This is a genomic window from Cellulosimicrobium cellulans (assembly GCF_016921195.1).
Classification (GTDB): domain Bacteria; phylum Actinomycetota; class Actinomycetes; order Actinomycetales; family Cellulomonadaceae; genus Cellulosimicrobium; species Cellulosimicrobium cellulans_F.
Map to the genome: position 1 here is coordinate 56,784 of NZ_JAFGYF010000005.1, position 57,671 is coordinate 114,454.

The window sequence follows — 57,671 nt, forward strand, 5'->3', positions numbered from 1 at the left end:
GGCCCGGTCGTGGCCGCGCCCGACGGGCCACCGTCACGTGGGGTGAACGTCCCCGACCAGGTCCCGAAGCACTGGTCGGTCGACGACGACACGATCCCGAGGTTCGTCCGCGTGACCTTCGTGTGGAAGGGCTCGAACGTCGCGTCGAGCCCACCACCGGTGACCCGCCACGGCCTCTGCGGGTCGGCGAGGTCGTAGTCCCACGCGAGCTCGTCGGGGAGGTGGTGGATCCGCCCGTCGAGGAGGACGGCGTTCTCGGTCGAGCCCGTGCCGACCGTCCACCGCCCCCCGACCTGGATCCCGACGACCCGCCCGTGGCTCTCGCCCGAGCCGGCGCCCCAGTTCCACCGGACGTCGTACGGCCAGCGTCCGCGGCCGTGGTCGAGGACCGCCCACGACGACCCGGCGGGCACGTCGACCGCCCGGCCGTCGACCCACAGCGTGCCGCGCGCGGGACGCGCGACGTCCTTGACCGTGTACTGGAAGCGCGTGTCGCTCCACGGCACGACGACGGCGAGCCGCTCGTGCCCGGGCGGCAGGACGGCGACGACATCGAACGAGACCTCGCGGGTCCGAGCACGCAGGCGCGTCCCGCCGTCGACCTCGTCGAGGTCGATCGCGAGGTTCTTCGCACGGGCGCGCGCCGGGCCGTCGCCGAGCGACCCGGGGAGCTCGACGCCGCGCGCGGGCACGACGGTCGCGTCCGCACCCCATGTGCGGCCCGACTCCCGGTCCAGGACCCAGACCTCGTGCACCGCGGCGTAGTCGAGCGAGGACACGGTCAGCGCGAGGACGTGCGTCGGCGTGACGACGCCCCAGTACTCCCAGCGCTTGTTCCGGCCGGTGTGCCGGGTCCAGGGGCGCTGCCCGCCCCGCGCGACGCCGGAGGTGTCGACGAGCGGCTGCCGCGCCCAGCCGACCGACCGGCGGTCGAGGCTCCCGTCGGGCAGGGTGAGCGCCACGCGCTCGGTGATCTCCGGGAGCGGCACTGCTCCACCTCCACGTGGTCCGGCCCGGGCGGCTCTGCGCGACGGGCGACGCCGCCCGGCGCCCGGCCCGAGGAACGAGCGAGCCCGAGTCTACGGTCCGCGGGAAGCCGCCCGGACGAGGTGACACTCTGTCCCGTCAATGTCACGTCCCCGCGGTCCGCTTCCGGGCGGGCGGGGCCTGGAGCAGGTGCCATGATCAAGAGCATGCCCCCGTTCTCCCCCCAGGACGTCGCTGCCGGCACGGGCCGCGCCGCTGAACCCGTCGAGCCCGCCGCCACCCCTGCGAGCGCCGTCGACCCCGGTCCCACGCCTGACCTGCGCCCCTACGACGCGCTCCTGCTGTACTCGTTCGGCGGGCCCAACAAGCCCGAGGACGTCGTGCCGTTCCTGCGCAACGTCACCGCGGGCAAGGGCATCCCCGACTCGCGCCTCGAGGAGGTCGGCGAGCACTACTACGGCTTCGGCGGCAAGAGCCCCATCAACGAGCAGAACCTCGCGCTCAAGGTGGCGCTCGAGGCCGAGCTCGCGCGCCGCGGCGTCGAGCTGCCCGTCGTGTGGGGCAACCGCAACTGGGAGCCGTACACGACCGACGCGATCGACGAGCTCGAGGCGCTGGGCGCGAAGAACGCCGTCGCGCTCGTGACGTCGGCGTACTCCTCCTACTCGGGCTGCCGCCAGTACCGCGAGGACCTGGCCGTCGTGCTCGACCGCCGGGGCCAGCTCGGGCCCGACGGCTCGACGGGCGTGCAGTTCGACAAGGTGCGCTCCTACTTCAACCACCCCGGCTTCGCGCAGGCGAACGTCGACGCCGTCCTGGACGGCTACGCCGCGCTCGCGGAGAAGGGCGGCGACGGCGCGGCCGCGCGACTCGTGTTCGTCACGCACTCCATCCCGGACACCATGGAGGCGGCGTCGCGCGTCTCGCACGCGACGTACTCCGAGCAGCACCTCGACCTCGCGCGCGTGATCGTCGCCGAGGTGTCGGCGCGACTCGGCCACGAGATCGCGTGGGACCTCGCGTACTGCTCGCGCTCGGGCCCGCCGAGCCAGCCGTGGCTCGAGCCCGACGTGAACGACCACCTCGAGGCGCTCGCGCAGGAGGGCGTGCGCGACGTCGTGCTGTCGCCCATCGGCTTCGTCTCCGACCACATGGAGGTCGCGTACGACCTCGACACCGAGGCGATGGAGACCGCGACGGGTCTCGGGATGACCGCGGTCCGCGCGGGCACCGTGGGCACGCGCGAGCCGTTCGTGCGCGGTCTCGTGGACCTGCTCGTCGAGCGCGCGGCCCTCGCGCGGGGCGAGGACGTCGAGGAGGCCACGGTCGGCGACCTCCCGGCGTTCCGGTCGGTGTGCGCGCCGGGCTGCTGCCTGCGCCGCGACGGCGAGCCGAGCGGCGTCCCCGCGCTGTGCAGCACGGACATCCACAGCTGAGCCCCCGTACCGACCAGGGAGGAACCCGATGAACGACGCCGCGCGCGTCCCCGCGGACCACGAGCAGATCAACACCACCATCCGCTACGCGATGTGGTCCGTCTTCGCGACGGCGGCACCCCTGCCCGCCGACGCCGACGAGCGGGCAGGCCTCGTGACCGACGCGCTGAGCGCCGTCGGTGGGGGCGACGACCCGGCCGCGACCGACGGCGAGCTCGTCGTGCGCGGCTGGTACGACGTCGCGGGCCTGCGCTCGGACGCCGACCTCATGGTGTGGTGGCACGGCCCGACGATCGAGTCGGTGCAGGGTGCCTACCAGCGCCTGCGCGCGAGCGGCCTCGGGGCGCACCTCGAGCCCGTGTGGTCCAACGCCGCGCTGCACCGTCCCGCCGAGTTCAACCGCGGCCACGTGCCGGCGTTCCTCGCGGGCGAGGCGCCGCGCGACTACCTGAGCGTCTACCCGTTCGTGCGCTCGTACGACTGGTACCTGCTGCCCGACGCCGAGCGCCGCACCATGCTGCGCGACCACGGCCTCGCGGCGAAGGACTACCCGGACGTGCGCGCCAACACGGTCGCGTCGTTCGCGCTCGGCGACTACGAGTGGATCCTCGCGTTCGAGGCCGACGAGCTGCACCGCATCGTCGACCTCATGCGCGAGCTGCGCGCGACCGAGGCGCGCCGCCACGTGCGCGAGGAGGTCCCGTTCTTCACGGGCCCGCGCACGACGCTCACCGCCTGGGCAGACCGCCAGCCCCTGGCCTGAGCGGCGCCGCCTACCTTTCTCTTCGTTCGACGCTGCTCGGCGAGCAGCGTCGGTCTCGGCAGCGCGGTGGCCGAGGGCTCCCCAGATGCTCAGCATGCTGAGTGATGTCACGCTGGAGGCATGAGCACAGCAGCCGTCCCGGCGGGCGTCGTCCCGGCGCCCGCGCCCTCCGACCGCGTCCGCCAGGTCGTCGTCCTCGTCGGCTCGCTCGTCGCGGCCGGGGCGGCCGCGTACGGCGCGGGAGCGTTCGGCGGCACCGCCGTCGAGCAGACCGCCGGGGGCGCGCTGTCCTCGACCGCGACTCCCGTGGCGCCCGACGGCCCGGCGTTCCGCATCTGGTCCGTGATCTACCTCGGGCTCTTCGCGTTCGCGGTCTACCAGGTCCTACCGCGGCACGGAGCGAGCCCGCGCCTGCGCGCGACGTCGTGGTGGGTCCTCGCCTCCATGGTGCTCAACGCCGCGTGGATCGGGGTCGTGCAGGCCGGGTGGGTCCCGCTGAGCGTCGTCGTCATCGCGGCGCTGCTCGCCGTCGACGCGGTGGTCGTCGTGCGGCTGGTACGCCGGCGGCCGGAGTCGACCGCGCAGGCCGTCGTGCTCGACGGGACCATGGGCCTGTACACCGGCTGGGTCAGCGTCGCGACGCTCGCGAACGTCGCCGCGGCGCTCGCGGACGCGGGCGTCGGCGACCTCGGCCTGGGCGCGACGGGCTGGTCGGTCGTGCTCGTCGCGCTCGCCGCGGGGCTGTCCGTCGCGTGGGCGGCGTTCGCCGCCGGACGCCGTGCGGTCGCGCTCGGCATCGGTCTCGCCATGGCGTGGGGTCTCGCGTGGATCGCCGTCGCGCGGTTCGGGGGCGGGCTCGTGGACACCACCGTGGCCTGGGCCGCCGTCGGCGCCTCTGCGGTCGCGCTCGTCGCGGCGGTCGTCGCCGCGACACGCCCGGCGCGCGCCTGACCCTCGCGCCGGGCGGTCGGCCGCGCGTCAGGGGTAGAGGCCGCGGATCTGGTGCGCCTCGGCGACGCGCTGCACGCCGATCACGAGCGCGGCGTCGCGCAGGCTCAGCTCCTCGCGGCGCGCGAGGCCCGCCACCTCCTCGTACGCGTGCAGCATGCGGTGCTCGAGCTTGTCGCCGATCTCCTCGGCGGTCCACCAGTACGCCTGGTTCGCCTGGACCCACTCGAAGTAGGAGACGACGACGCCGCCCGCGTTCGCGAGCACGTCCGGCACGACCGTCACGCCGTTCTTGGCGAGCACGCGGTCGCCCTCGGCCGTCGTCGGGCCGTTCGCGCCCTCGACGACCCAGCGGGCACGCACGGTGCGGGCGGTGTCGCCGTCGAGCACGCCCTCGACCGCGGCGGGGACCAGGACGTCGACGTCGAGTGCGAGCAGCGCGTCGTTGTCGACCGGGTCGGCGCGGTCGAAGCCCACCACGCTGCCGGTCGCGGCGACGTGCTCGACCAGCGCGCGCACGTCGAGCCCGTCCGGGTCGTGCACGCCCCCGTACTGGTCGGAGACCGCGACGACGCGCGCCCCGCGCGCCGCGAACAGCGCCGCGGCGTGCGACCCGACCTTGCCGAAGCCCTGGATCGCGACGCGCACGTCGGACAGCGGCACGCCCGCCTCGTCGAGCGCCGCGGCGGTGACGTGCACGACGCCTGCGCTGGTCGCCGTCGTGCGCCCGAGCGACCCGCCCACGGTGATCGGCTTGCCGGTCACGACGGCAGGGATCGTGTATCCCTGGTTGACCGAGTAGGTGTCCATGACCCACGCCATGGTCCGCTCGTTGGTGCCCATGTCGGGCGCCATGATGTCCCGCTCCGGGCCGATCACCGGCATGATCTCCGACGTGTAGCGGCGCGTGACGCGCTCGAGCTCGGCCTCGGAGTAGCAGCGCGGGTCGATCGCGACCCCGCCCTTCGCCCCGCCGTACGGCAGGTCGACGATCGCGCACTTCCAGGTCATCCACATCGCGAGCGCGCGGACCTCGTCGATGTCAACGCTCGGGGAGTACCGCAGGCCGCCCTTGCCGGGTCCGCGCGAGACGTTGTGCTGCACGCGGTAGCCGCAGAAGAGGACGGTACGGCCGTCGTCGCGCCGCAGCGGCACGGCGACGTTCACCTCGCGCCGGGGCGTCGCCAGCATCTCGTGCAGGCCGTCGTCGTAGCCGAGGAAGGCGACCGCGCCCGCGAGCTGCGCGTGCGCGGTGTCGAGGGCGGACGCCGGTGCGGTCGCCGCGTCGGGTCGAGGGGTCGTGCGGGGAGCGGGGTCGTTCGGGCTGGGGTCGCCGCCGGTGAAGGTGGGCGGCACGGACGTCGTCGTCACGGTTCCTCCGGTTCGAGGTTCTCCTCGGTGCCGCGGGGGTGTGCGGCACCGAGGGTCACGCTACCCCCGGAGCGGGCGCTCGCCCCTCACGCGCCGCGGCGGTGCCCCAGGGCGTCGATCGCCGCGAGCTCGTCCGCGGTGAGGGAGAACCCGGTCACCCGGAAGTTCGCCTCGATCCGCTCCGGCGTCACCGACTTCGGGATGACGACGAACCCGTGGTCGAGGTGCCAGCGCAGCACGACCTGCGTGGGCGTGACGCCGTGCGCGGCCGCGACCTCGGCGAGCACGGGCGCGTCGAGGTCGGTGCGCTTGAACGGGCTGTAGCCCTCGAGCACGACGCCGCGCTGCGTGAGCTCGTGCGCGAGGCGGTGGTCGTAGTCGGCCGGGCTCCACGGGATCTGGTCGACGGCGGGCGTCTCGCCGACCTGCTCGGACAGGACGTCGACCTGCTCGACCGAGTAGTTGCTCACCCCGATCGAGCGCACCTTGCCCTCGTTCCGCAGCTCGACGAACCGCTCCCACACCCAGGGCGACGCCTCGCCGGACGGCGGCCAGTGGATGAGCCACAGGTCCACGTGGTCCGTGCCGAGGTCGCGCAGCGACGCCTCGAGCGTCTCGCGCTCGCGGCCCGCGGCGTCCGGCGGGAGCTTGGTCGTGACGAACACGTCGGCACGGTCCACGGTCGAGTCGGCGAGCGCGCGCCCGACCTGCGCCTCGTTGCCGTAGCCCGTCGCGGTGTCGACGTGCCGGTAGCCCACGTCGAGCGCGTGGCGCACGGCGCGGTACGCGTCGTCGCCCTCGGACTGCCAGGTGCCGAGGCCGAGCAGCGGCATCGCGCCGCCGGGCAGGTCGACGGAAGGGACGGCGCCAGGGGAGGAGTCTGTGGTGGTCATGCCGCCAGTGTCCGTGCCGGACGCGGACGCTCGCCACCGCGCGCGTCTCGCCCCGCCTGTGCCGAACCCGGCGACATCCCCGGGTTCGGCGCGTGGCGCGACCACAACCCCGGGTTCGGCAGCGGGAGGGGTGGTCAGCGGCGCGTGCGACGGCGGTACTGGGCCGGGGTCTCGCCGGTGAGGCGCGCGAACGTGCGCGTGAACGACGGCTGGTCGTAGAACCCGCTCTCCGCCGCGACCTCGCCGATCGACGCCGTGCTCCCGGCGAGCAGGCGCGTCGCGTGGTCGACCCGGGTGCGCAGCACGAGCTGGCGCGGTGTCACGCCGTACACGCGCCGCACGCGCCGGTCGAGCACCGCCGACGTGGAGCCGGCTGCCTCGGCGAGCCGCGCCGTCGTCCAGCGGGCCCCGAGGTCCGCCTCGACCGCCGCGACGAGCGCCGCCATCGAGGCCATGGTCGCGTCGTCCGCCGCGCCCGCCCGCAGGTCGTGGGAGACGGACACGATCCCGACGAGGCGGCCCGCGTCGTCGTGCACGGGGAGCTTGGACGTGAGGAACCAGCCCGACGTGCCGCCCAGCCGCCGGATGCGCTCGAGCTCGCCCCGCAGCGCGCGCCCGCGCAGCACCTCGGCGTCCTGCTGCTCGTAGCGCTCGGCGAGCTGCGCGACGAACAGGTCGCGCGCCCGCCGGCCCAGCACCGCGCGGCGCGAGCGCTCGTGGGTCCGCGCGACGAACACCGGGTTGACCGCGACGTACCGGCCCGTGACGTCCTTGGCGCAGAACATCGTGTCCGGCAGCTCGTCCATGAGCGCGACCATGGCGGGGCTGAGGGCGGCGAGGAGCGCCTCGCCCTCGGGCCACAGGTTGTCGCGGACGGGTGCCATGTCGCCCCGGATCGTACAAGACGAGTCACCACGACCCGAGGCACCCTGGAGGGATGAGCAACGACGCGCCCGCCCGGCCGCTCCCCACCCCCGGAGCCGTCGGCGACACGACCTTCACTTCCCCGGACGACCTCGTCGAGGAGGCCGTGACCCTGGCCCGGCGTTGGCTCGCCGCCAGCGAAGGGGCGGGAGACGCCCGCGCGCGCAGGACCGCCGAGCGGCTCGGCGCGCTCGTCTCGGATCCCACGGGCCTCGAGCTCGCGGTCCGGTTCGTCGACGACGTCGCGCGGCCCCAGGACGTACAGGTCGCCGCGCGGGCGCTCGGCCGGCTCGGTGAGCTCGCGGGGAGTGCGGGCTCGTTCCTCGGCCCGGTCGACCGGACCCTGCTGCGCGTCGGGGCGGGGGTCGCCCCGGTGCTGCCGCGCGTCGTCGTGCCCGCCGCGCGCGTGCGGCTGCGCCAGCTCGTGGGCCACCTCGTCGCCGACGCCGGGAGCGGCCTCGGCCCGCACCTCGCCCGGACGCGGGCGGAGGGCTACACGCTCAACGTCAACCTCCTCGGCGAGGCCGTGCTCGGCGAGGCCGAGGCGGACGCGCGGCTCGAGCGCACGCTCGCGCTGGTGCGTCGCCCCGACGTGGACTACGTGTCGGTCAAGGTGTCGTCCGTCGCGTCGCAGCTCGTCACCTGGGACCTCGACGGGTCGTGCGCGCGCGTCGTCGCGCGGCTCCTGCCGCTCTACCGGGCCGCGCGCGAGCACGGCGTCTTCCTCAACCTCGACATGGAGGAGTACAAGGACCTCGCGCTCACGACCGCCGTCTTCCGCGAGATCCTCGCGCACGACGACCTGCACGACCTCGAGGCCGGGATCGTGCTCCAGGCGTACCTGCCCGACGCGCTCGGCGCGCTCGACGGGCTCACCCGGTTCGCGACCGAGCGCGTCGCCGCCGGGGGAGCGCCGATCAAGGTCCGCCTCGTCAAGGGCGCGAACCTCGCGATGGAGGCCGTCGAGGCCGAGCTGCACGGGTGGCCGCAGGCGCCCTACCCGACCAAGCCCGACGTCGACGCGAACTACGTCCGCCTGCTCGACCACGCGCTGCGTGAGCCACGCACCGACGCCGTGCGCATCGGCGTCGCGAGCCACAACCTGTTCCACGTCGCGCTCGCCGTGCTCCTCGGCCGGGCCCGTGGCGTGAGCCACGCGCTCGACGTCGAGATGCTCCAGGGCATGGCCCCCGGCGAGGCGCGCGCCGTGCGCGACGAGGTCGCGGCCGACCGCGTCGAGAGCGGCCCGCACGCGGGGCGCGGCGGTCGCGTCGTGCTGTACACGCCCGTCGTGCGCGACGAGGACTTCGACGTCGCGATCTCCTACCTCGTGCGCCGCCTCGAGGAGAACGCCGCCGAGCAGAACTTCCTGCACGCCATGTTCGCGCCCGACGCGTCGCCGGGGGGCAGCCCGATGGACCGCCAGGAGGCCGCGTTCCGCGCGTCCGTGCGCCACGGGGTGCACTACGCGGACGCCGACGTGTCGCCGCGCCGCCGCCCCCGCGCGGGGGCCCCGACCGCCGTCGGGCCGCACCAGCCCGCCGAGCCCGGGGTTATGGGCCAGGATGGCGCCGAACCCGGCCGTAAGCCCGGGTTCGGCGGGTTCGCGAACGCGGCCGACACCGACCCCGCCGTCGCCGCCTCGCGCGACTGGGCGCGGCACGTGACCGGGCCCGAGTCCGGGTACGTGCCCGTCCGCACGTCCCCGCTCACCTCCGTCGCGCAGGTGGACGACGCCGTCGCGACCGCCGTGCGCGCGACCGCGGCGTGGTCGCGGGTCGCGCCGACCGCCCGCGCCGCGGCGCTGCGCGCCGTCGCCCGGCGGCTCGAGGAGGCGCGCACCGACCTCGTCGCCGCGATGGTGCACGAGCCGGGCAAGACCGTCGCCGAGGCCGACCCCGAGGTGAGCGAGGCCGTCGACTTCGCGCGCTACTACGCCCGGTCCGCCGAGGACCTGGACCGCGTCCCGGGCGCCCGGTTCACGCCCGACGGCGTCACGCTCGTCACGCCGCCGTGGAACTTCCCCGTCGCGATCCCCGTGGGCGGGGTCCTCGCGGCGCTCGCGGCCGGGTCCGCCGTGCTCGCCAAGCCCGCGCCGCCGACGCCGCGCTGCCTCGAGGTCGCCGTCGAGGCGATCCACGCGGGCCTGCGCGACGCGGTGGCTGCGGCGCCCGGGGACTTCGCGGGGCTGGACGCGGGTTCGGTCGCCGAGGTCGTGCAGTACGTGCGCGTGCCCGACGACGAGCTCGGCACGCGCCTCGTCACGCACGACGACGTCGCGCGCGTCGTGCTCACGGGCTCGATCGAGACCGCGCAGCTCTTCGCGCGGTGGAAGCCGACGCGCCCGGTGCTCGCCGAGACGTCGGGCAAGAACGCGCTCGTCATCACGCCGTCGGCGGACCTCGACCTCGCGGTCGCCGACCTCGTGCGCTCGGCGTTCGGGCACGCCGGGCAGAAGTGCTCGGCCGCGTCGCTCGCGATCCTCGTCGGCTCGGCCGGCGACCCGCGGGCGGAGACGGGGCGGCGCGTGCGGCGCCAGCTCGTCGACGCGGTGCGCTCGCTCGCCGTCGGGCCGGCTACCGACGTCTCGACGACCATGGGCCCGCTCACCGAGCCCGCGTCGGGCAAGCTCCTGCACGCCCTGACGACCCTGGAGCCGGGGGAGTCGTGGCTCGTGCGGCCCCGGCAGCGGGACGGCGGGCCGGACCTCGAGGGCCGTCTCTGGACGCCGGGTCTCAAGGAGGGTGTCGCTCCCGGGTCGCCGTTCCACCTCACCGAGTACTTCGGTCCCGTGCTCGGGATCATGACCGCCGCGACGCTCGACGAGGCGGTCGCGCTCCAGAACGCCGTCCCGTTCGGCCTGACCGGCGGCATCCACAGCCTCGACGACGCCGAGGTCGAGCGCTGGCTCGACGCCGTCCAGGTGGGCAACGCCTACGTCAACCGGCACATCACCGGCGCGATCGTGCAGCGGCAGTCGTTCGGCGGCTGGAAGCAGTCGGCCGTCGGGCCGGGCGCCAAGGCCGGCGGGCCGAACTACGTCGCGCAGCTCGGCCGCTGGAGCGACGCGACGGGCGAGGACACCGACGAGGGTGCGGGGACGTCGTCGGGCAGCACGGCGCCGGGGCGAGCCGCGCCCAGCGACGCCGCGCCGCCCGCGCGCGACGCCGCTCCCGAGGCATGGCTCGCCTGGGCGAAGGCCGACGACGCGCGGTGGTGGGAGCGCGAGTTCTCGGTCGGCCACGACCCCTCGGGGCTGCACGTCGAGTCGAACGTGTTCCGCTACCGCCCGGTCGACGTGCTCACCGTGCGCGTCGGCGCGGACGCGCTGCCGATCGAGGTCGAGCGCGTGCTGCACGCTGCGCGCACGGCGGGCGTGCCGGTCGTCATCGTGCCGTCGTCCGGCGAGCCCGCGGTGAGCGACGACGACTTCGCGCGCCGCGTCGCGTCCGGCGCGGTCCGGGGACGGGTCCGTGTCGTCGGCTCCGCGCCCGGGCTGCACGAGGCCGTGGCCGAGCGCGTCGGCGACGTCACGGTCCTGGACCACCCCGTCGTCGCGAGCGGGCGTCGCGAGCTGCTCACGGTCCTGCACGAGCAGGCGGTCAGCCGCACGACGCACCGGTACGGGCACGTGAAGCGCTGAGCCCGCTACCTCGTGGGTGCGGCCCGCGCAGACGAGACGGTCACCGACGCCGCGTCGCGGAACGCGCGCAGGCGGTCGGCCTGCTCGGCGACCGCCTCGACGAGCCCGGCGTCCCACGGGACCCACGGGTCGGTGAGGATCGTGAGCCGCCGGCCGGCCGTGCGGGGGCGCCACGTCCCCACGACCTCGCCGTCGGCGAGCACGGCCCCGGGCCGGCCGAGGACGCGCCACAGGTCCTTGGCGCGCGCCTCGTCCGCCACGAGCGTGGAGCGGTCGCGCAGCTGGAGGTACAGGTCGTAGGGGCCCACGAGCCGGACGACGGGCGCACCTGCGCCCGGGCGTGCGTCGCGGCGACGCGCCGCGGCGCCCGGGAGCCGATCGACGTCGCCGGCCAGGGCCCAGCGATCGGCAGGGCGCGCGCCGGGCTCGGCGTCGGCGATCTCGACGCGCACCGCGTCGTCGGGCCAGTGGGCCCGCACGTCCTTGACCGGCGCGTCGAGGAACCCCGCGACGTCCTGGACGCTCGAGGCGGGGAAGAAGCGCAGGTAGCCCCGCACGACGTCGAGGCGCGGCGGGGCGTCGCCCCCGAGGCGGCCGTAGAGCGACGGCTCGAGACCGGGGACCCGCCGCAGCACGGGCGGCGACGTGCCGGGCTCGAGCTCGAGCCCGGCCTGGAGCGCGGCGAGACGGAACGTCTGCTCGTAGCTGTGCGTCGCGCCGCAGGGGCGGCACCAGCGCAGGTGCGGCTCGGGAAGGCGCGGCGTGAGTCGCGTCGAGAGGTCTCCCTTGACGGTCGGTCCGACGACGAGCTCGCGCTCGAGCCGTGCCTCGGTGCGCAGGGCGTCCAGGACGGCGATCCCCGCCGCGCGCAGCGGCCGGCTCGCGTCGTAGACGCGCTTGGCCGCGTCGGGCTCGGAGAGCGGGGCGGTCGCGACGGCGACGTCGCCCAGGTCCGCGCGCCGGTAGACGTGCGGCGCGCCGCGCAGCGTCCAGGCGAGGGCGAGGTCCGGCGGGAGGCTGCCCGGCGCCACGGCCGGGGCGCCGCGCACGGCGAGGGCCCAGGCGGCGCCGTCGGGTCCCGTGTCCTGCACGCCCAGGTCGAGCACGGCGACGTCGGTGGGCGAGGCGGCCGCGCCCGGCGCGCGGTCGAGCTGCTGGGCGTGCCAGCGTGCCGCCAGCACGTCGGCGCGCGAGAGCGGGGTCGGGGGTGCCGAGGACGAGGTCACGACCTCAGGCTACGAGTGTCCGCCCACGTCGCCGCGGCGCCCGCAGCAGGACGCCACGGCAGGGGAGGTCAGACCGAGTCGCGCTCGACGAGCTCCGGGGAGAGCACCTGCGATGAGATCTCGTCCCCGCGCCCGCCGACGAGGTCGAGCAGGAGGTCGGTCGCGCCCCGGACCATCTCGACCATCGGGTTCTGGACCGTGGTGAGCGGGGGCGACGTCGTGGCCGCGTTCGCGAGGTTGTCGAAACCGACGACCGACACGTCGCGCGGCACGTCGCGACCGTGAGCCGCGAGCACGCGCAGCGCACCCTCCGCCATGAGGTCGGACGCGACGAACAGGCCGTCGACGTCGGGGTGCGCCGCAAGGATGCGCTCCATCGCGGCAGCGCCGCCCGCGACGGCGAAGTCGCCGATCTCGACCGCGTCGTCGGGCAGGCCCGCACCCTGCAGCACCTCGCGCCAGCCCGTGAGCCGGTCGACTCCGGCCGTCATGTCCTGCGGGCCGGCGATCGTCGCGATGCGACGGCGGCCCGCCTCGACGAGCCGGCGCGCCGCGAGGCGGCCGCCCTCGACGTTGTCGACGTCGACGTAGAGGAGGTCGGGCGTCGGGCGGAACGGCCGCCCGACGAACACCGCGGGCAGCCGGGCCGCGAGCAAGGCCTCCTCGAGCTCGTCGTCGCGGTGGTGCGACGCGACGATCGCGCCGTCCACGTGCCCGCTGCTCAGGTAGCGCACGATGCGGCCGGGCTGCTCGTCGGGCCGCGCGAACAGCAGGACGAGCTGGAGGTCCGTGCCGCCGAGGGCCGCACTGACGCCGCGCATCGTGCCCGCGAGGAACGGGTCGGTCAGGATGCGCTCGTCCGGCTCGGGGACCACGAGGGCGATCGAGTCGGTGCGGCGCGTCACGAGCGAGCGGGCGGCGCGGTTGGGCGTGTAGCCGAGCTGCGCGACGGCGGCGTCGACCGCCGCCTGGGCCTCGGGGGACACCCGCAGGCCGCCGTTGATGGCGCGCGACGCCGTCGAACGTGAGACACCCGCCGTCTGGGCCACCTCGTCCAGGGTCGGCGCGGAGCGCAGGCTGTTCATCACGACAGTATCCCGCGCGCGGCCGCTCGACCGCACCGCCCCGCTCACCGTGTCGTCACTCCCCGGCGGCGGCGTCCACGGCGGACGTCTCGCGTGCCGGGACCGCGTTGTCACGCGCGACCTGCGCGTACCACGCGCCGCTCGCCTTGACCGTGCGCTCCTGCGTCTCGTAGTCGACGCGGACGATGCCGAACCGCTTGGTGTAGCCGAGCGCCCACTCGAAGTTGTCGAGGAGCGACCACGCGAAGTACCCGCGGACGTCCGCGCCCGCGTCGATCGCGTCGCGCGTCGCACGCAGGTGCGCGTCGATGAACTCGAGCCGGTCCTGGTCGTCCACGGAGCCGTCCTCCCCCACCGTGTCGGGGTAGGCCGCGCCGTTCTCCGTGATGTACATCGCCACGCCGCGCGGCCCGGTGAAGTCGCGCTGCAGACGCGTGAGCAGGCGCGTCAGCCCCTCAGGCTGCACCTCCCACCCCATGTCCGTGCGAGGCAGCCCGCGCGAGCGGTCGTGCACGCCGTCGGCGGCGGGGTACGGGGACGACGTCGTACGGACCGGCGCCTCGTCCGCGGGCTCGTCACGCACGCCCTCGGGGCGCGTCCCGCCCCCGGCCGCGGCCGCGGGCAAGGGGTGGCCGGAGACGGCGCCGCCGTTGTAGTAGTTGACCCCGAGCGTGTCGATCGGCGTCGAGATGATCTCGAGGTCGCCGTCCTTCACGTGGTCGAGCAGACCGTAGGGCGCGACGTCCTCGAGGACGTCCTCGGGGTACTCGCCGTGGAAGACCGGGTCGAGGAAGATCCGGTTGAACTGCCCGTCGATACGGCGGGCGGCGTCGACGTCGGCCGGGTCCTGCGGGTCGACCGGGTCGGAGACGGTGAAGTTCAGCGTGAGGCCGAGGTTCGCGTCCGGCGCACGCTCGCGCAGCGCCTGGACGGCGAGGCCGTGGCCGAGCAGGAGGTGGTGCGCCGCGGCGAGGCCGTCCTCGCGCGACTGGCGGCCGGGCGCGTGCACGCCCGCGGTGTAGCCGAGGAAGGCCGAGCACCACGGCTCGTTGAGCGTCGTCCACACGCCCACGCGGTCGCCGAGCGCCTCGTGCATCGTCACCGCGTACTCGGCGAAGAGGTAGGCGGTGTCGCGCGACGTCCAGCCGCCCTTCTCCTCGAGCGCCTGCGGGAGGTCCCAGTGGTACAGCGTCAGCCAGGGCAGGATGTCCGCGCCGAGCAGCTCGTCGACGAGACGGTCGTAGAAGGCGATGCCCGCCGGGTTGGGCGCGCCGCCGTCGGGCCGGACGCGCGCCCACGACGTCGAGAACCGGTACGTGCCGAGGTTGAGCTCGCGCATGAGCGCGACGTCCTCCCGGTACCGGTGGTAGTGGTCGCACGCGACCATGCCGTCGTCGCCGTTCACGACGGCGCCCGGCACACGGGCGAACGCGTCCCACACCGAGTCCGTGCGGCCGTCGGTGTGCCCTGCGCCCTCGATCTGGAACGCCGCGGTCGCGGCGCCCCAGAGGAAGCCCGGGGGCATCTCGACGCGTCCGGTCGCGGTCGCCGGGTTCGGGAGGAGGGGCGCGGACGGGACGAAGCTGGTCATGGGTCGATTGTCCTTCGAGAGGTCGAGGAGTGGCGCGCGGGCGGGCGGTGGGCCCGCCCGCGCGACGGTCGGCCGCGCGGCGGCGCGCACCGGGCGGTGCGCGACGGGGCCGCGCGGTGGCGCCGGGCGTCAGCCCTTGACGGCGCCCTGCATGATGCCCGCCACGAGCTGGCGGCCGGTGAACATGAAGATGACGATGAGGGGGAGGGTCACGAGGAAGATCCCCGCCATGACGAGCGAGTAGTCGACGAAGTAGTTCGCCTGGAGGGATCGCACGACCAGCGGCAGCGTCGGGTTGTTCTGGTTGAGCACGATCGACGGCCAGAAGAAGTTCGTCCACTGCTGCACGAACGTGAAGAGGCCGAGCATCGCGGCGGCGGGGCGCGCGGCGGGGAGCGCGATCGACCAGAACGTGCGGAACATCGACGCACCGTCGACGCGGGCCGCCTCGATGAGCTCGTACGGCAGCGCCTCGCCCAGGTACTGCGTCATCCAGAAGACGCCGAACGTGGTGACGAGCGCCGGCACGATGACCGCCTGGAGCTTGCCGATCCAGCCCAGGTCCGACATGAGGATGTACATGGGGATGACGCCGAGCTGCGTGGGGACCGCCATCGTCGCGATGACGAAGACGAGCAGCGGGCCACGGCCGCGGAACCGCAGCTTCGCGAACGAGAAGCCGGCCAGGGTCGAGAACAGCACGACCGAGAGCGACGTGAGCACCGCGACGACCACCGAGTTCCACGCGGCCTTCCAGAAGTTGATCGCGTCCGAGCTCATGACGTCGGCGAACCGGTCGAACAGGCTCGCGTCCGGCAGGAGCTGCGGCAGTGCGCTGCGCGAGATCTCCTCGGGCGTCGACGAGCCCAGGATCAGGGTGAAGTACAGCGGGAACACCGAGATGAGCAGGACGATCCCGAGGATCGTGTACGTGACCCAGCGGGGCCGGCGCTGGGCGCCACCGACGTACTTGCCGGCGCGGCGGCGTCGGGCGGCGGCGCGGGCCGCGCCGGGTCCGGCGGTCTGGGCGATGACGGGGACGGAGCTCATCGCTTCCTCCGGTCGGTCGTGCTGGCGGCGGTCGGGACGGACGCCTCGGTCCCCGCGGCGGAGCGCTGGGCGGAGAGGGCGTCCTCGGCGCGGCGGCGATTGCGCGCCTCGCTCTGGCGGCGCACCGACCGCGGCGGCCGTGGCCGCGCGTTCGACGTGGCGATGCGGCGGGTCACGAGGAAGTTGATCATCCCGATGACGATGATGAGGAGGAACAGCAGCCAGGCGACCGCGGCCGCGCGGCCGAAGTTCTTCTGGTTGCCCCACGCGACGTCGTAGAGGTAGAGCACGGTGGTCATCCACTGCCGGTCGGCGCCGCCGAGGCCCTGCGCGTCGTACATGCGGGGCTCGTCGAAGATCTGCAGGCCGCCGATGGTCGACGTGATGACGACGAAGATGATCGTGGCGCGGATCTGCGGGACGGTCACCGAGAAGAACTGGCGCACGCGCCCGGCGCCGTCGATGATCGCCGCCTCGTAGAGCTCGCGCGGCACGGCCTGCATCGCGGCGAGGAAGATCAGCGCGTTGTAGCCCGTCCAGCGGAAGTTCACCATCGAGGCGATGGCCACGTGGCTCGCGAGCGCGTCCGCGTGCCACCGGATCGGCTCGATGCCGACGAGGCCCAGGAGCTCGTTGATGAGGCCGTACTGGTCCGCGAAGAGGCGGCCGAAGATCATCGACACCGCGACGGGAGCGACGACGTAGGGGAGCAGGACTCCCATGCGCCAGAACGTGGCGGCGCGCAGGTTCTGGTCGAGGAGCGCGGCGATCGCGATGGCGGCGATCACCTGGGGCACCGACGACAGCAGGAAGATCGAGACGGTGTTGCGCAACGACTTCCAGAACGTCGGCTGCGCGAGCACGTCCGTGTAGTTCTGCAGGCCGACGAAGTCGCCCTGGCCGCCGAGCAGGTTCCAGTCGTAGACCGAGACCACGGCGGTGTACACGAGCGGGAAGAGCCCCGTGATCGCGAACAGGATGAAGAAGGGCGAGATGTACAGGTAGGGCGAGACCTTGACGTCCCAGCGGCTCAGGCGCTGGGAGAAGCCGACGCGGCGCGGCGCGCGCGGCGTCGGCCCGCTGAGCCCGGGCGTGGGCTGGGTGGGCGAGATGACGGCCATGTGGGTTCCTGGGCTGCTGGTGGCTGCTGGGTCGCTGCCGGGGCGGCGGCGGGCGGGAGCGCCCGCGGACGGACATGGACGGGGCCGGTGCGGCAGGTCGTGCCGCCCCGGCCCCGTCAGGTCACAGACCCAGGTCCTGGAAGGACTGGAGCGTCTTCTGCCACGAGGACGCGGCGTCGTCGGTCTTCTCGACGTCCACGCGCTTGATGCCGTCCTGGACGGTCGTGTGGATCGAGAAGTAGTGCGCGCCCTTGAACGGAGCGCTGTCGATCGCGAGCGCCCGGTTCACGAAGATCGTGCCGACAGGGGCGTCGTTGAAGAAGTCGTTCGTGAACGACTGCACGGCGTCGGACTCCTGCGCCTCGAGCTGCGACGGGAACGTGCCGGCGTTCTCGAACGCGGTCGTCTGCTGCGCCGGGTCCGTGAGCCACGCCGCGAGCTCCTTGGCCGCCTCGGCGTGCGGGCCGGAGGCCGGGACGGTGAGGAACGAGCCACCCCAGTTGAGACCGCCGCCGGGGAAGACGTCGGCGACGTTCCAGCCGGTGACGCCGCCGGAGCGCTCCTCGATCGGGCCGGTCATCCAGGCCGGGCAGATCATCGTCGCGAAGCCGTTGTTCTGGAACGCGGCGTCCCAGTCACCGGACCACTGCTCGAGGCCCGCGGACAGGCCGTTCGTCGTCGACTGCTCGACGACCGTGTCGTAGATGTCGATGATCGGCTGGTTCGACGCGAGGTCCTTGGGCGTGCCGTCGGCCTCCTCGTACGCGTTGTCGATCTGGTTGACCATCGCCTGGGAGATCGACATCGCGGAGTCGTACCAGGCGGCGTCGCTCGCGGCGACGAAGGTCGCGCCCGCGGCGAAGTAGTCGTCCCAGGTCGCGTCCTCGCCGCCGAGGAGCTCCGCCACCTCGGCGGGGTCGGTCGGAAGGCCGGCGGCCTCGAAGAGGTCCTGGCGGTAGCAGATCGCGCTCGGGCCGATGTCGGTGCCGTAGCCGATGAGCTTGCCGTCCGGCGTCGTCGCCTGCTGGACCTTCCAGTCCACCCAGCGGCCGTCGAGCGACGGGTCCGTGAGGTCGGTGAAGAGGTCGGGGAACTGCATGAGCTCGGGGAGCCAGTCGACCTCGATGGCCTCGATGTCCGCCAGGCCCTCGCCGCCGGCGGCGAGCTTGGTCGTGAGGTTGGTGCGCGCGTCCTCGGACTTCGCCGCCTTGGTCTGCTTGACGGTGACGTTCGGGTGCTCCTCGGTGTACGCGGCGAGGAGCTCGTCGGTGTACCCGAAGTCGTTGAACGTGGCGACGGTGAGCGTGATCTTCTCGTCGTCGGAGCCCGTCTCGGCGCCGTTCGAGCCGGAGCCGCTCGAGCACGCGGTCAGGGTGAGGGTGATGGCCGCGAGGCCTGCGACGGCGGTGATCGCCTTGCGGGGCCGGCGGGTCGTACGGGTGCTGCTCAGCACGGTGACTCCCTTGTCGGTGGGGCGGGGTCGTGGCAGCGCTCCCACCTCCGAATGTGGTAGCGCTTCCACACAACGGGGTGATCGTGCTTTCCCATCGGAACCCGTGTCAAGCCGCGGTCGCGACGGGGAAGGCGTGGTTGCGCTCCCACTCCGGCGTCTTCGCAGGTCACAGGCGTTTCCGGACCGACCGATCGGTAGGGTTTGGCGGAAATCGTTACCGGTTCGAGACCGGTTCCGCGGCGGCTCGGGCGCCGGTGCGCCGCGTCAGCGCGCGAGCCATTCCCGGCCCGCGGCCTCCTCCGCCGCGAGCGCCGCGCGGACGGCCTCCGCGGCCGCCTGCTCGATCGCGCCGCCGAACAGCGGCACCGAGGCCTTCACCTCGCCCGTGTAACGCTCGACGGTCCCGTCGCCGTCGGGGGAGAGCGTCACCGTCCCGGTGAGCCGCACGGGGGCGCCGGTGATCTCGAGCGACACGGTCCCCGACCGCTCGCCGTCGCGCTCGGGTTCCCACGCCTCGGCCTGGCGGAGCTCGAGCTGGCCCCCGACGAAGGACCGGACGTGGGCCGGGATCTGGTCGGTGGGCAGCGTGCGACGCACGGTCACGGTGAACCCCTCGGCGGCACCGCCGGTGACGTCGACCTGCTCGACTCGGGCGTCGGCGCCGCCCGAGCGCGCGGCGCGCCAGCGGACGAACTCCTCGTCCGCGAGCATCGCGCCGACCTCGGGGACGGCAGCGGGGTAGCGGAGCTCGACGCTCAGGTGCACGGGACCTCCTCGGGCCACGGGCCGACGTGCCGCCGACCCGTGCGGGCGGCCGCCGGGTCGGTCGGCGGGTTCGGGCGACCGCGCGCGCGGGCGCTGAGGGGACTCTACCGGTCCGACCCCTCTACGCTGGGGTCCGTGTCTGCCATGAGTGACCTCATCTCCCGCCACGCCGACCTCAGCCCGGCGGACAACGAGTGGTTGCACCTGCTCGTGGGCGACTGGCAGGTGATCTCCGACCTCGCCTTCGCGGACCTGGTCCTGTGGCTCCCCACGACCGACGGCAACTTCGTCGCCGTCTCGCAGTGCCGCCCGTCGACCGGCGCGACCGTCCACTACGACGACATCGTCGGCTCGTTCGCGCCGGAGGGGCAGCGCCCGCAGCTCGAGCGCGCCCTCACCGAGGCCCGGTCGCAGCGTTCGCGCGAGCCGCGCTGGTTCGGCGCGTACGCGGTCCGCGAGGAGGCGATCCCGGTCGTCCACGAGGGCCGGGCGATCGCCGTCGTCGCGCGGCAGACCAACCTCGGGAGCGGGCGCACGCCCTCCCGCCTCGAGCTCAACTACGTCGAGGCCGCGGACGACCTCATCGCGATGATCTCGCGCGGCGAGTTCCCCTTCCCGAACGCGGCGACGGGACCGCGCCGCGGCGCCCCGCGCGTCGGCGACGGCCTCATCCGCCTCAACTCCGAGGGCGAGGTCCTCTACGCGAGCCCCAACGCGCTGAGCTGCTTCCACCGCCTCGGCGTCATCGGCCCGCTCGTCGGTCGGTCGCTCGCGGAGGTGACGGCCGACCTCATCGAGCACCAGACCCCGGTCGACGAGTCGCTCCCGCTCGTCGTCATGGGGCGCGCGCCCTGGCGCACGGAGATCGAGGCGCAGCGCGTCGCGCTCTCGCTGCGCGCGCTCCCGCTGACCGAGTCGGGTCAGCGCATCGGTGCCGTGCTGCTCTGTCGCGACGTGTCGGAGCTGCGGCGGCGCGAGCGCGAGCTCATCACCAAGGACGCGACGATCCGCGAGATCCACCACCGCGTGAAGAACAACCTCCAGACCGTCGCCGCGCTCCTGCGCCTCCAGGCCCGCCGTATGGACGTCCCCGAGGCGCGCGCAGCCCTCGAGGAGGCCATGCGCCGCGTCGCGACGATCGCGCTCGTGCACGAGAGCCTGTCGCAGACGCTCGACGAGGAGGTCGAGTTCGACGACATGGTGGGCCGGGCCCTGCGCCTCGCCGCCGACGTCGCGTCGGCCGACACGAGCGTGCGCACCGTCCGCACCGGGAGCTTCGGGCTCGTGCCCGCGGAGGACGCCACCCCGCTCGCCCTCATCCTCACCGAGCTCGTCACCAACGCCGTCGAGCACGGCCTCGCGAAGCAGGAGACCGGGACGGTCGAGGTCGCGGTCGAGCGCGAGGGCTCCGCCCTGCGCATCGTGGTCGCGGACGACGGCGTCGGCATGCCCGACGGCGACGTCGCCCGGGCGGGCAAGGCCGCGAAGAGCGGGCTGGGGACGCAGATCGTGCGCACGCTCGTGACGAACGAGCTCGGCGGCACCATCGAGTGGTCGCCACGTCCCGGCGGGGGCACGCAGGTCGTGCTCGCGCTCGTCCTGCGCGACGGCAACCGGCAGGGCTGAGCCCCTCGGGCCCGGCGCACGACTGCCTGGCACGACCGCCCGGCACGACGACGGGCCGCCACCCCGGAGGGTGACGGCCCGTCGTCGACGTGCTGCTCGACGCCCGTGCAGGGCGGAGCGTGGTCAGCCGGCGCGGCGCGCGCGGGCGGTGCGGCGCTTGAGGGCGCGGCGCTCGTCCTCGGAGAGGCCGCCCCAGACGCCCGCGTCCTGCCCGGACTCGATGGCCCACTTGAGGCACGTGTCGACGACGTCGCAGCGACGGCAGACGGCCTTCGCCTCCTCGATCTGGAGGAGCGCGGGTCCGGTGTTGCCGATGGGGAAGAAGAGCTCGGGGTCTTCGTCGAGGCAGGCTGCGCGGTGGCGCCAGTCCATGATCGTCGTCTCCTTGGCAGAGGGGAGCCTGGTCGCGAGGTGATGGCTCGTCGCGGTGATGCCCGGCAGGGGGCTGCCTGGACCAGGGCTCGAGGCGGGGGGTGATTGATGCTTGAACCAGGTTCACACCTCGTGAAGCGCAGCACAAGGGGTTACGAGAGAGTTTCCATCGCATGAATCGTGAGGTCTTCGTCACACGGGTGTGAAGCCGCAGGTCGGCGCGTACGCTGGGTGATCGTGCCTCCTCGCAAGCCCTCCGGACAGCCGCCCGAGCAGCCGCCGACGACGCCTTCACCGGCGCCCGACGGCGCGTCGCGACCCCCGGCGCTGACCGCGCTCGTCGTCGGGGTCGGGATCGAGGTCGCGGTCCTCGCCGTGGGTGCGGTCCTCCTCCTCGTCGAGCTCGTGCGCGGCGGGTCGCAGTCGTTCGGGGTCAGCGTGTTCCTCGTCGTCTTCGCGCTGGGCGTCGCCGCGGTGCTCGCGGCGAGCCTGCGCGGCCTGCTGCGCGGGCAGCGCTGGGCGCGGTCGCCGGTCGCGACGTGGCAGATCCTCCAGGCGGTCGTGGCGATCAGCTCGCTCCAGGTGGGCGTCACGCCGTGGGTCGTCGCCGCGCTCGTGCTCGCCGTGGTGGTCTTCGTCCTCCTCATGCTGCGGCCGGTCGTCGAGGCGACGACCCGTGACTCGCGGGCCGCGGCCTGACACCAGGGCCGCGCCGGACACCCGGGCACCCGGTGCGTCACGCCTCATGCCCCGGCTGGGCGTGACCGGACGTCCCTGAGGCTCGACCGCCCGCCGAGGGCAGCGCGAGCTGCACCGGGGTGAGCCGGGCACCCTGGACGAGCACGCCGCGGCCGGGTCGCGGCCGCCCCGGCTCGGCGAGCCACTCGAGGCCACGACCGAACACCTCGGTGCTGCCGCGCTCACCCGGCGCCAGGACGATGCCGACGCGCACGCCGCGCAGGTCCGCGAGCGGGCCGCGCAGCGCCGACGCGGCTCCGCCGGTCGTCGCGGACGCGAGGAGCACGAGGCCGTCCCGGCAGGCCGCCGCGAGCCGTTCGCCCTCGACCACGCAGAGCTGGACGAGGAGGTCCAGGTCGTCGACCACGACCACGCCGGGCGGCACCGGCGGACCGTTCTCGCGCGCGTCCTCCTGCCCGGTCTCGCGCGTGCCGGCGGCGACGGCGTCGAGGAGCGCGCCGACGTCGGCCGGCGCGTACCGGCGGACCACGCGCGTCCGGGGTCCAGCGGCCGCGGCGAGCGCGTCGTCGCGAGCGACCACCGCACGCAGGGCGCCCGCGCGCGCGACGTGCCGCGCGAGCAGGGTCAGCGCGTTCGTGCGCCCCGAGCCCGGCGGGCCGACGACGAGCGCTCCGCCCGACACGTCCAGCGTGACCGTGGCGGCCGTGTCGCCGCCCCGCCCCACCGGGACGTGGAGCGCGTCCGACGTCGGGCGTGGACGGTCCGCCGCACGGAGCGGACCGGGATCCGCGAGGTCGGCGGGGACGACCCGCGCGGGCAGCGGCAGGAGTCGGAAGCCTCGGGGCCGCGCGTCTCGGTCCGGTGCGCCCGGCCCGGCGGCGGCCGGGAGCGGCGCCCTCCCGGGCGCGAGGCGCGGCGGCGGTTGCGCGGGGAGGGCGACCTGGCACAGGACCGGTTCGCCGGGACCGAGCCACACGGCGCGCCCCGCCGGACCTCCGCGCCCGGCGAGCGCCGAGGGCACGCCCAGCGCCACGTCGTCGTGACGGTCGCGCGAGACCATGACCGCGCGCACCCCGACCAGCGACGACAGCCCCGCCACCGCCGCGCTGCCGCACCCCACGGCGACCGCGGCGGGGCCGGCGAGCACGTCCGTGAGCGCGTCGGCGCCGGCACCGCCCGCCACCCCCGCGAGGACCGACCGCACGGCGTCGACGTCGTCCACGAGGAGGAGCACCCGGTCGGTCGGGTCGTCGGTCCCCGCGGGGCGCGCCTGGCCGTCGTCGTGACCGGCGAGCAGCCGCAGGAGGCGGACGAGACGGCGCGGGTCGTCGCGGTCGACGATCGTCCCCGCCCCCGGGTGGGTCGCGAGGTCCGCGAGCCCCGACCCGACGGCGTGGACCGTCCACCCGCGCGCGAGCGCGGCCCGTCCCACGGTCCGCAGCGCCGTCGTGCGGCCCGAGCGTGCGCGGCCCAGCACCGCGAGGTGCCCGTCGCGGGGGTCCCACCGGACGACGGTCCGGCGTTGCAGGTCGGGGTCGTCGCCGAGCGCCACGGGCAGCGCCGCCACCCCGGACAGCACCTCGTCACCCAAGGGGCCGGACCGACCGTCCCGCGGGCCCGCAGGGTCCTCCTGCGGGACACCGGCCCCGAGCTCGCCGTCATGCGCCGTCGCGCCCGCCGCGCGCGCGACGGCGGCGAGGTCGTCCTGCCCGACCCGGTCGGGCAGGGCGGGCAGCCACGGCGGCGGCCCCGGGCGCAGGCCGGCGCGCTCCGCGACGTCGCGGGCCGCGGCCACGATCCGGGGGAGCCGGTCGTCAGCGGGCCGAGCTGCTCCCGCGCCGGGCGCGTGGCAGTCGTCGTGCACGGGGGAGGGTTCGCGGTCGAGCCCTCGTGCGACGCCCCACGGAGGAGCGTCGCGTGCACCCGACGCCGAGGCGCGCGCCGGAGCCCCGGCCCGGGCGCACTGCACCGCGAGCGGAGGTTCGGCACCCCGGCGCAGGACGAGCCGCCCCGGCGCCGACGCCGGGACGAGCGCCGCCAGCGGAGACTCGACGACGTCGCGCGAGTCCGCGACGTCGACCACCCGCAGGGCGAGGCGCAGGGTGATGTTGGCCCGCACGTCGGCGCTCACCGCCCCGGCGGGCCGCTGCGTCGCCAGGACGAGGTGCACGCCGAGGGAGCGGCCCTGGGCGGCGACGCGCAGCAGGCCGGGCAGCAGGTCGGGCAGGTCGTCGGCGAGCGCACGGAACTCGTCCACCACGACGACGAGCCGTGGCAGCCGTCCTCGGGGGAGCTCGTCGACGCTGGTCGCGCCCGCCACGGCGAGCACGCGCTCGCGCCGCCGCAGCTCGGACCGCAGCCCGGCGAGCGCGCGACCGGCGAGGCCCGGGTCGAGGTCGGTCACCGTGCCCACGACGTGCGGCAGGAGACTGCACGCCCCGAAGCTCGCGCCGCCCTTGAAGTCGACGAGCGCGAACGACAGCTCCGCCGGCGAGCGCGCGAGCGCGAGCCCCGCGACGAGGGTCTGGAGGAGCTCCGACTTGCCCGCTCCCGTGGTCCCGGCGACGAGCACGTGCGGGCCGTCGCGGACGAGGTCGACCGTCACCGGTGCGCCCCCGGAGCCGACGCCGAGCACGACCCGCAGGCCGGTCCCGTCGCGCCGCGCCGCGTCCTGCCAGCGGGCGCCGACCCACGCGGCGAGGTCGTCCGGCTCCGTCGGCAGGCCGAGGAGGTCACCGAGCGCGACGTCGGCCGGCAGCGAGGGCGAGGTCGGGTCGCCGGGGTCGTGCCCGGCCGGGTCGGTGCCGCCGAGGCGGCCGAGGTGGTCCGCCGCCGCGAGCCGACGGGCGAGCGCGACGGCCCACTCCTCGCTCGCCCCGACGTGCTCGCGCTCGGTGCGCGCGTCGTCCGGGCCGGTGACCACGACGGTCGGGCCGGCCACGTCCACGACCGTCCGGCACCACGCCGGGACGCGGGCCACGTCGTCGAGCACGAGGAGCAGGTCGGTCCCCGCGGCCCTGAGCCGCTCCCAGGCCCGGGCGAGCTCGCCCGCGGGCGGCACCCCGTCGACGACGAGGACGGCGGCCGGGCCGGTCGGCGGTCGTGCGGCGTCCAGCGAGCCGACGGCGCCGGCGTGCGGTAGCCACCGGCACCAGGCCCAGTCGGCCGCGGCGTGCGGCGGGTGCCGGAACGTCGCCACGGCGCCCGCCGACAGGAGCTCCCCGAGCACGGCCCGCGCGGCGGCGAGCGCGAGGGCGCGGGGGCCGACGACGGCGACGCAGCCGTCGGGGAGCCGCACGGGCGCGACGGGTTCGACCGCGGCGCCGCTCGGGTCCACGCCCTGGACCGACCGTGCCCCGCCAGGCGGCGTGACGACCGGTGCGAGGCGGGCGACCGTCGCCCAGGTGAGCGCGTCCGCGGGCCGAGGGCACAACGGGTCGACGGGCGTCGTCGCTCGCGCGTCGTCGCCGCCCGGCGACCGCCTCACGTCGGAGCCCGGACCTCTGCGACCCCGGCGGGCCGCGCGGCGTCGGCGAGCCTCGACGAGCGCGGGGACGAGGAGCGCCAGCGGTCCGGCGAGGGCGAGCAGCGCGTACAGCGGCTGGCGGAACGTCACGGCGAGGGTGAGCGACGCGACCGCGGGCACGGCCGCCGTCGCGAGGTGGCCGGTGCTCGGCCGGCCCGGCGACGCGTCGACCGAGGCCGGGCCGACGGGGCCGGTGCGGGGACCGTGCACGAGGACGGGGCGCGGGCGCAGGGCATAGGCGCCGTGGGGCGTCACGAGGGCGTCGCCCGCGCGCCACCGCACCGTGCGCCACGAGGCGACCCGGCGACCGGCCCGGGCAGGTCGTGCGACGAGGACCGCCGCGTCGTCGGGCACGCGGCGGGTGCCGCGCGGCGCACGGACGCGGACCCGTGTGCCGCGGCGCGTGCCGCGTCGGCGGACGTCGAGCGCGTCGACCCGGGTGCGGCCCGTGCCGTCCGGGACGGCGACGAGCCGCCCCGCGTCCCCACCGGCGAGGACGGCCACGTGGAGCGGCGCGGCGAGCACGGCGTCCGGGCGGGCCGCTCCGGCGACCGGCCTCCCGTCGGCGGGCGCGACGGCGACCGTCGCCCCGGGGAGCAGGGGTCGGGTCCCGCAGCGCTGGTCGTCGTCGACCGGGACGCCGTCCACGAGCAGGGCGGCGGTGCGCAGCTCCGGGCGGCACACGAGCTCGGCGAGACCGGCGCGCACGTCGCCCAGGCGCGCCCCGGCCGGGAGCAGGACGTCCGTGGCCGGGTGCACCGTGACGCGCAGCCACGCCTCGCCCCGTGGCCCGGCGTGCTCGGGCGCGGACGGCGCGGGGCGGGTGACGCGGGACGGCGGGGCGGGCAGCACGCCGCGATGGTGCCCGACGAGGCGGCCTCCGCGCCCGGGGACGAGCGCGCCCCTGTGGACGGAGGTCCGTCCACAGGGGCGCGCGTCGGCCGTCAGGCGGACGGGTCGCGGCTCAGTCCACGGAGAGCGCCGCGACGGGCGACGTGCGGGCGGCCGTCCGGCCGGGCACGACGGACGCGACGAGCCCGGCGACGAGCGCGACGACGAGCACGAGCGCGACGTCCCGCCACGGCACCGCGAGCGACACGTCGCCCATGACGCTCAGCGCCGTCGCCGCCCCGGCCCAGCCGTACAGGACACCGAGCACGATGCCGAGGACCGCGCCCACGCCCGCGATGAGCATGCCCTCGATCGCCAGCATCCACCGCAGCTGGGCACGGCTGAGCCCGATCGCGCGCAGCGTCGCGGACTCGCGGCGCCGCTCGATGACGGAGAGCGAGAGCGTGTTCGCCACGCCGATGAGCGCGATGACGACCGCGACCGCGAGGAGCCCCACGATGACCCCGAGCACCGTGTCGATGACGCTCTGCATCGCCGCGCGCTCGACCGCGATGCCGGCGACCTCGACGGGCGTGTCCGACTCGACGATCGCGTCCTGGATCGCGGGCACGACCTGCGTCGCCGCGTCCGTGTCGTCGAGCCCGACCCACAGCCGGGACACGACGGCGTCCGGGTCCAGGGTCCGCGCGTCGTCCGCGTCGAGGAGCCAGCCGGACCCGATGGCACCGACGTGGGCGGTCGCCTCGAGGGTCGCCCCGTCCGGCCCGGTGAGCTCGAGCGTGTCGCCCTCCGCGACGTCCCAGGACTCGGCGTCCGCCTCGGGGACCATGACCGTGCCGGGGGCGAACGCCGCGAGCACGTCGGGCGTGCGCACGACGTCGCGCGCCTGGTCCGGGTCGACGCCGTGCATCGTCATCTCGGCGCCGTCGAGCAGCGTGACCGTGACCCCGGAGAGCTCGACGACGCGCGAGACGCCCTCGGTCCCCGCGACGGAGCGCACGACGTCGTCCGGCACGGCGTCGCCCGTCGACCCGTAGGCGTCCGTCGCGACGAGGACGTCGACGGGGTACTGGTCGTCGAGCGCCGCGTCGAGCGAGGTGCGGGCGCTCGCGGCGCCGGTCGACATCATCGCGACGAGCGTGACGCCGATGAGCAGCGCGGTGCTGGTCGCCGTGGTCCGGCGCGGGTTGCGCAGCGTGTTCGCGGTGGCGAGCCGCGCCGTCGACCCCGTGCCGGCGAGGAGCCGGCCCACGAAGGACACGACGCCCGGCAGCCAGTACACCGCGCCGACGAGCACGCCGACGAACGACAGGGCGCCGCCCGCGACGCCCGCGAGGAGCCCGATCTCGGGGTTGCCGGTGCTGCCGAGCCAGATGCCGCCCCCGAGGACCGCGAGGCCGCCGAGGGTGAGCAGGCTCGCGACCACGAGACGCACGCGGCCGCCGCCGCGCGAGAGGCTCGGCGCGTCGGCCGGGCGCAGCGCCTCGAGCGGAGCGACGCGCGTGGCGGCCCGCGCCGGGGCGAACGACGCGACGACCGTCACCAGCGTCCCCACGAGCAGCGGCACGAGGACGACCGCGGGCGTCACCGTGATCGTGGCCGGGATCGGCACGCCCAGGTCGGCGCCACGGGCCACGAGGAGCGCGACCTGCGTGAGGAGGCCGCCCAGCAGGATGCCGCCCACGGAGGACAGGACGCCGAGGATCGTCGCCTCGGTCAGGACCGACCGGGCGAGCTGCGACCGGTTGGCGCCGACGGCCCGCAGGAGGGCGAGGGTGCGCGTGCGCTGGGCGACGAGCACCTGGAACGTGTTCGCGATGACGAGCGCCGCGACGAGCAGCGCGACCGCGGCGAACCCGAGGATGACGTAGGTGAAGACGTCCTGGTCGCCGGTCATCTTGCGGGCCTGCGCCTGGGCGTGCTCGTCGGGCGTCACGGCCTGGGCCTCGTCCGGGGACGCGGCGACGAGGGCCGTGCGCGCGGACTCGAGGTCGGTGCCCGGCGCGAGGCCGACCATCGCCGCGGAGTAGGTGCGCTCGGGGTCGTCCGGCGCGGTCTGCGCCGACTCCCACGCGGACACGTCCTCGGCCGTGACGACGACGGCTCCGCCCATCTGGGCGTACGCGCCGTAGGGGTCGTCGGTCGTCCCGACGACGGTCAGCTCGTCGCGGACCTCCTCGTACGCGCCGCCGTCGGGCGCGGCGTCGTCCCACACGTTGCGCGAGCTCGTGACGGTGTCGCCGATGTCGACGCCGAGGCGCTCGGCCACGGCGGTCGGCAGGGAGACCTGCCCGCTCGCCGTCGGCATCGACCCCTCGACGACCTCGAGCGCCTCGAAGCGCGGGTCGGAGGGTGCGGGGACGCCGAGCTGGAACACGCGCTTCGCGCCGTGCGACAGGTCGAGGTAGGTGAACTGGACCGCGTCCACCGCGTCGACGCCCGGGACCGAGCGCAGGGCGTCCACGTCGGACGCCGTGAGGTCGCTCGGCGCGGAGACGACGAGGTCCGCGTCCGCGAACTGCGCCGCGATCGAGTCGTTCGTGGTCTGGGTGATGACGTTGCCCGCGATCAGGGTCGCCGTGACGAACGCCGTCCCGATGACGATCGCGACGCCGGCCGCGACGAGGCGGCCGATGCTGCGGCGCATCTGCGCCAGGGTGAGGCGGAGCATCAGGCGCGCACCGCCTGCGACGCCGTGGGGGCGGAGCCGTCGGCGCCCGGCGCCTCGAGCGTGCGCAGGGCGTCGAGCCCGGCGAGCACCGACTCGGGCGTCGGGTCGCTGATGTCGCCCGCGATCCTCCCGTCGGCGATGAGCACGACGCGGTCCGCGTAGGCGGCCGCGGTCGGGTCGTGCGTGACCATGATGATCGTGCGGCCGAGCTCACGGACCGACCGGCGCAGGAAGCTCAGCACCTCCGCGCCCGAGCGCGAGTCCAGGTTGCCCGTCGGCTCGTCGGCGAAGACGACCTCGGGCCCGGCGATGAGGGCGCGCGCGATGGCGACGCGCTGCTGCTGCCCGCCGGACAGCTCGCTCGGCCGGTGGTTCAGCCGCGCCTCGAGGCCGAGCGTCCGGACCAGCGTGTCGAACCACGCGCGGTCGACCTTGCCGCCCGCGAGCTCGACGGGGAGCGCGATGTTCTGCTCCGCCGTGAACATGGGCAGGAGGTTGAACGACTGGAACACGAAGCCCACCCGGTCGCGGCGCAGCTGCGTCAGCGCGTTGTCGTTCAGGCCCGTGACCTCGGTGTCGCCGATGAAGGCGTGCCCGCTCGTCGCGGTGTCCAGCCCCGCGAGCAGGTGCATGAGCGTCGACTTGCCCGAGCCCGAGGGGCCCATGATGGCCGTGAAGTGGCCGCGCTCGAAGTCCACGTCCACGCCGTCGAGGGCGTGCACCGCCGCCTCGCCCGTGCCGTAGGTCTTGCGCAGCGAGCGGGCCCGGACCGCGGGCGGGCCGGCGGGGGCGGGGTCGGTGGGGCGGTACACGGTCGTGTCCACGTCATCTCCTGAGTACGTCGTCGAGGGTCGTCGTCGGGTCCGTCGCGCGCTCGCACCGACCAGGTCGGAGGCGTGCGTCGGGATCGTGGACGACGCTACGGACCGGGCACGCCCCGCCGCGTCCGGCGAGGGTCGGGTCCTGCACGGGAGGCGGGTCATCCCGTGGTCGTACCCGACCCGCGCCGAGGGCTGACACGACGGCGCCCCACGGGTCCGGGACCGGTGGGGCGCCGTCGGGGGGCAGGGGAGTCAGGCGCCCGGCCGGACCAGCCCCGTCTCGTAGGCCGTGACGACCGCCTGGACGCGGTCGCGCGCGCCGAGCTTGGCGAGGATGCGGCCGACGTGCGTCTTGACCGTGGCCTCGGCGACGAACAGGTCGCTCGCGATCTCGGTGTTGGACCGGCCGCGCGCCATGAGGACGAGCACCTCGCGCTCGCGCTCGGTGAGGCCCTCGACGGCGGCGTGCGCGGGGGAGTCCTCGACCTGCTCGGCGGGCAGCGCGGTCACCAGGTGCTCGAGCAGGCGCCGCGTGGACGAGGGCGCGATGACGGCGTCGCCGCGGTGCACCGTGCGGATCGCGGCGAGCATCTCCTCGGGCGGCGCGTCCTTGAGCAGGAACCCGCTCGCGCCGGAGCGGATGGCCTCGAGCACGTACTCGTCGAGGTCGAACGTGGTGAGGACGATGACCTTGGGCGCGTGCCCGCCGTCGGCCGCCGCGGCCGTGAGCCGGGCCGTCGTCTGGAGCCCGTCGAGGTGCGGCATGCGGACGTCCATGAGTACGACGTCGACCGGGTGGTCGGCGAGCAGGCGCAGGGCCTGCAGCCCGTCGCCCGCCTCGACCGCGACCGTGAGGTCCGGCTGCGAGTCGATGACCATGCGGAAGCCCGCGCGCACGAGCTGCTGGTCGTCGACGAGCGCGATGCGCACGGGCTCGTGCGGCTCCGGAGCGTACGCGTCGTCGTGGGCGGGGAGGGCGTCGGTCATGGTGTCCTGTCGGTCCGAGCGGCTACGGGCGGTGCGGGTCGCGGGGCGGCGGTGGTCAGGCGGGCGGCGGTGGGGGCGGGGCAGCCGCGCCGGCCGGCGCCGTCCGGCCGGGCCCCATCCTGCCCGACGGTGCGGGTGCGGGTGGCGGCACCGGGCGCGCCGGGCCGGGCGTCGGTGCCGCGACGGGCGGGGGCGTACCACCGGGGGCCGGGGGGACCGGGATGCGCAGGTGCACCCGGAAACCCCCGCCCGCGCGCGGCCCCACCTGCACGGACCCGCCGAAGAGCGCGGCCCGCTCGCGCATCCCCAGCACGCCGTAGCCGCCGGGCCGCGCGTCCTGGTGAGCCTCGGCGGCGGTCGACGCGCCGCGACCGTCGTCCTCGACCTCCAGGTCGAGCGTGGTGGCCCCCCACCGCACGACGACGGTGACCTCGGGGTCCGGGCCCGCGTGCTTGAGCACGTTGGTGAGCGCCTCCTGGCACACGCGGTAGACCGTGAGGCCGGCCCCGGGCGGCAGCGGGCGCGACTGCCCGACGCGGACGAACGACACGCGCATGCCGCTGTCGCGGACCTGGGCGACGAGCGCCTCGAGGTCGGCGGTGTCCGGCTGCGGGGCTCGCTCGAGCGCCGTCGTCGCACCGCTCGGCGGCGCCTGCTGCTCGGACGCGCTCGGCCCGTAGGGGGAGCCCGTGGCCGCGCTGCCGGCTCCTCGCCCCGCGGGGAGCGCGAGCGTCCCTCCGGGCCCGACGGCGGCCCCCGGCGGCACGACGACGCGCGGCGGCTCGGAGCGGAGGACGCCGAGGAGCCGGCGCATGTCCGCCAGCGCCGTGCGCCCCGTCTCGGACACGGTCGCGAGCGCGCGCGTCGCGGCGTCCGGGTCGTGCGCGGCGGCGTACCGCCCGCCGTCGGCCTGGGCGATGATGACGGACAGGGAGTGGGCGACGATGTCGTGCATCTCCCGCGCGATGCGGGCCCGCTCCGCGGCGGTCGCGATCTGCGCCTGCTGGTCGCGCTCGACCTCGAGCCGTTCCGCGCGGTCGACGAGCGCGGCGATCGTCTCGCGGCGGGAGCGGCGCACGAGGCCGAACGCCCAGACCGCGAGGAAGGTCATGCCACCGAACGCGGACGTGAAGAAGACCATCGTCGCGAGGTCGGTGAGGCGACCGGACAGCAGGCCGAGCGCGATCCCGAGGACGACCGCTCCGACGAGGGAGGACACGATAGCCGTCCGGTGCGCCCAGCGCGGGCCGTAGACCGTGACGGAGTAGAGCGCGACGAGCACCGCGAAGTCGGCGGGGAAGATCAGGAGGTAGCCCGCGAGCAGGTGGACGAGCGCGACGGAGTACACCGTGATCGCGGAGGCCAGCGGGCGCGCGCGACGCCACGGGAGGGGAGCGAGCAGGAGCGCGGCCCAGAACGCCGCCCAGCCGCCGCTCGTGCCGATCCCGCTCGCGCCGGCCGCCGAGAACGCCGCCGACGCGGGCACGAAGACCACCGCGAGGACGAGCGTGACGGTGAGGTCCACACCGAACCGGTGCTCGTCGGACCACTGCCCGAGGCGCTCGTACCATCCCATGCCTTCCAGCCTAGGCAGGGGGCGGTCGCAGGGCGTCCCACCACGGTCGCAGAGATCACGGGACACGATGGGACCGAAGTCGTACTGATGCCCTAGCATGAGCGAATGACCCACGTACTGCTAGCGGAGGACGACCCGGCGATTGCCGAACCTTTGGCGCGCGCACTGACACGTGAGGGTTACAACGTCGTCGTCCAAGGAACTGGTCAAGGGGCGATCGACTCCGCGAGCGGTGCGGACATCGTGGTGCTCGATCTGGGCCTTCCGGACATGGACGGCCTCGACGTCGCGCGCGAGATCCGGCACAAGGGTCTGACCACCCCTGTGCTCGTGCTCACGGCCCGGGCCGACGAGGTGGACCTCGTCGTGGGCCTCGACGCCGGCGCCGACGACTACGTCACGAAGCCGTTCCGGCTCGCCGAGCTGCTCGCCCGGGTGCGGGCCCTGCTCCGCCGCTCGCACGGCGAGCAGGTGGACGAGGAGGAGCTCGCCGCGCAGGACGTGCGCATCGACGTCTCCGCGCACCGCGCCTTCCAGGGCGAGCGCGAGCTGCACCTGACCACCAAGGAGTTCGAGCTGCTGCGCGTGCTCGTGGCGAGCGCGGGGTCCGTCGTCGTGCGCGACGCCCTCATGCGCGACGTGTGGGGCTCCGAGCCGGTCGGCTCGACGAAGACGCTCGACATGCACGTGTCGTGGCTGCGCCGCAAGCTCGGTGACGACGCGAACGCGCCGCGGTACATCTCGACGGTCCGGGGGCTCGGGTTCCGCTTCGAGACCGGCGAGAGCTGACCGGCCCCGACCGGGGGACGAGGACACGGGGAGCGAGGAGCAGCGTGCGGCGTCGGATGCTGCAGGCCACGGTGGCGGCCGTGGCCGTCGCCGTCATCCTCCTCGGGTTCCCGCTCGCGTTCTACGGTGCGCGGTTCGTGCTCCAGGGCGAGGTCGACGACGTCACGTCGCGCGTCGAGCGCCTCGCCCGGTCGATCGACGCCCGGCTCGCCGCCGGCGACGAGATCCCGGACTACGTCATCGAGGACGCGGTCCAGCCCCGCGCGAGCGACCCGGCGGCCCAGGTCTACGTCACGCTGCCCGACGGCACCGTGCTCACCGCCGGCCCGGAGGTCACCGGACGCGGGATCGAGCAGCCCCTGCACTCCGAGTCGGGTGCGCTCGTCACCCTCACCGTCTCGTACTGGGACGCCTACCTCCAGGCCGCGCAGGTCGTGCTCCTCGTCGTGGCCGCCGCCATCGTCGCGTTCGCGGCGGGCATCGGCATGGCCGTGTGGCAGGCCAACCGCATCGCCGCGCCCCTCGTCTACCTCGCGGCCTCCGCCGAGCAGCTCGGCTCGGGACAGGTGCGCCCGCGGCTCGAGCCGTCGGGGGTCGAGGAGATCGACCTCGTCGCCGCCGAGCTCGCCCGCAGCTCCGACCGGCTCGCGGGGCGCCTCGCGGCGGAGCGCCAGTTCGCCGCCGACGCGTCCCACCAGCTCCGCACGCCGCTCACCGCGCTGAGCATGCGGCTCGAGGAGATCTCGATGGCCTCGGACGACCCGGCCGTGCAGGAGGAGGCCCGGATCTCGCTCGAGCAGGTCGAGCGCCTGGTCGGCGTCGTCGACGACCTCCTGGCGTCCTCGCGTCGCGCGCAGGGCGGGACGACGGAGGCCGTGAACCTGCTCGAGGTCGTGCACCAGCAGGAGGAGGAGTGGGTCCCGACGTTCGCCAAGGCGGGGCGCGAGCTCGTCGTCGACGTCCCCGCGGAGTACCAGGTGCTCGCGACGCCCGGGGCGCTCGCGCAGGTCCTGGCGACCCTCATCGAGAACTCCCTCAAGCACGGCGGCGGCACGACGACGGTCCGCGCGCGCCCGTCGGGCACGAGCGGCGCGATCGTCACGGAGGTGTCGGACGAGGGCGCCGGCGTCCCGGACGATCTGGCGCCGCGCATCTTCGAGCGGGAGGTGACCTCGGGTGCCGGGACCGGCCTCGGGCTCGCGCTCGCTCGTGACCTCGCGGCGTCCGACGGCGGTCGGCTCGAGCTCGCGCAGCGCCGTCCGGCCGTGTTCGCGCTCTTCCTCGCAGGTGTGCCGCGGCGCCTGGACCCGCGCGTCGTCCTGCCGACGGGGGTCGCGGTCTCCGCGCACGGTCGGCGTCGGCGCCGCCGCCGCGGCTGACGTCACGCCGCGGACGCTGCGCCGGACCTCTCAGCGTGCCGTGGCGTCCTGGGGTGCGGTGGGGGCGCCCTCCGCACGGTCGCCCGTGAACACGAGGCGTCGGTAGGCGACGTAGCGGAACGCGGTGCCGAGCGCGAGCCCGACGACGTTCGCGGAGACGTTCTTGGCGAGCGGGGACGTGAGGCCGAGCGCGTACGTGGAGATCGCGAGGCAGCCGACCGCGATGAGCATGCCGCCCACGTTGACGACGACGAAGGCCGCGAGCTCGCGACCGCGCGCCTGCGTGCGGCGCGCGGAGAACGTCCAGTAGCGGTTGCCGACCCACGCGACGAGCGTCGCGACCGCGACCGACACGATCTTCGCGGTGAGCGGCTTGTGCCCGAGGACCTCTCCCGGCCCGAAGCTGAGCAGGTTGAACAGGCCCAGGTCGACCACGTAGGCGACCGCGCCGACGGATCCGAACTTGGCCAGCTCCCGCACCCGGGCGAGCGCGCGCTCGCGTCGCGGCAGGGCCGCCGCGGAGGCCTCGGCTCGCCGGTCCAGGTCGCTCGTCACCCCCCGAGGCTACCGGCCGCTCCTGAGCGTCGCCCGGGTGCCGGGGGGCGGCCACCGGGTCGCGGGGCCGAGGAGCCGACGGTCCGGAGTCCGGGCGACGCGCGGGCACGCGCCGCCCAGGCACTAGGGTGGGTGCACGTGGCAGCCCCAGTGATCGCCGTGGTCGGCGGAGGACAGCTCGCACGCATGATGGCCCCCGCGGCCGGAGAGCTCGGCGTGCACCTGCGCGTGCTCGTCGAGGCCCCGGACTCGTCCGCGGCCCAGGTCGTGGTCGACGCCCCCGTGGGCGTCGCGTCCGACGAGGCCGCGATCCGCTCGCTCATCGCCCCTGCGGGCGCCACCCCGGCGGACGTGCTGACCTTCGAGCACGAGCACGTCCCGAACGCGCTGCTCACCGACCTCCTCGAGCACGGCACGCCCGTGCGTCCCGGTCCGGACGCGCTCGTGCACGCGCAGGACAAGATCGTCATGCGGCGCCGGCTCACCGAGCTCGGCGTGCCGTGCCCGCGCTGGGCAGCGCTCGCCACCGCGCCCGACGCCGCCCGCGCGTCTCTCGCGGAGTTCCTCGCCGACGTCGGGGGCGAGGCCGTCGTGAAGACGGCGCGCGGCGGGTACGACGGCAAGGGCGTGCGCGTCGTGTCGGTCGCCGAGGGCGGTGCCGAGCAGGTCGCGGAGTGGATCGAGGCGGCCGCCGCGGACGGCCCCGAGCTGCTCGTCGAGGAGAAGGTGCCCTTCACGCGCGAGCTCGCGGTGCTCGTCGCACGCCGTCCGTCCGGCGGACCCGACGGTCGCGGCGAGGTCCGCACCTGGCCCGTGGTGGAGTCGATCCAGCGCGACGGCGTGTGCGCCGAGGTGATCGCTCCCGCGCCCGGGCTCACCGACGCCGAGGCGGAGCGCGCGCGCGAGGTCGCGGTGCGGATCGCGGAGGGGCTCGACGTCACGGGCGTCCTCGCGGTCGAGATGTTCGAGGCCGCGGGTCCGGACGGGCCGCGCGTGCTGGTCAACGAGCTCGCGATGCGTCCCCACAACTCCGGCCACTGGACCATCGACGGCGCGGTGACGAGCCAGTTCGAGCAGCACCTGCGCGCGGTGCTGGACCTCCCGCTCGGCGACACGACGGCCACGGCGCCCTGGACCGTGATGGCGAACGTGCTCGGGTCGACGCTCGCCGAGCTCACCGACGCCCTGCCCGCCGTCCTCGCCGCCTTCCCCGACGCGAAGGTCAACCTGTACGGCAAGGGCGTGCGCCCCGGGCGCAAGCTCGGGCACGTGAACGTGAGCGGCGACGACCTGGACGAGGTCCGGCGTCGGGCCCTGGCCGCGGCCGCGATCCTGCGGGGCGAGCGTCTCGCGAGCACAGACGAGGCCACCGAGAACGAGGAGCGAGCATGAGCGAGAACCCTGTCGTCGGCATCGTCATGGGGTCGGACTCCGACTGGCCCGTCATGGAGGCCGCGGCCGACGCCCTCGCCGAGTTCGGCGTGCCCGTCGAGGTCGACGTCGTCTCCGCCCACCGCATGCCTGTCGAGATGATCGAGTACGGCCGCACCGCCGCCGAGCGCGGTCTGCGCGTGATCGTCGCGGGCGCCGGCGGAGCGGCGCACCTGCCGGGCATGCTCGCCGCCGTGACGCCGCTGCCCGTGATCGGCGTCCCCGTGCCGCTGCGCCACCTCGACGGCATGGACTCGCTCCTGTCGATCGTGCAGATGCCCGCGGGCGTGCCCGTCGCGACGGTCTCCGTCGGCGGGGCGCGCAACGCGGGTCTGCTCGCCGCGCGCATCCTCGCGGCCGGCACGGACGACGACGCCGCGCGCCTGCGGGACAAGATGGTCGCCTTCCAGGCGGACCTGGGCGACCAGGCGCGCGCGAAGGGTGCACGCCTGCGCGCGTCGCGGTCCGGGGAGCAGCGCACCGGCTTCGGCGCCTGACGACCGAGCAACCGGTCGTGTGCACGTCGGCCGTCGTTCACCGGCCGTCTGCCGCGCGGTCATCGCGGCGACCTACCGTGTCGGCCCGTGAGACCACCCCGGTACGAGCAGGTCTGCCCGCGACAGGGTGAGGTCGACCACCGCCCCGGCGGGGAGCGGTCATGGTGCTCCACGTGAGCGTCACGTCCGCTCCGCGCCATGCCCGCCCCGACGTCCGGACCGGGGTCCCGAGCGCGGGCCCGGCCGTCCGCCGCGCCGACCTCGACGGGCTGAGGGCGCTCGCCGTCCTGATCGTCGCCGTCTACCACGTCTGGGTGCACCGCGTCTCTGGAGGAGTCGACGTCTTCCTCCTCCTCTCCGGGTTCTTCGTCGGGGGCGCTCTCCTGAGGTCCTTCGAGCGAGGCGCACCACCTGATCTGCGCCGGTACCTCCCACGGCTCGCGCGCAGGCTTCTCCCGACGTTGCTGGTCGTCGTCGCGGCCGTGCTCGTGGCCTCGGCGCTCCTTCTGCCCCGGACCCGATGGGACGACGTGGCGTCGGAGTCGTTGGCGTCGCTCGCCCATCTCGAGAACTGGTGGCTCGCCGGCTCGGGGCAGGCCTACGGCGCGGCGGACGTGACGCAGAGCCCGCTCCAGCACGTCTGGTCGCTGTCGGTGCAGGGCCAGCTCTACGTCGGGGTCCCGCTGCTCCTGCTAGCCGTGTGGCGGCTCGCCGGTCGAGCTGGTGCGATCGACAGGTCGCGGGTGGTCCTAGCCGTCGTCGTCACCGCAGCGGTCGCGTCCTTCGTGTACGCCGCAGTCTCGGTAGCAGCCCGTCCGCAGACCGCGTACTACGACACCGCCGCGCGGGCGTGGGAGTATCTGCTGGGCGCCGTGCTGGCGGTCGCGCTCGTCCGGGCCCGCACGCCGCGGCCTCGGACCGGGCTCGTCGGCTGGGTCGGCGTCACCGTCGTGCTCCTCTCCGGAGTGATCGTGGACGGCGGGGCGTCGTTTCCCGGCCCGGCGGCTCTCGTCCCCCTCGCGGGCGCGAGCCTCGTGATGCTCGCGGGTGCCGGGACCGGGGCGTCGACCGGTGTGACGCGCCTCCTCGCGTGGGGGCCGTTGTCGCGGGCGGGGTCCTACGCCTACGCCTTCTACCTCTGGCACTGGCCCGTGCTGGTCATGGTGGTCGTGCTTCGGGACCGGCCCGTCGGCTGGCTCGCAGGCGCCGGAGTTCTCGTCCTCTCGGCGCTGCTCGCGATCGGGACGAAGCACTTGATCGAGGACCCGTGGCGGGACGCCGCGCGCGTCGGGCACCGTCGAGCGGTCGCGCGGCCACGGCGCCCGCTCGCCGCCATCGCGGCGGTGACGGTCGTCGTCGTGCCCCTGGCGTGGCTCGGCTACGTCGCGTCGGTCCGCGCGGACGTCGGCGAGGGCGGCGGAGATCTGCGCACGCATCCGGGTGCGATGAGCGTCGTCGAGCCGTTCCTCTATGCGACGGACGAGTCTGTGGCCCCGATCCCCGACGTGCTCGCGGCGGGGGAGGACAAGGTCCGTGCCGTGTTCGACGGGTGCGGGACTCCCGGCGGGGACGCCAGCGTGACGGTGTGCTCCTACGGTGACCTGGACGCGGACCGGGTCATCATGGTGGCTGGTGGCTCCCACGCCGAGCAGTGGATCGACGCGGTCGCGGCGGTCGGCGAAGAACGAGGGTTCCGCGTGGACTCGATGATCCGCTGGGGCTGTTCATTGTTCGACGGCACCGACGGGATGGAGATCTGGGTCGAGGCGGACCCGACGTGCGGCGACTGGACCCAGAACGCCCTCGAAGAACTCGAGGAGAGGAAGCCCGACGTGGTCCTGACGACCTCGACCCGTCCGGCAGGAGACGGTGCCACGACCCGGGAGATCGTGCCGGGGGCCTACGTCGCGGCGTGGGAGCGGCTCAACCGCGCAGGGATCACCGTCGTCGGCCTCCGCGACAACCCCTGGCTCGCGTCGTCGGCGCTCGAGTGCCTCGCGTCGGCGAGCGAGATCACCGAGTGTGCGGTGGAGCGCGCCGACGTCCTCGACGAGGTCGACCCGACGTCCCTGGTCCGGCTGGCGGACGCAGGGGCGGACGTGCGGTTCCTCGACCTCGACGACCTCCTGTGCCCGGAGGAGACGTGCCCCTTCGTCCAAGGCGGCCGCGTCGTCTACCGAGACGACCACCACCTGACGCGGACGTACACGATGTCGACCGTCCCGGTGCTCGACGAACGGCTCGGCCCTCTTCTCGACTGGTGGTGAGGGGTGGCGGCCCACGCCGCTGGCGATCGTCAGCCTGTCGGGAGCCCGCCGACCTGTCCGGGCGACAGGTTGCCGTCACGGATGTCGACCCAGAACTGGCCGACGGTATCGGGGTCCAGCTGCACGGTCGACCCCACGTTGCCGCCCGGGCGGTAGTCGGGGTTCGAGATCGGCGGTGTGCCCGTGATGCCGTCGGGACCGTTGGCCTTGCGGAACGCGAGCGCGAGCTTGCCCAGGTCGATGATGCCGGTGCTCTGGTCGACCGTGAGGGATCCGAGACCCGAGTCCAGCAGCGAGACCTGGTCGCCCGGGCGGAACAGGATGCTCGGGTTCGCCGCCTTCGAGCTGATGGCGCCGATCACCTGGCGCTGGCGCTCGGCGCGTCCGATGTCACCCTTCGGGTCGGAGTAGCGCATTCGCGAGAACGCGAGCGCGGTGTGGCCGTCGGCGACGTGGCACCCGGCCGTCCAGACGAGCTCGCTCCTCGGGTCGTTCACGTCGTAGTCGAGGCACAGCTCGACGCCGCCGACGGCGTCGACGATGCCCTCGACCCCGCCGAACCCGACCTCGACGTAGTGGTCGACCGTGAGGCCGGTGAGCTGCTCGACGGTCTGCACGAGCAGCGGCGGGCCGCCCCACGAGTAGGCCGAGTTGAGCTTGCTCGCGCCGTTGCCGGGGATCTCCGCGTAGGTGTCGCGCGGCAGGCTGATGAGCGCGACCGGACCGCTGGGCGGGGCGTGCAGGAGCATGATCGTGTCCGTGCGCGCGCCCTCGGTGCCGTCCTCGCTGATGCCCTCGCCGCGCGCGTCCGAGCCGGCGAGGAGGTAGGTGTTCCCGGGTGTGCCGGGCGCGCCGGAGAGGGCCTCGACGTGCTGGATCTTGCCGTTCGCCCAGATGAGCAGGCCCACCGGCCAGGCGAGGAGCGCGACGATCACGACGCAGGCGACGAGCCCGACCACGCGGCCCTTGCGGACGCGGAAGCCGCCCCCGCCGGTCCGCGGTGCGGCCGGGCCCGACGGCGGTCGACCGCCCCGGTCTCCCGGCCCGCCCGTGCGTGGGCGCGGGGACGCGTTCGGGCGGCTCCGCGGCGTCGTCGGCACGGCCTGGGCACCCGCGCGAGGCGCGGACGAGACGCGCGGGGGAGTCGACGCTGCTTGTCCGGGCTGGCGCGCCGGAGCGACGGACGGGGGGAGGCCCGACGCCGCCGAGCTCGTCCGCGCGCGCGGGCTGCGGGCGGGAGGTGCGGGCGGGGGCGTGCCCTTGCGTGCAGGGGTCACGGGGATCTCGCGCGACGACTGGCGCTTGATGCGCGGCTCGAGCCGCACGGCGTCGTCGGGGGCGGAGGGACGGGGTCGCGCCTGGGCACGTCCGCTGTTGCCCACCGCGATCGCGTCGTCGACCGACGACGGCCGCGGGGCGCGGCCGCCCTGCGGCGTGAAGCTGGGAGGGAGCGACCGGGGGTCGCGCGACGGGTCGGTCATGGCGTCACCCGCACTGCGCGGTCTCGTCGGCGGCGGAGAACGCCTCCTTGCCGGCTTCCTTCGTCTGCACCGGGGCGGGCTCCGAGGACGCGTGGTCCGGCGGCACGTCTGCGCTCTCCCCGGCCTGTGACGGCGGCTCCGTGGCCTCGACCGCGCCGTCGGGTCCGCCAGTCTCGTCGGCGGCGGGTGCGGGCGCGACGATCGGCTCGTCGGCGCGCACCTTCGCCCACAGCTCGTCGGCCTCTGACGTCCAGACGACCTTCGCGTCGGGGTCCTGCGGGTCCGGCGCGTTCGGAACGGTCATGAAGGTGATGTTGCCACTGGTCGCGCCCTTGAGGCTGAAGGCGAGCCCGGCGAGGCTCGGGATCGACGAGAGGTTGTCGCTCATGGTGAGCGACTTGGTGCCCGCGTCGACGAACCCGTAGATCTGACCGAGGTCCGAGAGCACGTTCTTCGAGAGAACCTGATTCACCGTCGCGGCGAGGAGCTGCTGCTGACGGCCGATGCGGCTGAGGTCCGACCCGTCGCCCACGCCGTAGCGGGCGCGCGCGAACCCGAGCGCCTGGGCACCGTCCAGCGTCTGCCAGCCCGCGGCGAGCTGGAGGTCCGCCTTGGGCGAGTCGATCGCCTCCGGGATGCAGATGGGGACGCCCCCGATCGCCGTGACCATGTTCTGGAAGCCGGCGAAGTCGACCACGACGAAGCCGTCGACGAACACGTCGGTGAGGCTCTCGACCGTCTGCACCGTGCACGCGGCGGCGGAATCGACGTCGCCGCCGACAGTCGCGCCGTTCGCGAACGCCGCGTTGAAGCGCGTGTTCACGGGTGCGGTGGTCTTGCCGTTCGTCATGTGGCAGACGGGGACGTCCACGCGTGAGTCTCGCGGGATCGAGATCATCTCGACCCTGGAACGATCGGCGGAGACGTGCATGAGGATCGTGGTGTCCGAGCGCATCCCCTCGACGCCCGCGACCTCGTGGCCGTTCTCGCCCCCGCGCTCGTCCGAGCCCATCACGAGGATGTTGAGCGGCTTGCCGGCGTTGGGGTCGCTCGGGTTCGGGGTGGACTGCTCAGGTCGGTCCGTGACGAGCTCGAGTGCGTTCGACGAGGCGATGTTGCTCTGCATTTTCGACAGCGTCGACGCGCCCCCGATCGCGCCGAAGGTGACGACGGCGGTGGCCACGAGGCTGGCCACGCGGGCGACGCTGTAGCGCCGCAGCGCACGCGCGTGCGCAGGCCCGCGCGACGGCCGGGAGGCCGCCACGGCACGGCTGCGGGCACGGGCGGGTGACGTCACGAGAGTCGAGCATAGGCGCGGCGTGCGGCATCGCGGCGACCGGCGAGCGAGCGCCGCGTGGAGGAGTTGTGACGGCTCGTCCTCTTGGTGCGACACGTCCGTCCGACGCGGGTGGCTCCGCAGTCGGGCGTGGTGCAATAGCCTACGCTCCGAGGGGGCAGGGGACTCCCGTCTTCGTCGTCCCGACCACGAGAGGTGTGTGTGCGAACAGTCCGCCGGTCACTGTCCACCCTCCGAATGCTCGCACACCGGCTCGTCGCGGTCGACGAGCGCACCCAGCGGACCGACGAAGACGTTCGGCGCATCGACGAGATCACGCGCCGACTGGAGCGCGCGCTCGAGGCACTCGCGCGCGACACCGAGACGCTCCGCGCGGAGAACGCGGGCCTCGAGCGCCGGCTCCTGGATCTCGAACGCTCGGAGAACGCTCGTGCGGACGTGGTAGCGCGGTCGCTCTCGGCCCTCCACGACACCGTCAACCTCTCTGCGCGTCGAGGTGCCTTCGCGCGTCGAGCCACGCGCGTCGTCGTCCTCACCCACCACGTTGAGTCGTGGGACAGCCTCGACGACATCGTCCGGATCATGAGGGAGTCCGAGGACTTCGAACCGGTCGTCGTCTCGATCCCCCGGCGGTTCGACGGCGACGGTGCGCTCCGGGACGAGGAGCTGGTGCACCGCGAGCTCGCATCGCGAGGGGTCCCTCACCTGCGCGCGTCCAGCGAGATGGTGAGCGACCTCCTGCGTTTCGTCAAGGTGCTCGAACCGGACGTGATCATCCGGCAGTCCCAGTGGGACCGGGACGTCGACGAGCGGCTCGCGGTCGAGCTGCTCACCTTCGCGCGGATCTGCGTCGTCCCGTACGAGACGATGAATCTCGTCGTGAACGTGCCGGACCCGCGCCGCGGCATCGTCAATACGGCGGTCGATGCCGAGCTACACCGCGTCGCCTGGCTGGTCTTCTGCGCCAACGAGGCGGTGCGAGCGGACGCGGTCCGCGACGGGCTGCTGGAAGGGCGTCAGTTCCGGGTGGTCGGGCACCCGAAGGCGGACGTGCTCCGCACAGCGCGACCGGCGTGGCCCGTGCCTTCCGAGGGTCCCGGCGGGCCGCGTCGGCCGCGCGTCGTCTGGTCGTCGCACCACTCCATCGGAGCCGGCTGGACCTGCTTCGGCCTCTTCCCCGAGGTGGCCGAGGAGATGCTCGAATGGGCCCGCGAGGGTGAGGTCGAGATCGTATGGATGCCGCACCCCGCGCTGCTGCCCTACGTCGACCGACCGACGTCGTCGTACTCGCGCGAGCAGATGGACGACTGGCGCACGCGCTGGGACGCGCTGGAGAACACCCACGTCGTCCAGGGCTCGCGGTATGCCCCGGTGCTCGCGGCGGCCGACGCCATGATGACCGACGGCCTGAGCATGCTCGTGGAGTTCCAGGTCCTCAACAAGCCCGTGCTGTTCCTGGAGCGATCGGGCCACCGCCCGTTCACCGCGGTCGGGACGAAGGTCGTGGAGGGCACGCACTCCGTCGACGGCGTCGCGAGCGCGCGTCGCGTGCTCGAGCGCGTGCGCACCGAGGGGGACGACCTGTCGGACGTGCAGCTCCGCAACGTGCGCGAGCTCTTCGGGGAGCCGGGCGCCGCGGCGCGGGTCGTCGAGGTCATGCGTGAGGAGATCGGCCTGCTCCGCGCCCGGCCAGGTGTCTTCCCGGACCGTGGCACAAGGTAGCCTGCTCGGCGTGCTCGGACCCTCCGCCTCTTCCCCCTCGCCGCGCGTCATCGCGGTCGTGGTCGCGTACAACCGGCGTCAGTTGCTCGTCGAGGCGCTCGACGCGCTCGCCGCTCAGGACCGTCCGCTGGACGCGGTCCTCGTGGTCGACAACGCCTCGGACGACGGGTCGAAGGACGCTGCGGCCCAGCACACGGTCGGGGCCACGGTGCTCGCGCTCGACGAGAACACCGGGGGCGCGGGCGGGTTCACCGTCGGGATCGCCCACGCGGTCGACGTGCTGGGTGCCGATCTCGTCTGGTTGATGGACGACGACACCATCCCGACGTCGACGGCGCTCGCAGCCCTCCTGCGGGCCCGGGAGGAGTACGACGGCCCCGTCGCCGTCCTGGGGAGCCGCGTCGTGTGGCACGACGGCCGCGACCACCCCATGAACACGCCGCGACCCCGTCCGGGCGCGACGCCTGCCGAGCTCGCCTCCGCCCGCGCGGCCGGAGGCACCCCCGTGAGGTCGTCGTCCTTCGTGTCGATGCTCGTCGACGCCCGTGCGGTCCGGTTCCACGGGCTGCCCGTGGCGGACTACTTCATCTGGAACGACGACTTCGAGTTCTCCGCACGTCTCCTACGCCGGGGCACCGGGCTGGCGGTGCACGCGAGCGTCGTCGAGCACCGGACCAAGAGCTTCGGCGCGACAGACGCGGACCCCGGCGAGCGCTTCTACTTCGAGGTGCGGAACAAGACGTGGATGCTGCTGCGGTCGGCGTCGCTGGGGCCGTTCGAGCGAGTCCTGTACGGGGGTGCGACGCTGCGGCGCTGGTTCCGAACGCTCCGGCGGTCCCGCAGCCGCGGGGTCCTCGTCCGCAGCGGCGCACGCGGGCTGCGTGACGGGCTGCTGCGAGCCCCACGCCCCAACGTGGACGTCCTGCGAAGCGCCGGCATCGACCTGGGGCCGGTCGCACGGCTCGACCGCGGCCGGAGGGGCGCGGCGTGACGGCACCGTTCTCGGTGCTCCTGCCGGTCTACCGCGGCGACCGACCCGACTACCTCCGGCGTTCCTTCCGTTCCGTGGTCGAGGACCAGGAGGTGCGCCCGTCCGAGGTGGTGATCGTCCGCGACGGCCCGGTCGGCGAGGAACTGTCGCGGACGCTCACCGAGCTCACCTCCCGGAGCACGGTGCCGGTGGTCAGGGTGGACCTCGCCGAGAACGTCGGCCTGGCGTTCGCGCTCGAGGCCGGTCTGGCGGCGTGCTCGCACGAGATCGTCGCGCGCCAGGACGCCGACGACGTGAGCCTCCCGCACCGCTTCGCCGTGCAGGTGCCACTCGTGGACGGCGGCCTGGACGTCGTCGGGTCCGCGATCGAGGAGTTCAGCGGGGAGGACGAGGAGCCGGGAGCCGGCCTCGTGCGCGTCCCGCCGCTCAGCGCCGAGGAGATCGCCGATACGTCGCGGTTCGCCTCGCCGTTCAACCACCCGACCGTGGTCTTCCGCCGATCGGTCATCGCCGCGGTCGGCGGGTACGAGGACCTTCCGCTCATGGAGGACTACTGGCTGTTCGCGCGCCTCGTCACCCACCGTGCTCGGATGGCCAACGTCGCGGAACCGCTCGTCCGCTACCGCGTCGGCGCGGGAGCGTATGCGCGCCGCGGAGGGGCCCGGCTACTGCGGTCGGAGCTCGAGCTGCAGCGTCGGCTCCGCCGTGAGGGCTTCACGACCCTCGGGCAGGCGGCGCGCAACGTCGCCGTCCGCGGGGGGTACCGCCTCGTCCCGGAGACGGTGCGCAGAAACCTCTACCGGACGTGGGTGCGGCTCCGTCGCTCCGGCTGAGCCTCGCCGCGCGCCGCCGTCGGCGTCGCCTCGCCGACCGTCGAGGCTGCGGCCCGGTAAACATACCGTCGAGGCTACAGCCCGGTGAACATTTCGTGACGAACGGTCCGCGCGAGGACTCCGGCGACGGCGTTCCGAGCGAGACGGCTAGTCTGTTCCGGTTGTCATCGCTACCGAGGAGTATGAGTGGACGCGGATCTTGTCGTCGTGGGATCGGGCTTCTTCGGCCTGACGGTCGCTGAGCGAGTCGCCGAGGAGCACGGTCGGAAGGTCCTCGTGATCGACCGCCGTCCTCACATCGGGGGAAACGCCTATAGCGAGGCCGAGAAGACGACCGGGATTGAGGTGCACCGGTACGGGGCCCACCTCTTCCACACGTCGAACGAGCGGGTGTGGGAGTACGTCAACCGGTTCACGGCGTTCACGAGCTACGTCCACCGCGTGTACACCACGCACCGGGGCGAGGTCTTCCCCATGCCGATCAACCTCGGCACGATCAACCAGTTCTTCCGGTCGGCCCACGGGCCAGACGCGGCCCGCGCGCTGATCAAGGAGCTCTCGGCCGAGCTCGGCGACAAGAAGCCGGAGAACCTCGACGAGCAGGGCGTCTCGCTCATCGGCCGCCCGCTCTACGAGGCCTTCATCCGTGAGTACACCGCGAAGCAGTGGCAGACGGACCCGCGCGACCTGCCGGCGTCGATCATCTCGCGCCTGCCCGTGCGCTACACGTACGACAACCGCTACTTCAACGACACGCACGAGGGCCTCCCGGTCGACGGCTACACCGCGTGGATCGAGCGCATGGCTGACCACAAGAACATCGAGGTGCGCCTCGGCGTCGACTTCTTCGACGAGTCGCAGCCCGCGAGCAAGGGCAACGTCGTCGGCAACATCCCCGTCGTCTACACCGGTCCGGTGGACCGGTACTTCGACTACGCCGAGGGTGACCTGTCGTGGCGCACGCTCGACTTCGAGGAGGAGGTCCTGCCGGTCGGCGACTTCCAGGGCACCTCGGTCATGAACTACGCCGACGCGGACGTGCCGTACACGCGCATCCACGAGTTCCGGCACTTCCACCCCGAGCGGGAATACCCGACCGACAAGACGGTCATCATGCGCGAGTTCTCGCGCTTCGCCGAGAAGTCGGACGAGCCGTACTACCCGGTGAACACCGCCGCCGACCGTCAGCGTCTCCTCGCGTACCGCGACCTGGCCGCGCAGGAGAAGGACGTGCTGTTCGGCGGACGCCTCGGGACGTACAAGTACCTCGACATGCACATGGCGATCGGCGCGGCGCTTTCGATGGTCGACAACAAGCTCGCCCCGCACTTCGCCCGGGGCGCAGGGCTGGAGAGCGGGGGCGTGGACGCGTGACCAAGGCACGGGAGTGGGGGGGCGCATGAGCACGGTGTCGGCGTCCGACGTGGGGCGTGCCGTGTCGGACGACGTCCGGACCGAGCCGGTGACGGCAGGCCGGGACCCGCGGTGGGGCCTGGCCGCCGTCGCGGCGGTCGTGGTCCTCGCTCTCGTGCCGCTGCTGTTCGAACCACGCTTCTACTTCGCCGACGACACGCAGGCAGGCGCCTACCCGATCTGGGTCCAGCTCGGGGGGCACCTGCTGCAGGGTGAGCTCCCGTTCTTCGAGCCGTCGCGATGGATGGCGGGGAACTACGTCGCCGAAGGTCAGTGGGGTCTGTTCAACCCGGTGGTATGGCTGATCGGCCTGTTCGCCGCGAGCGTCCCCGACCCGGTGCTGGTGAGCTCGGTCGTCAAGATCGTCTTCCTTGCCATCGCGAGCGGTGGCGCCTACCTCCTGGTGCGCTCGTACCACGGGTCACGCCCTTGGGCAGCCGTCGTGGCCGTGCTCCTCCCGTTCACGGGGTTCACGCTGTACATCGACGCGGCGTCCTGGGTCACCGCCCTCTTCGTTTGGGCCCTGCTCCCGTGGGTCTGGTGGGGGCTGCGGCGGACGCTGCTCGCTCGCGGCAACCCTGCCGTCCCGTTCGTCCTCGGCTACGTCCTCATCACCGTGGGGTACGTCCACGGTACGCTCATGCTCTGCGTCGTGACCGCGGCAACTCTTCTCGACGGCGCCCTCGCGCAGCGGTGGCGCGACGTCGTCCGGGTGCTGGGCGTGGGAGTGCTTCTCGGACTCGTCGCCCTCGCCGTCTACCTGCCCGGGGTCCTCACCGCGCCGGTGACGGCGCGCGCCGACGACTCGATCTTCAACACGAACTTCATGTCGCCCGACCTCTCCGGGCTGGCGACGGGCGGCACGCCCCTGGCGCGGCCCTGGCTGACCGGGTTCTGGTCGGTTCCCGTGTCGGCCCCGCTCATGTACGTCGCATGGGTTCTGCCGCTGGCGGTCCTCGTCTCCCCGGGCCGGGCGCGTCCCCTGTGGCGATCGCTGGCTGGCCTCCTGGCGGTGGGCGCGACCGCCGCGGTCCTCGCGTTCGGCCCGAGCGATATGGGCCCGCTCCGGTTCCCGGGCCGGGTGCTCCCCTACTTGTTCCTCGTGCTGCTCGTGCTGTTCGGGGTTCTCCTCAGCCGCGCGTCGGTGAAACCAACCCGAGGCCGCGTGATCGGTGCCCTGACGTTCGTCGTCGTGGGTGCGGCGTTCGCGTGGTTCGAGTCGCCGGGCTGGTGGAAGGTCATCGGTCTCGGCGCGGTCCTCGCCGCAGTCTGCGTCCTGCTCGTCCTGCGCCTGGTGACCCGGGAGGCTCGGCCGTCGTCGATCGTCGCCGTGGTGATCCTCGGGACGCTTGCGGTCACGACGGCCCAGCACTTCTTCTTCCCCCGCTCGCCGCTGCCCGACTTCGGGCTGCCGGAGGCGCGGGCGGACTACGGTCACGCGCTCGCCGGGATCGGCGGCGACGTCCTCGTGATCGGCAAGCCGGCGTTCGAGGGTGAGTGGTGGCGCCACACCCTGTACGCCAACGCGTGGTACCTCAACGACGCCAGCGTCGTGAACGTCTACTCGCCGATCGCGCACCAGGCGTTCAGCGAGGAGCTCTGCATGGACGCGCACGGCGTGGTGTGCTGGGAGGTCTTCGACGACTTGTTCGAGGAGGACCCGAGCACGGGACGACCGCTGCTCGACCTCCTTTCGGTCAACGCCGTGCAGGTTCTGGCTCGCCCGGGCGAGCCCGAGGCCGGGCAGGCCGACCCCTACGAGGACGCGTCCGTCCCGGACGGCTGGTCCGAGGTGGCCCGCGACGACACCAGCGCCGTGTGGGTCCGCGACCAGCCGGTCGACGGCGCGGGAGGGGTCGTGTGGACGGCTCCTGGTGTCGCGCTCTCGTCCGTCGAGACCGACGCGCGGAGCGTCACCTTCCAGGTCGACGAGGTCGCGCAGGACGGCGGCCAGGTCGTCCTGTCACGGCTCGACTGGCCGGGCTACGAGGTCGTCGGTGCGTCCGTGGGGGAGTCGCTGCGCGGCTACCTCCTCACACTCGACGTCCCGGCCGGGTCGGAGGGCGAGACGGTCACCGTGACCTTCGAGCCTCCGGCGTGGACGGCGTGCCTGACGGCGCTCGCGACGGCGCTCGCCTGCGCGACGATCTGGGCGGTGGCGGCCGCTGTCTCCCGTCGTCGGCGCGGGGCGGCGGACCGGCCCGTGGACGTCGACGGCTCGTCCGTCACCCGGGCGGACTGAGCGGGATCCGCGCCAGCGCGGCGTCGTTCAGCACGATGATCGTCGGTTGCGCGAGCCCGCTGTTCATGGCGATGAGCTCCGACCAGGTCGCCACCGCCCGCCGGTGGGCGTCGTCGAGCACGTAGACCGTAGGAGCGCCGCCGCCCTTGACGAAGACGGGCCCGCCGACGGGAGCGGCCGACGACCACGCCAGGGTGGCGCACGTCCCGGCGGTCAGCGGGGTCCTCGGGAGCGTCGCCGGCTCGGCCATGGCCGGCGGTCGGCGGAGCACCGTGCCCGTGACCCCGACGCCCCGGACCGCAGGGCAGTCGACGACGGGCGCGAGGACGCCCGTGGTCACGCGGTACGAACCGATCGTGCCGGCCGGCACGGTGACGACCTGGGTGCCCAGCCCGAGCGAGCGCGTGTCGGAGAAGGACTCGACCGGGACGAGCGAGAAGAAGCCGTCCACGAGGTACACCCGGGGTGCCGTCGGGCTCTTCACCAGGGAGCCCACCGCGAGGGTCTGCCCTAGGTCCGGGAAGGCGCGCAGGGTAGCGGCCGGTACGACGACGATCTCCGGCGACGCCCCCGCCGCGGCCGTCAGGTCCGCCCACCGGGCGACGGCCCGACGACCGCCGTCCTGGACCGCCCAGACCGTCGCCTGTCCGTCCTCCCGCAGGTAGACGGTCCGGTCCTGGACGGAGCTCCGCCGGGGGAGGGCCTCGAGGACAGACTGCGGGACGGTCGTGCGGGGGAGACCTGCCGTCACCGAGGGCGGCACGCGCCATGCCGAGGTCGTGCCGAGGAGGTGCACGGCGTCCCCCGGGCCGGTCAGCACGGGAGAGAGCGTGGCGCCACCGGGTACCTGTGCCAGGGAGGCGGTCGAGAGCCTGTTCGACACGAGGTCACGCAGCGGCGTGGTAGTCAGGAGACCGGCCGGCACCGCGCTCTTGGTCCCACCGGCGAGCAGCCAGGCGGCCCCGGACGTCCGGTCCGTCGCGACGACCGCGTCACGCGCGACGGGGGGACCGACGGGCACCGGCGCGACGACCGCGGCTGCGACCGTGGCCTGGACCCCGGGCAGCCCAGCCCCGGTGCGCGAACGCTCGTCGAGGATCTCGTGCCGCCGGGCCCCGGAGACGGACCATGCCTGGCCGTCCACGGAGACGGTGGTCCCGAGAGGTGCGCCCAGAGGGAAGGCGGCGAGCTGGCCGGACGCGAGGTCCACGTACGAGGTCGCGCAGGACGCTCCCGTCCATGCTGTGACGGTCGAGCACGAGGGGAAACGGTGACGCGCGCCGTTCGCGAGCCAGTAGAGCGCTCCGTCCGCGGGGTCGCGCGCGACCCGCCGCATGGGCCCGGCGTCGGTGAGCCGCTGCAGGGACGCCGACGAGACGATGGCGACGTCGCCGAGCCGTGCCCGTAGCGTCTGGTAGAGCGAGTGGTCGGCGACGTGGTGCCGCCTCTGTCCGACGACGAGGTAGACGCGCTCGTCGGCGGCGGTGCGGACCAGCGCGCGTCCCGCTGTCGGGTCGCCGAACCAGTCGCTGAAGATCCGCCAGAAGTTTCGGTTCCCGTAGGTCGAGCAGCGGTCGCCGGACCCGTAGAGCGAGGCAAGCGCCGCAGCGTTCGGCTGGTACGGGGTGTAGATGTACAGGGCCGCGGTCGCCTGGTTCTCGATGTAGACCTGCGAACTGCCGCAGGTCGCGTCGGGGTGGAACCGGATCGTGTTCGTCCGCCCGGCCTGATAGCCGTAGCGCGTGGCGTTGGCCCGGTACACCAGGAACTGTCGGGCGGCGCGGAACACCTGGTTCGAGAATCCGTAGTACTCGGTGTTGCACGGTGCGGTGTCCGGGCAGCCGAACCCCATCGCCGTCTGGTACGACTTCGCGGTGGGCCGCGTGCGCCCGACGAGGCTGTTCTCCTTCTCGAGGGTGACGAGAAGCACGCGCGGGTTGATCTCGCAGGCGGTCGCGACCTTGCGGATGATCCGGGCGGCGGACTCGTTGCTGGCGCCGGCATACTGCCAGCACAGGCCGACCTCGAGCGGACGCGTCCTGGTGGTCTCGCGGAAGTCCTTGAGGCACGGCATCTCCCCGGCGACGCAGCCGCTCCCGCGTGCGTCGAGGAACGACTGGATCTCCGCTTCAGTCATGCTCTGGTAGTCGTAGAAGACCGCGTCGGAGATGAGCAGTCCGGGATCGAAGTTCGCCGCGTCGGCCGCCTCCGCGCTCGGGACAGGTCCCGACAGCCCGGCGAGCAGCGTGACAATCGCCGCGGCCCCCGCGACCAGGGTCCGCACCAGCGACCTCGCGGGACGCGCCTGTCCCGGTGTGCCCGTGCTCACGGGACGCTCACGGTCGTCGTAACGGAGGATCCCGCCGAGCCTGCGCCCTCGTAGCGGACCTGCGCCTCCCAGGCTCCGCTCGTGAGGTCTGCCAACGGGATCCCGAGCGGTGCGCACCACGTGACCTCGGCGTCAGGCCCCGCGGTTGCCGTGACCGCGACAGCGTCCGTGCCGCGCGTCAGGACGAGCGTGCAGGTCCCTCCGCGTTCGAGGACGGCGACGTACGCGTTGACCACGACCTCGCCGTCCTCGACGCCGGCCCAGGAGACCACCGGGTGCGCGTCGGCGGACGCGCCGGTCGGTGACCCGTCCGCCGGCGCGTCGGGTGTCGGGGCTCCCTCCGGGGCGGGCGAGAGGCGCGTGCCGGACGGGGCGGGCTCGGGCAGGTCGTCGGTCCTGGGCGCATCGACGGACGCCGTCACCGCCGTGCTCTCAGGCGAGGTCTCAGGGGTCGTGCGCGTCGAGGTCGGCGCGGCGGTCCTGCTCGCGGACCGGGCGTGGTCGTCCGTCGAGGGCTGTACCGAGCACGACGTGGTAGCGGCCAGGGCGGCGGCCGCGGCGAGCGGGACGAGCGAGCGGATCCGTGTCGACACGGTTCGACGCTAACCGGACGGTCAGGATTCGGCGCGCGGAACGTCGCCCGCCCACGCTGCCCGGCGCGTGGTGCGCGCCCGAGCCGGCGGTCAGTCGCGAGGGAGCGGGCGCATCCGCTTGCCGAGAGCCACGTAGGCGGCACGCCGCTGGAGGGCGACCAGTTTGGCCATGCGGTCTCCGCGCCGGACGTCGGAATCGCTGATCTCCGCGGGCGCGAGCCGCTGCGCGAGACGGTGGAACTCCGCCGCCTCGTCCGCCTGCGCCTTCATGAGGCGGACGGACCACTGGCTCGCGCTGACGCGGAACGCGGCGAGCGGACGGCGCAGCGCCACGACGTCGCCGGTGACCATGACGGGCGCGTAAGAGCCGGCGTCGATGTAGTAGCGCAGGTCCTGCCACCAGCCGGCGGCTCGCAGCGCCTCCGTGCGCAGCAGCACGCACGCCGGCTCGCCGAAGATGTTCGTTCCGGAGCGCACCGTCGCCCGCAGGGCAGCGGTGCCAGGGACGACCCCCTCCAGCGCGCCGAGACCCCGGCCGCGGAGGAACACCTCTCCCCGTGCGTCGACGAGGTCGCGCTGGGAGGCGACCATCACCGCGTTGCCTCCCGCGGCGTCGAGGGCCGCGACCTGCTCCGCGAGCATCGTCGGTCGCAGCAGGTCGTCGCCGCACACGAGCTTGAGGAGCTCGCCCCGGGCGAGCTCGCTGACCCGGTTCCAGTTGCGTCGTGCACCTCCGCCCGCCTCTGTCCGCTCGAGGCGCACCCGGGGGTCGGCGGCGAACTGCTGAAGCCGGTCCCAGGTGTCGTCCTGCGACGCATGATCGGCGACGACGAGCTCGAAGTCCGTGAATGTCTGGTCGAGCACGGAGCGGACGGTCTCCTCGACGTACTCGGCGTTGTTGTACGCGGGGACGACGACGGACACGCGGGGACTCATGCTTCGGACTCCTCAGCGGCTTTCGGGGACGGGTCCGCCGCAGGCTTCTTGCGGCGGAAGGAGAACCCCTTGTGGCCGAAGTAGCTGATCAACGCGGTCACGCAGGTGATCAGGAGCTGGGCGGGGATGGGGGCGAGGCCGAGCAGCTCGACCACGAAGGGCAGCGCGACGACGTTCACGCCGAGCGCTGCGAGGTTGACGACCTCGAACCGCGCGAGGTCGAGCCAGACGTGCCCGGTCACGCGGAAGACGAACCTGCGGTAGAGGACGAATGCGCACAGCACGGCCGCCACGTGGGCGCACACGAGGCTCGCCATGTACCCGTACGTGCCGAGGTGGTCGCGCAAGAGCAGCTCGAAGAAGATGAACCAGAACGTGCCGAGGACGGTGTTGAAGCCACCGACGATGAGAAAGGCGACGCGCTGGTCCTTGACGATCCGGAAAAGGGGTCCGAGCGTGCCCTGCATGCCTGCCGGAGGCTTGATCGGCGCGTCTTCGCTCGTCGGCGGCTCAGGGTCCATGACCATCGAGCGGCAGTCCTCTTCTCGGGTTCACGGGGGCGTGGCGGGGCGGTGAGCAGGACCCCGCAGCCTGCCAAGGACGCGGGACCCAACGACTATAGTCTCCAGCGTGACGAACGAAGGCACGGCCGCTGCACCGCACCGGATATCGGTAGTCGTCCCGGTCTACCAGGGCGAGCGGACTCTTCCAGCGCTGCTCGAGGAGATCGACGCTCTGACGACGCCGTTCGTCACTCCAGGGGGGGTCGACGCCGTCGTTAGCGAGGTCTTCCTCGTCCACGACCACGGGCCGGACGGCTCGGCGGAGACGATCCGCGAGCTTTCGGCCCGGCACGCCTTCGTCCGGCCGGTCTGGCTCAGCCGCAACTTCGGTCAGCACGCCGCCACTCTCGCGGGCATGGCGTCGTCGGGTGGCGACTGGATCGTGACCCTCGACGAGGACGGCCAGCACGACCCCGCCGAGATGGGGGGCCTCCTCGACGCGGCGCTCCGCGAAGGCGCCGACGTCGTCTACGGAAAGCCGACCAACCAGCCGCCGCACAGCGCGTTCCGCAACATTACGTCGCGGGGCTCCAAGCGGGTCATCGAGGTGCTGGCGGGGAGCTCGGACACGTCTCTCTACCAGAGCTATCGGCTCGTGCTCGGTGAGGTCGGCCGGTCCGTCGCTGCTTTCGCGGGCCCGAACGTCTATCTCGACGTGGCCCTGGGCTGGGTCAGCGGCAAGATCACGACCGCCCCGGTGACGCTCCGGGAGGAGGGGGAACGGAGGTCAGGATACTCGCTGCGGCGTCTCCTCTCCCACTTCTGGCGGATGGTGCTGTCCAGCGGGACGCGCGGGCTGCGCATCGTCAGCGGACTGGGCGCGCTGTGCGGCCTCGCCGGGATCGTTGTCGCGATCGTCCTCGTCATCTCGCGCATCGTAGGCGGCCCGGTCGCCGAAGGCTGGACGTCGCTCATCGTGGTCATCCTGCTCGGCACCGGCGCCATCCTCTTCGCTCTCGGCATCATCGCCGAGTACATCGGGGTCGCGGTCAACATGGCGATGGGCCGACCGCTCTACCTCATCGTCTCCGACCCTGCGCGCGGTCCGCTCGGCCGAGGAAGCCGCGCGCGGTGACATCCGCCCCCCCGACGCTCGTCGTCGGTGCGCGAGGACTCCTCGGGAGCGCGGTGCGTCAGCGCGCCGCCGCGCGCGGTCTTCCGGTCGTTGCTGCGCAGGTCGACTGGTCCGTTCCGGAGGCCGCCGCACGGGACCTGGTACGCGCCGTGGACCAGGTCGTCGCGCTAGCGGGCGACGGTGGGTGGAGCATCGTGTGGTGCGCCGGCGCAGGAGTCACCGCGTCGACGGAGGAGGCGCTGCGAGCCGAGACCGAGGTCATGCGGGCGTTCGTCGCCGACCTCGCGCGCAGGCCCGCCGAACGGCTCGCGCGGTGCACGGTGTTCTTCGCGTCCTCGGCAGGCGGGCTCTACGCGGGAGCCGCGGACCCACCGTTCACGGAGTTGTCGACGCCCGCGCCCCTCGCGGCCTACGGTCGAGCCAAGCTGGTCGCCGAGGAGATCTTCTCCGGGTTGGCGGCCGGGGGAGTGCGGGTGGTCCTGGGGCGGATCTCCAACCTCTACGGGCCCGGACAGAACCTGACCAAGCCGCAGGGACTCATCTCCCAGTTCTGCCTGGCGCATCATCTCGCACGGCCCATCGGCATCTACGTCTCGTTGGACACCCTCCGCGACTACATCTACGTCGACGACTGTGCCGAGCTCGTGCTCGACGTCGTCGCCCGTGCGGCCTCGAACGAGCCCGGGTCGGCGCCGGTGACGAAGATCCTCGCCTCGCAGTCCTCGGTGACGATCGCGGCGATCATCGGGATGCTCCGCGCGATCTACAAGCGCAAACCTCAGGCGGTGCTGGCCGCCTCGCCCCTCGGCGCGCGGCAGGCGCGCGACTTGCGCTTCCGCTCCGTCGTCTGGCCAGACCTCGACGAGCGCCCGCTGACGCCGCTGCCCGTTGGGATCGCCGTCACCGGCGAGGACATCGGCCGGTCGCTGCGACTGCGTGGCCCAGCGTGACCACGCCGACTGACCCGTCGGTCGAGATCCGCTAGATTGGTTCGCCGTGCCCACGACCCGTCCGCAGGGCAGCCGCCCAGATACGCCTAGGAGAGATCCATGAAGGTCCTCGTGACCGGCGGCGCCGGCTTCATCGGTGCCAACTTCGTCCAGCAGACGGTGCGTGAGCACCCTGAGCACGACGTCACCGTGCTGGACGCGCTGACCTACGCCGGTGACCGGAGCTCGCTCGCACCAGTGGCCGACAGCATCACCTTCGTCGAGGGCAGCATCACCGACACCGCGCTGGTCGACGACCTCGTCCGCGAGTCGGACCTCGTGGTCCACTTCGCCGCGGAGTCGCACAACGACAACTCGTTGAACGACCCGTCGCCGTTCGTCCAGACGAACGTCGTGGGAACCTTCACCCTGCTCGAGGCCGTACGACGTCACGGCGTGCGGTTCCACCACATCTCGACCGACGAGGTCTACGGTGACCTCGAGCTCGATGACCCGGCGAAGTTCACGCCGACCACTCCGTACAACCCGTCGAGCCCGTACTCGTCCACGAAGGCGGGGAGCGACTTGCTGGTTCGTGCCTGGGCGAGGTCGTTCGGCGTCGAGGCCACGATCTCGAACTGCTCGAACAACTACGGCCCGTACCAGCACATCGAGAAGTTCATCCCGCGGCAGATCACCAACCTCGTCGACGGCGTCCGTCCCCGCCTCTACGGCGCCGGTCTCAACGTGCGCGACTGGATCCACGTCGAGGACCACAACGCCGCCGTCTGGGCGATCGTGGAGAAGGGGCGGCCGGGCGAGACCTACCTCATCGGTGCCGACGGCGAGGAGTCCAACATCGAGGTGGTACGGACGCTGCTGGAGATCTTCGGCCGAGATGCCGACGACTTCGACCACGTCAACGACCGACCCGGTCACGACCTGCGGTACGCGATCGACGCGACCAAACTGCGTGAGGAGCTCGGGTGGGAGCCGCGGTACACCGACTTCCGATCAGGTCTCGAGGCGACGGTCCGTTGGTACCGCGAGAACGAGTCGTGGTGGCGGCCCTCCAAGGAGGCGGTCGAGGCGAAGTACGCGGCGGTGGGTCAGTAGAGGATGGTTCTGCACGACGAGGGCGGCGCCCCGGCACCCCTGTGGGTTCGGGGCGCCGCCCTCGGGCCGCGGGGGTCAGCCGCAGGGAACAGGGTGGGGGAACCCTGCGGCTTGCCACTGCTGGTAGCTGAGCTGACCGTAGAAGCTGTTGCCGACGTACCAGAGCGCGTTGGTCCAGGAGTACGAGCACACGTAGTCGCCCGGGAGCATGCGCTGCGCCTTCGGCGTCGGTGAGCCTTCTGCTCGCCACTCGGCGTAGTTCACCGGATATCCCTGGCCGCTGCCGATCGAGAACATGTAGGCGACCGAGCTGTCCCAGGTCAGCTTCATGAATCCCGCGTCCCCCAGAACCTCCGGGCTGGGCGAGCCCGCGGCCTTCCACTGGTTGAACGTCAGCTTGTGGACCTGGCCGTCGAGTTCGACGAAGATCTCGGAGGACGTCGCCCACTGGTGGTAGGTCGATCCCTCGATCCACCCGGCCACGCGCGGCGCAGGCTTTCCGGCGCGGGACCACTCCGCGAAGGTAAGTTTCTTCCACTCCCACTGGGTCGACGCCTTGTCGAAGAACGACACGGCGTAGATGTCGGCCGACCACGGGTATTTGACGAAGTCCGTCGGGACGGGGCGAGGCGTCGGTCGCCCGGCGTCCAACCACTCCTGATAGGTGACGGGGTAGTGGAAGCCGTAGGCGTCGTCGTGGTAGTGCTGGAAGATCGTTCCCGAGTACGGCACGCTGTAGAAGCCGTCGGGCTGCGCCGCCGCGGGGGACGCGGTCACGAGGGCGAGTGCGCCGCCGGTGACGAGCGCGAGCAGAGTCGCAAGAGCGCGTCGAGTTCTCTGGTGCATG

Annotated in this window: 45 protein-coding genes (2 of these 45 cut by a window edge); 19 read left to right on the top strand and 26 right to left on the bottom strand. The window is 73.8% G+C overall.

Annotated features, from left to right (window positions below; all coding sequences use genetic code 11):
* A protein-coding gene (locus JN535_RS12130) for a DUF2804 domain-containing protein (protein WP_205205821.1) crosses the window boundary here: on the bottom strand, positions 1-989 show its 5' portion. The gene continues 55 nt to the left of window position 1, outside the view; the window shows 989 of its 1,044 coding nt (coding positions 1-989); its start codon is at positions 987-989; its stop codon lies beyond the left edge, outside the window.
* A 204-nt stretch (positions 990-1,193) separates the two neighbouring features.
* On the opposite strand from JN535_RS12130, the gene JN535_RS12135 reads away from it, so the two are divergent.
* The 3 genes from JN535_RS12135 to JN535_RS12145 all read left to right on the top strand — a co-directional run bounded on the left by JN535_RS12135 (position 1,194) and on the right by JN535_RS12145 (position 4,137).
* Positions 1,194-2,423 (top strand): ferrochelatase, encoded by a 1,230-nt coding sequence (locus JN535_RS12135; protein ID WP_205205822.1) that lies wholly within the window; start codon positions 1,194-1,196, stop codon positions 2,421-2,423.
* A gap of 28 nt (positions 2,424-2,451) precedes the next feature.
* Positions 2,452-3,186: a hydrogen peroxide-dependent heme synthase gene (gene hemQ, locus JN535_RS12140; RefSeq protein WP_205205823.1), complete on the top strand. Its 735-nt coding sequence runs from the start codon at positions 2,452-2,454 to the stop codon at positions 3,184-3,186.
* A gap of 120 nt (positions 3,187-3,306) precedes the next feature.
* A complete protein-coding gene (locus tag JN535_RS12145; RefSeq protein ID WP_205205824.1) occupies positions 3,307-4,137 on the top strand; it encodes a tryptophan-rich sensory protein in 831 nt (276 codons plus the stop codon).
* Positions 4,138-4,164: 27 nt separating this feature from the next.
* On the opposite strand, the gene JN535_RS12150 is transcribed toward JN535_RS12145, so the two are convergent.
* From JN535_RS12150 to JN535_RS12160, 3 genes are all read right to left on the bottom strand, one after another.
* Entirely contained in the window at positions 4,165-5,505 is a 1,341-nt protein-coding gene (locus JN535_RS12150) for a Glu/Leu/Phe/Val family dehydrogenase (RefSeq protein ID WP_307868645.1), read from the bottom strand.
* A gap of 86 nt (positions 5,506-5,591) precedes the next feature.
* Entirely contained in the window at positions 5,592-6,398 is an 807-nt protein-coding gene (locus JN535_RS12155; protein ID WP_205205825.1) for an aldo/keto reductase, read from the bottom strand.
* A 134-nt stretch (positions 6,399-6,532) separates the two neighbouring features.
* Complete coding sequence (locus tag JN535_RS12160) at positions 6,533-7,282, bottom strand: helix-turn-helix transcriptional regulator (RefSeq protein WP_205205826.1); 750 nt, start codon at positions 7,280-7,282, stop codon at positions 6,533-6,535.
* A gap of 53 nt (positions 7,283-7,335) precedes the next feature.
* Here JN535_RS12160 and JN535_RS12165 point away from each other — a divergent pair, with 53 nt between their 5' ends.
* Positions 7,336-10,965 carry a proline dehydrogenase family protein gene (locus tag JN535_RS12165; RefSeq protein ID WP_205205827.1) on the top strand — a complete coding sequence of 1,210 codons (3,630 nt, stop codon included), beginning with the start codon at positions 7,336-7,338 and terminating at the stop codon, positions 10,963-10,965.
* 5 nt (positions 10,966-10,970) lie between these two features.
* On the opposite strand, the gene JN535_RS12170 is transcribed toward JN535_RS12165, so the two are convergent.
* From JN535_RS12170 to JN535_RS12200, 7 genes are all read right to left on the bottom strand, one after another.
* The gene (locus JN535_RS12170; protein ID WP_307868646.1) at positions 10,971-12,191 is read right to left on the bottom strand and encodes a DNA glycosylase AlkZ-like family protein; all 1,221 of its coding nucleotides are present in this window, start codon (positions 12,189-12,191) and stop codon (positions 10,971-10,973) included.
* A 68-nt stretch (positions 12,192-12,259) separates the two neighbouring features.
* On the bottom strand, positions 12,260-13,276 hold the full coding sequence (locus JN535_RS12175) for a LacI family DNA-binding transcriptional regulator (protein ID WP_205205828.1): 1,017 nt from the start codon (positions 13,274-13,276) through the stop codon (positions 12,260-12,262).
* A gap of 55 nt (positions 13,277-13,331) precedes the next feature.
* Positions 13,332-14,867, bottom strand: a complete 1,536-nt coding sequence (locus JN535_RS12180) for a glycoside hydrolase family 1 protein (protein WP_205205829.1) — start codon at positions 14,865-14,867, stop codon at positions 13,332-13,334.
* Between the two features lie 129 nt (positions 14,868-14,996).
* Positions 14,997-15,917, bottom strand: coding sequence for a carbohydrate ABC transporter permease (locus JN535_RS12185; RefSeq protein WP_205205830.1), 921 nt, complete (start codon positions 15,915-15,917; stop codon positions 14,997-14,999).
* Positions 15,914-17,038, bottom strand: coding sequence for a carbohydrate ABC transporter permease (locus JN535_RS12190; RefSeq protein ID WP_205205831.1), 1,125 nt, complete (start codon positions 17,036-17,038; stop codon positions 15,914-15,916). The genes JN535_RS12185 and JN535_RS12190 overlap by 4 nt, the downstream gene beginning before the upstream one ends.
* A 121-nt stretch (positions 17,039-17,159) precedes the next feature.
* The gene (locus tag JN535_RS12195) at positions 17,160-18,491 is read right to left on the bottom strand and encodes an ABC transporter substrate-binding protein (RefSeq protein WP_205205832.1); all 1,332 of its coding nucleotides are present in this window, start codon (positions 18,489-18,491) and stop codon (positions 17,160-17,162) included.
* Positions 18,492-18,755: 264 nt separating this feature from the next.
* On the bottom strand, positions 18,756-19,256 hold the full coding sequence (locus JN535_RS12200) for a DUF2505 domain-containing protein (RefSeq protein ID WP_205205833.1): 501 nt from the start codon (positions 19,254-19,256) through the stop codon (positions 18,756-18,758).
* Positions 19,257-19,400: 144 nt separating this feature from the next.
* Between JN535_RS12200 and JN535_RS12205 the strand changes: the two genes are divergently transcribed.
* Positions 19,401-20,882 (top strand): sensor histidine kinase, encoded by a 1,482-nt coding sequence (locus tag JN535_RS12205; protein WP_205206000.1) that lies wholly within the window; start codon positions 19,401-19,403, stop codon positions 20,880-20,882.
* Positions 20,883-21,005: 123 nt separating this feature from the next.
* Here the strand turns inward: JN535_RS12205 and JN535_RS12210 are convergent, their stop codons facing one another.
* Positions 21,006-21,254: a WhiB family transcriptional regulator gene (locus JN535_RS12210; RefSeq protein ID WP_021481972.1), complete on the bottom strand. Its 249-nt coding sequence runs from the start codon at positions 21,252-21,254 to the stop codon at positions 21,006-21,008.
* Between the two features lie 237 nt (positions 21,255-21,491).
* Between JN535_RS12210 and JN535_RS12215 the strand changes: the two genes are divergently transcribed.
* A complete protein-coding gene (locus tag JN535_RS12215; RefSeq protein WP_205205834.1) occupies positions 21,492-21,953 on the top strand; it encodes a hypothetical protein in 462 nt (153 codons plus the stop codon).
* A 37-nt stretch (positions 21,954-21,990) separates the two neighbouring features.
* On the opposite strand, the gene JN535_RS12220 is transcribed toward JN535_RS12215, so the two are convergent.
* The 5 genes from JN535_RS12220 to JN535_RS12240 all read right to left on the bottom strand — a co-directional run bounded on the left by JN535_RS12220 (position 21,991) and on the right by JN535_RS12240 (position 32,386).
* Positions 21,991-26,331: an FtsK/SpoIIIE domain-containing protein gene (locus JN535_RS12220; protein WP_205205835.1), complete on the bottom strand. Its 4,341-nt coding sequence runs from the start codon at positions 26,329-26,331 to the stop codon at positions 21,991-21,993.
* A gap of 112 nt (positions 26,332-26,443) precedes the next feature.
* Positions 26,444-28,978, bottom strand: a complete 2,535-nt coding sequence (locus tag JN535_RS12225) for an ABC transporter permease (RefSeq protein ID WP_240201061.1) — start codon at positions 28,976-28,978, stop codon at positions 26,444-26,446.
* A gap of 23 nt (positions 28,979-29,001) precedes the next feature.
* Complete coding sequence (locus JN535_RS12230; RefSeq protein ID WP_205205837.1) at positions 29,002-29,826, bottom strand: ABC transporter ATP-binding protein; 825 nt, start codon at positions 29,824-29,826, stop codon at positions 29,002-29,004.
* Between the two features lie 249 nt (positions 29,827-30,075).
* Entirely contained in the window at positions 30,076-30,810 is a 735-nt protein-coding gene (locus JN535_RS12235; RefSeq protein WP_205205838.1) for a response regulator, read from the bottom strand.
* 55 nt (positions 30,811-30,865) lie between these two features.
* A complete protein-coding gene (locus JN535_RS12240; RefSeq protein ID WP_205205839.1) occupies positions 30,866-32,386 on the bottom strand; it encodes a sensor histidine kinase in 1,521 nt (506 codons plus the stop codon).
* A gap of 105 nt (positions 32,387-32,491) precedes the next feature.
* Between JN535_RS12240 and JN535_RS12245 the strand changes: the two genes are divergently transcribed.
* The gene (locus JN535_RS12245; protein ID WP_031316534.1) at positions 32,492-33,175 is read left to right on the top strand and encodes a response regulator transcription factor; all 684 of its coding nucleotides are present in this window, start codon (positions 32,492-32,494) and stop codon (positions 33,173-33,175) included.
* Positions 33,176-33,219: 44 nt separating this feature from the next.
* Positions 33,220-34,554: an ATP-binding protein gene (locus JN535_RS12250; protein ID WP_205205840.1), complete on the top strand. Its 1,335-nt coding sequence runs from the start codon at positions 33,220-33,222 to the stop codon at positions 34,552-34,554.
* Positions 34,555-34,584: 30 nt separating this feature from the next.
* Here the strand turns inward: JN535_RS12250 and JN535_RS12255 are convergent, their stop codons facing one another.
* Positions 34,585-35,109, bottom strand: coding sequence for a GtrA family protein (locus JN535_RS12255; protein ID WP_307868649.1), 525 nt, complete (start codon positions 35,107-35,109; stop codon positions 34,585-34,587).
* A 138-nt stretch (positions 35,110-35,247) separates the two neighbouring features.
* On the opposite strand from JN535_RS12255, the gene JN535_RS12260 reads away from it, so the two are divergent.
* From JN535_RS12260 to JN535_RS12270, 3 genes are all read left to right on the top strand, one after another.
* The gene (locus JN535_RS12260; protein ID WP_205205841.1) at positions 35,248-36,501 is read left to right on the top strand and encodes a 5-(carboxyamino)imidazole ribonucleotide synthase; all 1,254 of its coding nucleotides are present in this window, start codon (positions 35,248-35,250) and stop codon (positions 36,499-36,501) included.
* Entirely contained in the window at positions 36,498-37,037 is a 540-nt protein-coding gene (purE, locus tag JN535_RS12265; protein ID WP_205205842.1) for a 5-(carboxyamino)imidazole ribonucleotide mutase, read from the top strand. The genes JN535_RS12260 and purE overlap by 4 nt, the downstream gene beginning before the upstream one ends.
* A gap of 173 nt (positions 37,038-37,210) precedes the next feature.
* Positions 37,211-39,304, top strand: a complete 2,094-nt coding sequence (locus tag JN535_RS12270; protein WP_205205843.1) for an acyltransferase family protein — start codon at positions 37,211-37,213, stop codon at positions 39,302-39,304.
* A gap of 29 nt (positions 39,305-39,333) precedes the next feature.
* Here the strand turns inward: JN535_RS12270 and JN535_RS12275 are convergent, their stop codons facing one another.
* The 3 genes from JN535_RS12275 to JN535_RS12285 all read right to left on the bottom strand — a co-directional run bounded on the left by JN535_RS12275 (position 39,334) and on the right by JN535_RS12285 (position 42,757).
* Positions 39,334-40,785 (bottom strand): LCP family protein, encoded by a 1,452-nt coding sequence (locus tag JN535_RS12275; protein ID WP_205205844.1) that lies wholly within the window; start codon positions 40,783-40,785, stop codon positions 39,334-39,336.
* Positions 40,786-40,789: 4 nt separating this feature from the next.
* A complete protein-coding gene (locus JN535_RS12280; protein WP_307868651.1) occupies positions 40,790-41,980 on the bottom strand; it encodes an LCP family protein in 1,191 nt (396 codons plus the stop codon).
* A gap of 321 nt (positions 41,981-42,301) precedes the next feature.
* Complete coding sequence (locus JN535_RS12285; RefSeq protein WP_205205845.1) at positions 42,302-42,757, bottom strand: hypothetical protein; 456 nt, start codon at positions 42,755-42,757, stop codon at positions 42,302-42,304.
* Positions 42,758-42,808: 51 nt separating this feature from the next.
* Between JN535_RS12285 and JN535_RS12290 the strand changes: the two genes are divergently transcribed.
* The 5 genes from JN535_RS12290 to JN535_RS12310 all read left to right on the top strand — a co-directional run bounded on the left by JN535_RS12290 (position 42,809) and on the right by JN535_RS12310 (position 49,283).
* Positions 42,809-43,804 carry a hypothetical protein gene (locus tag JN535_RS12290; RefSeq protein ID WP_205205846.1) on the top strand — a complete coding sequence of 332 codons (996 nt, stop codon included), beginning with the start codon at positions 42,809-42,811 and terminating at the stop codon, positions 43,802-43,804.
* A 10-nt stretch (positions 43,805-43,814) separates the two neighbouring features.
* A complete protein-coding gene (locus JN535_RS12295) occupies positions 43,815-44,795 on the top strand; it encodes a glycosyltransferase family 2 protein (RefSeq protein ID WP_205205847.1) in 981 nt (326 codons plus the stop codon).
* Positions 44,792-45,628 carry a glycosyltransferase gene (locus tag JN535_RS12300; protein ID WP_205205848.1) on the top strand — a complete coding sequence of 279 codons (837 nt, stop codon included), beginning with the start codon at positions 44,792-44,794 and terminating at the stop codon, positions 45,626-45,628. Before JN535_RS12295 ends, JN535_RS12300 begins: the two co-directional genes overlap by 4 nt.
* Positions 45,629-45,814: 186 nt before the next feature.
* Positions 45,815-47,002, top strand: coding sequence for a UDP-galactopyranose mutase (gene glf / locus JN535_RS12305; protein ID WP_205205849.1), 1,188 nt, complete (start codon positions 45,815-45,817; stop codon positions 47,000-47,002).
* 25 nt (positions 47,003-47,027) lie between these two features.
* Positions 47,028-49,283: a hypothetical protein gene (locus JN535_RS12310; protein ID WP_205205850.1), complete on the top strand. Its 2,256-nt coding sequence runs from the start codon at positions 47,028-47,030 to the stop codon at positions 49,281-49,283.
* Here JN535_RS12310 and JN535_RS12315 read toward each other — a convergent pair.
* From JN535_RS12315 to JN535_RS12330, 4 genes are all read right to left on the bottom strand, one after another.
* Positions 49,267-51,612: a hypothetical protein gene (locus JN535_RS12315; protein ID WP_205205851.1), complete on the bottom strand. Its 2,346-nt coding sequence runs from the start codon at positions 51,610-51,612 to the stop codon at positions 49,267-49,269. The genes JN535_RS12310 and JN535_RS12315 overlap by 17 nt on opposite strands.
* The gene (locus JN535_RS12320; protein WP_205205852.1) at positions 51,609-52,205 is read right to left on the bottom strand and encodes a hypothetical protein; all 597 of its coding nucleotides are present in this window, start codon (positions 52,203-52,205) and stop codon (positions 51,609-51,611) included. Before JN535_RS12320 ends, JN535_RS12315 begins: the two co-directional genes overlap by 4 nt.
* Before the next feature lie 90 nt (positions 52,206-52,295).
* Positions 52,296-53,141 (bottom strand): glycosyltransferase family 2 protein, encoded by an 846-nt coding sequence (locus JN535_RS12325; protein WP_205205853.1) that lies wholly within the window; start codon positions 53,139-53,141, stop codon positions 52,296-52,298.
* Positions 53,138-53,668 carry a GtrA family protein gene (locus JN535_RS12330; protein ID WP_240201063.1) on the bottom strand — a complete coding sequence of 177 codons (531 nt, stop codon included), beginning with the start codon at positions 53,666-53,668 and terminating at the stop codon, positions 53,138-53,140. The genes JN535_RS12325 and JN535_RS12330 overlap by 4 nt, the downstream gene beginning before the upstream one ends.
* Before the next feature lie 103 nt (positions 53,669-53,771).
* Here JN535_RS12330 and JN535_RS21570 point away from each other — a divergent pair, with 103 nt between their 5' ends.
* From JN535_RS21570 to rfbB, 3 genes are all read left to right on the top strand, one after another.
* Positions 53,772-54,779 (top strand): glycosyltransferase, encoded by a 1,008-nt coding sequence (locus JN535_RS21570; RefSeq protein WP_307868654.1) that lies wholly within the window; start codon positions 53,772-53,774, stop codon positions 54,777-54,779.
* On the top strand, positions 54,776-55,729 hold the full coding sequence (locus JN535_RS12340) for an NAD-dependent epimerase/dehydratase family protein (protein ID WP_205205854.1): 954 nt from the start codon (positions 54,776-54,778) through the stop codon (positions 55,727-55,729). The genes JN535_RS21570 and JN535_RS12340 overlap by 4 nt, the downstream gene beginning before the upstream one ends.
* Before the next feature lie 99 nt (positions 55,730-55,828).
* A complete protein-coding gene (gene rfbB / locus JN535_RS12345; protein ID WP_205205855.1) occupies positions 55,829-56,824 on the top strand; it encodes a dTDP-glucose 4,6-dehydratase in 996 nt (331 codons plus the stop codon).
* 75 nt (positions 56,825-56,899) lie between these two features.
* On the opposite strand, the gene JN535_RS12350 is transcribed toward rfbB, so the two are convergent.
* Positions 56,900-57,671, bottom strand: the 3' portion of a protein-coding gene (locus JN535_RS12350; RefSeq protein ID WP_205205856.1) for a hypothetical protein. 17 nt of this gene lie beyond the right edge of the window; 772 of the gene's 789 nt are visible here — the last part of the coding sequence; its start codon lies beyond the right edge, outside the window — the gene reads right to left on this strand; its stop codon occupies positions 56,900-56,902.

What these genes read in the sequence shown, in the direction of transcription:
- JN535_RS12275 (WP_205205844.1), bottom strand. Translation starts at nt 40,785, where the DNA reads ATGACCGACCCGTCGCGCGACCCCCGGTCGCTCCCTCCCAGCTTCACG.
- JN535_RS12235 (WP_205205838.1), bottom strand. Translation starts at nt 30,810, where the DNA reads ATGACCGACGCCCTCCCCGCCCACGACGACGCGTACGCTCCGGAGCCG.
- JN535_RS12190 (WP_205205831.1), bottom strand. Translation starts at nt 17,038, where the DNA reads ATGGCCGTCATCTCGCCCACCCAGCCCACGCCCGGGCTCAGCGGGCCG.
- JN535_RS12180 (WP_205205829.1), bottom strand. Translation starts at nt 14,867, where the DNA reads ATGACCAGCTTCGTCCCGTCCGCGCCCCTCCTCCCGAACCCGGCGACC.
- JN535_RS12145 (WP_205205824.1), top strand. Translation starts at nt 3,307, where the DNA reads ATGAGCACAGCAGCCGTCCCGGCGGGCGTCGTCCCGGCGCCCGCGCCC.
- JN535_RS12135 (WP_205205822.1), top strand. Translation starts at nt 1,194, where the DNA reads ATGCCCCCGTTCTCCCCCCAGGACGTCGCTGCCGGCACGGGCCGCGCC.
- JN535_RS12210 (WP_021481972.1), bottom strand. Translation starts at nt 21,254, where the DNA reads ATGGACTGGCGCCACCGCGCAGCCTGCCTCGACGAAGACCCCGAGCTC.
- JN535_RS12325 (WP_205205853.1), bottom strand. Translation starts at nt 53,141, where the DNA reads ATGAGTCCCCGCGTGTCCGTCGTCGTCCCCGCGTACAACAACGCCGAG.
- JN535_RS12225 (WP_240201061.1), bottom strand. Translation starts at nt 28,978, where the DNA reads ATGCGCCGCAGCATCGGCCGCCTCGTCGCGGCCGGCGTCGCGATCGTC.
- JN535_RS12240 (WP_205205839.1), bottom strand. Translation starts at nt 32,386, where the DNA reads ATGGGATGGTACGAGCGCCTCGGGCAGTGGTCCGACGAGCACCGGTTC.
- JN535_RS12175 (WP_205205828.1), bottom strand. Translation starts at nt 13,276, where the DNA reads ATGAACAGCCTGCGCTCCGCGCCGACCCTGGACGAGGTGGCCCAGACG.
- JN535_RS12205 (WP_205206000.1), top strand. Translation starts at nt 19,401, where the DNA reads ATGAGTGACCTCATCTCCCGCCACGCCGACCTCAGCCCGGCGGACAAC.
- hemQ (WP_205205823.1), top strand. Translation starts at nt 2,452, where the DNA reads ATGAACGACGCCGCGCGCGTCCCCGCGGACCACGAGCAGATCAACACC.
- JN535_RS12165 (WP_205205827.1), top strand. Translation starts at nt 7,336, where the DNA reads ATGAGCAACGACGCGCCCGCCCGGCCGCTCCCCACCCCCGGAGCCGTC.
- JN535_RS12185 (WP_205205830.1), bottom strand. Translation starts at nt 15,917, where the DNA reads ATGAGCTCCGTCCCCGTCATCGCCCAGACCGCCGGACCCGGCGCGGCC.
- JN535_RS12155 (WP_205205825.1), bottom strand. Translation starts at nt 6,398, where the DNA reads ATGACCACCACAGACTCCTCCCCTGGCGCCGTCCCTTCCGTCGACCTG.
- JN535_RS12310 (WP_205205850.1), top strand. Translation starts at nt 47,028, where the DNA reads ATGAGCACGGTGTCGGCGTCCGACGTGGGGCGTGCCGTGTCGGACGAC.
- JN535_RS12245 (WP_031316534.1), top strand. Translation starts at nt 32,492, where the DNA reads ATGACCCACGTACTGCTAGCGGAGGACGACCCGGCGATTGCCGAACCT.
- JN535_RS12160 (WP_205205826.1), bottom strand. Translation starts at nt 7,282, where the DNA reads ATGGCACCCGTCCGCGACAACCTGTGGCCCGAGGGCGAGGCGCTCCTC.
- JN535_RS12330 (WP_240201063.1), bottom strand. Translation starts at nt 53,668, where the DNA reads ATGGTCATGGACCCTGAGCCGCCGACGAGCGAAGACGCGCCGATCAAG.
- rfbB (WP_205205855.1), top strand. Translation starts at nt 55,829, where the DNA reads ATGAAGGTCCTCGTGACCGGCGGCGCCGGCTTCATCGGTGCCAACTTC.
- purE (WP_205205842.1), top strand. Translation starts at nt 36,498, where the DNA reads ATGAGCGAGAACCCTGTCGTCGGCATCGTCATGGGGTCGGACTCCGAC.